This window comes from uncultured Maribacter sp. (genome assembly GCF_947500405.1).
Lineage (GTDB): Bacteria > Bacteroidota > Bacteroidia > Flavobacteriales > Flavobacteriaceae > Maribacter_B.
In genome coordinates, this window is the sequence record NZ_CANMRY010000001.1 from 403699 (window position 1) to 461369 (window position 57671).

Sequence of the window (57671 nt, forward strand, 5' to 3'; positions counted from 1 at the left end):
AAGGAAGAAACTGTACATATATAAACTTTATCTTCTTCTAAACTATCATGTGCTTTGAACATGATCCCAAAGGGTTCTTTTATGTGGCTATTGGATGACTTTTCTAACTATTCTCCAAAAAAGTCTGCTTCTAATACTGGCATTGTCTTTAGTTCTTTAAAATTATTGTAATACAACCATTAGTTCAATTGAAATTTAACTTGAATAATTTACGAATCCGTTTTAAAACAATTACAAAAATAATTATACAAGCGGTGAAACAAACAACCCTTTCTTGCTATTAAATAACCATTTTGTGCACAACTATAATTATCATGTATAGAAAAAACATAACGCGTCATTCCTGTATAAATAGATTATACCTATCCTAAAAAGAAATTATCTGTAAATTAATCTTAGAGCAAAAAAATAATAAAATTATTAAGATTTAGACACTTTCTAGTTTAATTGAATACGCTTTTATATTTACTATTGCCCTTACTTTTTTTAGAATAACGTCAGTAATAACCACTAAAACTGCTGTAACAACACCTGTATATTATTGATTATCTACAAGTGTTCACTACAATCTTCTTGAATTTTTAAGAACCAACCAAAAAGTGCTGAAAATACTGCAAAAACATCTCTTACATAAATCATTAAATTTATACCTGCCCTAAGTTCTTTTTATTTGCTTTTTTGTTAGTAATTCCAACATCAAGCCTACAACCAAAAGTCTTATTAAAAGTGTATTTACAAAAGGTACAAACCTCCTAAAATTGAAGAATATAGCTTGTAATTTCCATTCAATTATTTACTTTAAAGTTGTATATTTTTAATAAAAAAATCTTCCTTTTTGGTATCGCTACTATCCTATAGTACTATGTATTTTTGATGTTAAATAGAATTCCCTATTCCCACCAAAACAACAGATAATATAATCACTATAATTCCTGATGTTATTGTCCATTTGGTTTTTTTAGCAACACCATGCCACTCCTTACGATATACACCCCAAAGATTGGCCGTTAAAATAATGGTAGACATGTGTAAAATCCAAGAACTGGCACCATTGCCTAATTTGCTTTCTCCCATTCCGTAAAAGAAAAACTGTAAAAACCAGATAGTACCCGCTAAAGTAGAAAATAGTAAGTTTTTGGAAATTGGTGTTTCTTTATTGGTAAAGTCTTTATACGCCTTGTTCTTTAAACTCAAATAGGTTGTCCATACTAAATTAGAAACTAAACCTCCCCAAAGAATCACTACAAAAGTGACGTTATTGGCAAATAAATGATCGTATCCTGCTGCCACAGCAGCATCTGCAAGCGGTTTTCCTCCCTCAATACCAAAGCTAAAAAAAGAACTTAAAATTCCCGAAAGTACAGCAACAATTAATCCTTTTACTAAATTAAACTCGCTTACGCTCTTTTTCTTTTCTTCTTCCGAGAGTTCTTTTTCTTTCAGCATACCTGCCTTTCCACAAAGAGCTATCCCTAACAAACAGACTAACACCCCCAACAATACCACTTGACCGCCTGTTGAAGATATCATATCTGTAAATGATATTTTACCGTCTTGTGGATTAAAATTATAGTAAATAGAAGGTACAACAGCCCCAAAAGCAGCACAAAACCCTAATACTACAGAATTCCCTAAAGACATGCCTAAATAACGCACACCTAATCCATAAGATAGTCCTCCAACACCCCAAAGTAATCCCATTAAAAAAGTAAATCCTAGAATAGCACTAGAACTCGATGCTATAATATCTACAAAACCTGGAACAGTTAAATAAGCAGCTATTGGTGGCACAATTAGCCAAGACATTACGCCTCCTACCATCCAGTAGGTTTCCCATGCCCAACCTTTTACTTTATTATATGGCATATAAAAGCTTCCTGCGGCTACCCCTCCTAACGAGTGAAATATGACTCCTAATAGTGCTTGCATAATGTTTTAATTTACTTTTTACTACTCTATTTTATTTATGTATTCTGGATTTTCAGTTTTTGGAATAGGCGCATTGGTATCTTTCCACCATTGTTTTAACAATGTTAACAATTCAGTTGCTTTTTCAGGATTTACTTCTGCTAGATTATTTCTTTCTCCAATATCTTCGGATAAATTATATAGCTCTACGCCTTTATCTTCAAAGTAATAATGTAATTTCCAATATCCTTTTCTTACCACAGATCCTGGACGCGTTCTAAATAAAGGGTCGCGATTTTCGTTATCGTTTACGTTATATGCTTCTAAATAAACAGGGAAATGCCAAAACAGAGGTCGCTCAAAAACCTGTACATCTTCTTCTAAAACGGGTGCTAAATTATTTCCATCTAACTGAAGCGCACTGGCATCTACTCCTGCATATTTTAATACCGTTGGAAAAATATCTAAGTTAGTTATGGGAATTTCGCTCTTTGTGTTTGCCTTAATCTTATCTTTCAATACAAAGAAAAAAGGTTCTCTAATACCTCCCTCGTAATAGCTTCCTTTTCCTGCTCTAAGTGGTTTTTGTTTTGTTATGCCATACAAACCGCCATTGTCTGAAGTAAACACAATAAGCGTGTTATCAAAAAGGTTTCTTTCTTTCAATTTATTGATAAGTAAGCCTATATTTCTGTCTAAATTATCTACCATAGAAGCATATTGTGGGTTACCTTGCCCCTTCCATGGTGACTTTTTCTCATATTTAGGCACAATACTATCTATTGCCATTATAGGCACGTGCACTGCATAAGGCGAATAGTTCAAATAAAATGGTTTTTGAACGGTATCTACAAACTTTAAAGCATTTTCCATGACCAAATCAGTCAAATATTGACTATTGCCTTTTTCTATCTTCACATTTTTATAAGGTGGATAATAGCTTTTAGGTAACCCATTGTGCCCTCCAGCAATATTTACATCAAATCCATATTCTAAGGGGTTATCACTTAAATGCCATTTTCCAGCATGACAAGTAACATATCCATTTTCATTTAAAACCTCAGGTAAAATATGATGTTTTGGCGATAAAGTATGTGTGTTTTTTGTAGGGATAATTTTTCTGTCTTCAGATTTACCTCTAGTTGACGGACTCACGGTATAAACCCCATGACGTGGCGCCCATTGCCCAGTCATTAAATTAGCCCTACTAGGCGCACAATTCGAGGCAGATGCATACCCATTTGTAAACACCATTCCTAAACTAGATAGGTAATCTATATTTGGTGTTTCGTAATATTCGCTTCCCATAAAACCAACATCTTTCCAGCCCATGTCATCAACATTTATAATGATGATATTGGGTATGGTTGTATCTTGCTTGGTTTTACAAGCTACACATATTAGTAACACTAAACATAAGGGTATTATTCGCATCATATTTTAATTTTGTTAGCTAATTTAAAACTTAAATTAACTTCAATAAACTTTGTTTTAATTTTCTATAACTTCTTGACTTTTGAAACACTAATTTTAACAGGACCTATTAAACCAGATGGCAAAAGTTCTGAGTTTTTATTATAATGTTTAAACGCAGCTAAAGTTACACGTTCTGTTGGTCGATTGGTATTGTTTAAAAGCCACTCTGGCCAGTCTTTTATATTTGGTCCTTTTCTTTCGTAATCTAGCTCCATCAGCTCATCGCCAATTAATCTATTTGGCCAGAGGTTAGTAATTTTTACTTCAAGTGTGTTGGTACCCTTTAAGATTGCATCATCAAGATTGATGCTGTATGGGGTTTTCCATAAAATTCCAAGGTTTTCTCCATTAATAATCACTTCAGCAATTACCTTAACATTACTTAAATCTAATTCTAAAGAATAACACGATTTTATAAGTTTTGTAGGGATTTGAAACTCTTTTTTATAGCTAGCTGTCCCCGAAAAATAACGAATATCTTCTTCTAAAGCATCCGACCAAGAAATCAATTGATTAAATGTAGTTTCTAAAGTATCTTTGTTTATTAGCGGGAAGCTTACTTGCCAATCATTAGATAAATCAATAGGCTCAGGTATTGATTTTACTTTTAAAGTTTTGGTTTTTCCGTTTGACGATTCGTATTTTATTTCTCCAGCAAAGGGTGTAACCAAATTCACTTTATCATCTTCAAATACTAATTTTGGTCCTGGTGTTGTTTGAGTCAATTTTAATATCCCTTCATTGGAAACAGCAACCATTTTCTCTTCATTATTAGTTGTGTAAATAACACGTAGGGCTTTCTTTGTCTTAATTTCTTTTCCTTCAAGAAAACTGTCATTTACTGGAATTTCATATACACCTGAAGCAACCATTGATTTTACTTTTTCAGTTACATCAAAAACTGGTTTATTTGGTGGGATGCCATCAACACCTCTAGCAAATTTTCCAAAGACAGCTTTTAAGACCGTTAATTTCCCGCTGTTTGTAGCCTCTATTTCTAACCATTCTCTTTCCATGGCATTTTTTTCGAAGACCTCTTCTCCTATTGTATATTGAATGCGTAATTCTTTTTTGTAACCAGGTGCCGGATCACCTATAGAAAGTTCTCTCGTAGCGTGTATATTCAATCCATTATTTTGAATCCTGTTTGCAACTACCTCCGTGACATCAACCAAGCCATCAGGTAAAAATGTTCCATATTCTGCTTTGATAATTTTCAAGTTTGAAAGGGGCGTTACTACTGGATTTTTCAACTTCATTTCAGCATTTACAATGTGTTGATCTGAATATATCGGATTTCTAAAAACCACAAAAACAGAACCTTCTGGTTCAAACGCTACCGATACTGTTGTAGTACCATCATCATTTTTATGCCATATTGTAGCCTTAGTTATTTCTCCGGTTTCGGCATTCCAAAGCTCAGGTTGTTTTCCTGACACTCTAAAACGACAGGCTAACTCTCGACTTTCTTTCTTAGAATTTACTACAAAATAAATGTCCGTATCTTCTGTTTTTCTGTGAATAAAATCAATAGATTCACGGTGTCCTTCTTCAATAGAAAAATCTGGAGGCAATGTGCCGTTTTTTAAAACATCTAAAATCGAGTTATCTTTAATAATACCAGAATTCCATAAATTATCAGCTAACTCAACAACCTTTTCATCGCAAGTAGGATACTTTTCAAGACTTGGCGATTTTTTTGGTTTTGGACCACTAATTTGTGCTCCTAAATTGGCTAGTTCTTTAATCTTAGTAAGTGTTTCTGGTGTCATCCATTCGATTGAAGGCAATACCAAAGCCTTGTATTTTTCTCCAACTGTGGTGTAAATAAGACCGTCTTTTACCGTTAACGAATGTATTTTGTTCGACCCAATCACATCATAATCATAGCCTAGTGCTTTTAGTTCTGGCATTAAAAGCGCATCATTTGGAGATGCTTCTCCTGTAAAAACCAAGACATCGGCTACCGAGGTGCCTTGCTGTAGTAAAAACTGACCTCTACTAATATAATTTACAAAAGGTTTGCTCTGATTCCACCACGTATTTAAACGGTTAAAATCTGTTCCAAAAACTTGTAAAGTCAATCCAGGTCCAACATTCCAAGGTTGGTGTACATAACAGTGAAAAACAAAACGATTGATCCCTTGCGCCCAGGCCAAGTCGCCCATGGCTTTTAGTGTACCTGGATGTTGGTTCCAGCCTCCCATACCAGTAAAAGATTCTGCTTCAGCAATTGGGCTTCCATTTAATTTGGCAATCGAAGCAACAAATTTTGGCGAGTCAAAAAAGGCCAAACTACCACTCCAAAACTCTGACATTACCACATCAGCAGTTGCACCAACTTGCATGCTATCAAATGGTCCCCAATAGGGTTCTGTAGAAAATTGCATGCCGTTTTTATGGCAAAGTTCACCGAAATAACCGTAATAATTCTTAGCAATTAAATCTCCAATAGTGCGTCTAAAATCCCAAAGAAAACGTTCCGTTTCTTCGCCGTTTTCTATATAGTAACCGGCTAATGCAGGTAAATATGCTTTACAGTTGTAAGAACGAAGGTTTTTAAATTCTTCAGCGAAATTTGCTGTCCAGTTTGTAGTACCTACCTCGTAGCTATCAATATGGCATCTTGTAACAGCAGTACCTATTAAAGTATCTAATTTTTTAATAATGGGTTGGATGCCACCTTGCCAAAAAACATCAACCGCTTTTTTATTCATTTTATCGCATTCTAAACCACGTCCGCCATCACTCGGAAAACGATTTTTTTCACCAGTTGGTGTATGTCCAATTCGTAAAATAGTCCATTCGCCTTTAGGTGCTTGCCATTTTAAAACCCCATCTTTCGAAAGCTTTGTTGTCAAATCGATAATTTCTGCTTTTTTAACTATTGCCAAATCAGAAACATTCTTATTATCAGGTGTTAGGTGGTTTCTAACTTTATGCGAAAGTATTTTTGTATCTAATTTGTCAATACGCTGGTCGTTTTTAGGTTTAGGAAAAGCAAGAATGGCGATGTCTCTATAATAATTTAAGTGTGTTTTAGGTTGAGGTAGTTTAGCATTAAATGTGTTATTTCCGGTATGTGAGGTTTCAGAAAAAACCAGTTCTTGCATGGCATATTCTGGGGTGATTGATGGCCCTCCCGTTGACGACCAACCGGCACCATTATGAAAACTTAATTCGAGTTTTAACCGTTTGGCCTCCGAAGCTGCAAAATGAAATAAATCTAGCCATGCCGTACTTAAATAATCAGCAAAACCTTTGGGATTTCCTAAATTCACATTAAAAATCAGAGCGCCCTGAATGCCTACGTTTTTCATAGCTTCTAAGTCGGCTGTTATACCTTCTTTTGTAACGTTTCCGTTTATCCAAAACCACATAGTACGTGGTTTCGCAGATGCTGGCGGATTCTGAAAATTTTGTTCTAAGGGTGTATTTTGGGCAGTTAAATTTGATACAAATAGACTCAGTATTAATGCTAAAAACAAGGTTTTACAGGATGCTTTCATTTTTTTGATAGTACGATTTTTAATTGTCATTTATTATGGATAGCCATACGCTACCTGATATACCTGAGTGCATGATGCCGTTATTTGGCATTTTTTCAAGGGTGTTTGCTAGCACCCATGTGTCTCTTTCGTGTTGAGGTTTCTTGTTTTGCCACAACATTTGGTTCATCCAATTATTTGTAACATCAATTTCTAGGACATTTGTCCCAGGTTTAGCAGTGTTAACCATCGCTATTCGGTAAGGATTTGTCCAAAGTGTTCCAAGTTTTTTCCCGTTGAGTTTAACAGTTGCTATGGTTCCTATATTTTCAAAATTTAATGCAATGCTTTGTTTTGCTTCTTCTTCAGTTAATTCAAAAGAAGTTTTATATGTGGCGGTTCCAGAGAAATATTTAATCTTTTCATCAGAGGAAGTTGTCCAGTCAAATAAAGGTTGTTTTTTTAGTGTAAAATCGGTTTCTAACCATTTGTTTTTAAATTGAATATCCCATAATGAACTTAATTGTTTCAATGGTTTTTCAGCTTCGAAATTTTGTCCTACAGATAGGTTTTTATTTATTCCATGCCCCTGCTCTCTAAATACAATAAAGTAGCTTTCATTCACATCAAAACTTAAAGGAACAATGGTACGCTCTCCTTCATTACTATACATAGACAGTTTACGAGATGTAGCATCAAGTGCGGACCAAAGTTCTGGACTTTTTCCAGCAATTCTAAACGAAGCATCAAAGGTTACTTTGGTATCCCCTTGATTAGTTATAAAATAAATATCTGCCCCCTTTAACTTGCGATGTATCCATTTTACATTTAACGAATCAGGAAAAATAAAATCCTCAAATATTCCATGTTTGTTTAAAATCTCATTGATATTTCCGTTCGCATACACATGTCCTTTTCCTAATTTATGATGGAAAAAATCTTTAGTGTTTGGAAGTGATTCACCCCATAATTCCTTAACCAGTTGCTGTACTTCAATATCACAATTTGGATAATTTTGAAGGCTTGGAGATTTTTCGGGCGGCATTCCTATTAAAGTTGCACCTTGCTCAACCAACTCTTTAAGTTTTTTTAAAACCTTAGGGCGCATCGTATTCCAAGGAGGCAATACCAATGCGCTATAGCTTGCTCCGCTTTTTAAAACAAGTCGCCCGTTTTCTACTTTTGTCTGTTCTGTAATGATTTCTGCATTGATAAAATCATATTCATAACCCGTAGAGAGATTTTTATCTACCCATCCTCTCATTTTAGGAGACTCTTCACCAATATAAAAACAAACGTCAGCAATATGTTTTCCTTGTTGCAATAGAAAATAGTTTCTACGTTGGTAAGTAACCCATTCTTTACTTTGCGCAAACCAAGTGTTGTTTCTATTAAATTCTGTTCCGAACCATGCATTCATCCCCGGAAATTTATCTTCATAAGGCTGATGAATATACACATGTAAAATTCCTTGATTTACACCTTGTGTATAGCTCCAATCTCCTGATTTTTTTAACTTAATAGGGCTTACAGAAAAAGGAACTTCGCGTGAAGTGTAAGACTCTGCATAGACTCTGTTTTTACCATAAATATGACTGGCAGATGCTGCAAGTTTAGATTCGGGTCCTTGACGATGGATCCAGAATTCTCCTCCAATTTCATTAGCACGACCACCATATTTTAAAAATTCCGAAGGAAAGCCAAAATGCCCATAGTTTTCAAGCCACATAGATACACCATTTTCTTCACAGATTTCTCTCAGTCCACCCACATACTCATTGGCAACCTTATCTGCTATTAATCGACGTATATCCCACAAAAAACGATCCGATTCTTCTGCAGAATTTACTATGTTTCCTGTAAGTGTTGCTAGCCAAGGTATAGGGTCATAGCCATAGGCTTGTTCAAATGACTCCTTCATATCATCTGTCCAGTTTTGAGGTCCTGTTTCGTAGCTGTCCGCAATAACACGTTTTAGAGATTTACGCTCTTCCGGAGTCATGGATTTTATCATTTTCCCCATATAAGCATCAAAGTGAGAACGCAAAGCTTTTTTACTCAATTTATCCACTTCAAGTCCGCGAGCATCAGGGGTTGCAGGACGGTTAGTTTGCCCTGTAGGTGTCATTCCTATACGCAGTATTTTCCATTGTCCTGCAGGTACATTATCCCATTTTAGCACATTGCCATCAAAATGTTCGGTTAAGTTTATAATTTCATCCGTATGCAATACGTCTTGTTGCTCACTGTATTCTGGTGTTTTCCATTGAAATACTTCCCATCCAGGAACACCTCTATTCGCCATTTTATTGAGCCATTTTTCATTCCCATGTTCAATTTTATAGGCATCGGAAATATGAATACCTGTCAATTCAAAATTAGCAGGTACCGTGTCTATTACGATTCTAAATTTTTTAGCCTTAATATTGTCCAATGCCATAATCATATCCGCATCAGGTATAGGGCCACGCCCAGGCAAACTAAAAGCACGATCAAAAAGGGTTTTCTTTATCGATTCGTATTTTCCGTTTTGGTAGACTTGCACTTCAACATTCGATGTAAAGTGCATTTTTGTTGGGCTAACGGTAAGACTTCTTGCTGTTATAGGCGTATCAAATGAAACCTCAAAGATTAAAGGTTCTTGCCCATTGTTATTAAAAGTAGTTACTGTAGATTTATTTTGATCTAGCAAGTTTTTTAATGCCGAAGCTTTACAGTTTAGAGCCTTGATTTTAGGAGTAGCTGTAAACTTTTGATGAATAGGGTACCCTAAAACCGATACATCCTGAAAAAATTCTTTTGGCTTTTCTAGTGCTATCTCAATATTTTTATCACCAGTTACAACGGTTTCAGAATGCGTCAAATAGCGCATTGCCTGTTCTTCTTTCACCCATGGTCCACCAGACTGACTCCAACCTGGTGAGTTGAAAAAACTAATATTAATCCCTAATCTCGTACCCTCACTTATCGCATGACGCATACAATCCCACCATTTTTCGCTTAGCGAAGGGGTTTTTCCCATTGGTGTATCATAACTTAATCCATGTGGATTGGTTGAAGGAGGCATGTAAAATATATCCCCAATAAAAACCTCTCCGATACCAACGGCATTCATGGCTTCTAAATCTTTAGTAATACCTTCTTTAGAAATATGTCCACTTAAAAAATACCAATAAATACCAGGTTTTGTTGAATCAGGAGGATTTATAAACCCTTCTTTTAAATTGGCATATTCTTGAGGTGTTATTGATGCTATATCTCCTTTTTTACATGAAGAAATAGTCAATACAAATAGTATAAGAATTAAAAAATATCGTTTCATAATCAAATAAAATTAGTCATTTTTTGTAATTAAGATTTGTACAGGCCCAATTAATCCAGAAGGAAGAAGCTTTGTTCCTTTAGTGAACTTTCGGATATTGGTTTTAGCAAATTGCTCTTTTTCTGGTAAAAAGGCATCACCAATAAGACGATTTGGCCAAAGGTTAACAACATCTATTTCTAAAGTATTGCCTTTTGCCTTTACATGCGATGTCATGTTTACTCGGTATGGTTTTGACCAAGCAACTCCTAAATCTACACCGTTCAATGTAACACGAGCCAACTCATGTACTTGTCCTAAATCAATGTAAAGCTCTTGATTTTCATTTAAAGAGATCATATCGAAAGTTTTATGATAGGTAGCAGTACCCGAGTAATATTTAATACCTGAGTTTTCATGCGCAGACCAATCTACTAAATTTGGAAAAATGATTGATTCTGGTCCTCCCCAATTTGTATCAAAACTCAAATTCCAAGACCCTTCAATAATTTTAACTACTTGAAATTCAGTCCAATTTAAAGTTGAATTTTGTATTGATATTGGTTCTTTAAAAACAACAAAATAAGAACTACAAGATCCAAATTCCATAGGGATAATGGTTTGTCCGTTTTCTACTTTAAAATTGCTTAAAAGACGCGTTTCGCCAGTAACAGGATTCCACAATTCTGGTTGTTTACCACTCACTCTAAAACTACAGGCTACTTTTTCAGTAGGTTGCCATTTACTTGCAACATAATAGATATCGGTATCTTCCGTTTTACGGTGGATGAAATCGATAACCCCAGCATCACTTAAACCTTTACATTCAAAATCTGGAGGGATATTTTGATTTTGCAAGACTTCTCGAATCGATTTATTCCAAACAAATTTGCCTTTACCAATTTTATGTTCTCCCTTTTCAAGGTGAGCCCAAATACGCTTTGTCAAATTTTGGTACTCAGCAAGATTATCTTTATTACCCAACATCGAAGATTCTATTTTACCCACAACTGTTGCTCCTTGTTCTACAAGTTTTACTATTTTTTTTAGTGCTTTTAGCGATACAGGTGTTTTTTCGTCAATAACCAAAATCTTATAGTTCATACCGTCAGGCAACACCAGTTTGTCATTCTTGAATTCTAGTCTATTTAGCAGAACCTCTTCGTTGCACTTATCGTAATCGTAACCTTGACCTAAACTTTGTGGTGGATTCTTCATTCCGTCTTCCCATTCAAATGCATCAGCACCTGAGCGTAATCCATGACCGTTATAAAACAGCACATCGGCAACAAACAAACCTTGTTGCAACATGTAAGAACAACGTGAAAGGTAGTCAATAAAAGGCATCGACTGGTTCCACCAGGTATTGGTGCGGTCAAAATGAGTACCTGCACTATGGGTTAAACCAGGTACATCGGTAACAGACGGACGATGTGAAAATGTGTGAAAACAAATCCAATTGAGTCCATCACAAAATGCCTGATCCGCAACTGCTTTCATTTGAAAAGGAGATACCTCCCAATTAGGACCAACGGAAGTAAAGGATTCTGCAAATACTTTTTTAATTCCATAGGTATGTGCTGCGGTTGCCGCTTCACGCACTAAGAAGCGCCCACTTGGTTTTTCTCTGTGAGATGATGGCATCCAAAATTCTCCCATCGCTACATCGCATTTACTTACGCATTTTTTTAAATCGGCTTGGTATTGGTGCGGTCCTGCAGCTTCCGCATAAGATTCTAATTTGTGTTCGTGAGCAACCTCTTGCTGTCTTCCATAATGATTTTCAGAAATTAAATCGCTAATGGTTAATCTAAAATCATTTAAAAAATATTCAGTTTTCTCATTAGATTCAATATTAACTCCAATTAAGGAGGGCAGGTATTTTACAATATCATAACCTCGACGTTGTTTAAATTCTTCTGGGAAATGTTTCGTCCAATTTGGGTCACCAGCTTCCCAACTATCGCATTCTACGTATTTAAAAGCATGCCTTTCTTCCGGACTCATCTCCTTTAGTAAGGTTCCCACAGTTTTTTGCCAATGCAAATCAAAAGCTTCTCTACTTAGATGGTCGATATAAAATACACCCCCTAAATTACGTCCAGTTGGGCGGTAACCGAACCGAATGACGCGCCAATCACCTTTGGGAGCATCCCATTTTAAATGGCCATTTTCATCAAGCTTGTCGGTTATGTTTATTATTTCGTTTATCGAGGGTGTTTTCGTATCAGGTAAAGCCAAAACTGCAATCTCATTGTAAAAAGCATTTTGCGCGTCTTTTACCGTTTGATTTTCTCGTTGTCTTATTGTTTGAACAGGAAGTTTAGGTTTTGGAAATTCTTGGTTGATCCTTTTCCCTCCTTCAACTGATAGTTCACTCCAAACCAGCTCTTGTTGACCATAATTAGGTGTTACCCAAGGCGCAGCACATCCTGCAGGTCCAATAAACACCCCAAAGTCTAGTCCTAGTCTTCCAGCTTCAAAAGATGCAAAACGTACCATGTCTCGCCATGGTTTTGACCAGAGTTCCATTTTATCATTGGGTTGACTCAAGCTTCCGCCTTTGTATTCGTTTGTAATTTCGTATCTGATTTCCGTAGTATCAATAACAGTCTTCTTTTTCCATTTATGCGGACCAAAAGGACCAACACCACCGTCTAACACCATACAACCGGATAAGCCTTTGGCTTTCATTTCTTCAAGATCTCTAGTAATGGCTTCTTTATTAGTTGGCGTTTGTAACCACCACCACCATGCTTGAGGTCGTACTTGGTGTGGTGGGCTTAGAAAACCTTTTTCAAGTAAGCTATTTTGGGCTTTTAAATCTGAAATTACTAAACTCAATAACGCAATTGTAAAGAAAGTTCTAATAAGTATTTTCATTCGTACTTTTATAATTATTTCATATACTAAACAGATGGAATAATAGTCCTAAGTATTAGATTTTAAATTCACTTATTTATAAATTCTTCTGGTGATTGAACCACGCCATTACCGCCTTCAAAACTCCAATAGTCTATACAATTCTTTTTTTTATCTAAAACATAATCCCATTTTTTAAGATAGAAATCTCGAGGTTTAAAATCATCACCGATAGTCTTAAGTTGCTGATTTAATTTGGCATACAGTGTTTTTTGGAGACTTGCAAACTTTGGATTCCCAATTAAGTTGTTCATCTGGTAAGGATCTTTTATATTATCAAAAAGCTTAGTTGCTCCTTCTAAGGTACGTTCATAAGTATATTGCTTGGTACGAATAGCGCGATATTCATCTGCTCTGGCATTATCAGCAAAAGGACATACACTCATCACTAAAGCCGTACGATCTGCATTAGGGTCTGGATTTTTTATCAATCTAGATAAATCTTCACCTTCAATTGTTTTGGGAATAGGTAGATTAGCCAAACCTAGTAATGAAGGTAAAATATCAGGAGTATTAATAGGGGCGTTCACCACAGTTCCTTTATGCTTTTCTATAGAAGGATACTTTATAAGGAAAGGCACTTTGATAGACTCGTCCCAACTCAATTGTTTTTTATAAGGTCTAGCACCATGAGCACCCATCATTTCTCCATGATCTGCAGAAAACACAATAATAGTATTGTCAGATAAATTTAAGTCCTTAATCTTTGCCAATATAATTCCTATAACCTCGTCTGTTGCAGTACAATGTGCATAGTAACCTTGCAACTCTTTACGAGTCTTTTCTTCTTTATCTTTAGGCACATTGGGGTTGATGATTAAATCGGCTGTTGGATACAAAGCTTTATACTTCTGAGGTGCACTATAATGAGGAAAATGAGGGGTTGATATAGAAATAAACATTAAAAATGGATTATCATCTTTTGCATGTTCAGTCATATATTTATTCGCGTCTTTGATAATAGCAAAAGGTGAATATTCATTCCAATATTTAAGTATTGCATCATCATTATCATAATAAGGCATTTTATTATAATCATGAGAACATTCTAATGCTTTCCAATAGTCAAAACCTTGACGTCTTTCTTTTGGTGTATAATTTTCCCTTCCATGACCGTCCAAATGCCATTTACCCCAATAAGCAGTATTATAACCCTCAGATTTAAATATTTCTGCCATACAAAGTTCATTACTTGGCAAGTAAAGATCGTTTAGAATCATACCTGTACTGGTGGGGTATCGTCCTGTCATAAGGGCTGCTCTATGCGGTGTACAAACAGGCATAACAGATACAGCATTTGTAAAATTTACTGATTCCTTAGAAAATTCATCAAGATTTGGTGTCTTAACATTAACATCTCCTGCATAACCTAAAGCCGAACTCCTCCATTGATCTGTCAAAATATAAACTATGTTAGGTTTCTTTTTTGATTGGGTTGTATTTGTATTATTTAGATTTTCCTTTTTCTTTATATTGTTGCAGCTGGTTAATGTAGTTGACACAATTGAAATAACTAGTAACAAACTCTTGAAATTCATTCTTTTTTACTTTTAATATTTTTATTTTTTTATACTTAATATATGTTACGGAGCCTTCTATTACATTTGGAACCAAATATTTACACATCAATCATTATTATACCACAACTTTTTATTGAAACAAAAAAACATTAAAACTACTTCTTAGGCTATCGCTTTTGGTTTAGTTAAAACCACTCCTGTAAAAAGTATATCTCCAAAACATAAATATAAATTGCTTAAGGCTGTTGTAGAAACTAACAAATTCGAACCACCCTTAATTTCAATAAATTACCCAGCTTCTCAATTTTGTTAGCAATATGGCCTACACCAATAGCACAATGGTGCGATGGCCCTTGTTTAGACCACTCATTCATAAAAGCTCTTGCTCCTATTGAAAAACGGTAACGACTATTTGTATTTCCTATTTGTAATATTGGCCCTTCTACCGATTCTCCTTCGGCAACTAATAAAAACACATCATCTTTACCTTCTACTACAGACAATAAAGTTACAGGACCATGCTTAACAGTCATTTGAATTGACAAGCCTTTTCCTGGTTTTCCATGATACACAGGTAATGGCACTAATTGTACATTACCTTCAGCAATGGCAAAATGTGCAGGCCCATCGTGACCTAACATAACAATATCGTCATTAAAATCCATCGCATAAAACTCAGAAAATGAACCACCAATACCAAAAGCATCCATAATTTTCATGGCTTGGGCATTTTTCACTTCATATTCTCCTGCAACCGGTACATTTTTCCCTGTTAACAAGGTGTTTCCTGCTATGACAGAAGTTACAATATTTTCATATTCGTTTCCTGATTCGCCTTCATAATAATAGGCTAAAGAACCTAAATCGTGATTTTCAACCAATTTATCTAAAGCTATTGATGTTTTTGCTGCGCGTACCAATTCTTCTTCTTCACAAGCATCAATCACTTCAAAGGTACTTTGAAATTCAGCTATTTTTTCGCCAACCTCATCATCTGTAACTGCATCTCTGTACTTTTTCACCTCACACATTTCAACAATTTCTATATGCGTTCCAAAAGCTGAAGATTGTTTGGTTAAATCGGAATATACGTCTAACATACCCGCATAATAATGTCCTAAAACACCGAGTCTATTATTTTGCATTATCGAAGCGACTTTTGTAGCATCAATCCAATCCTGAATTTCGTCCCAAACTACTTGCTCTCCTAAATAACCTGTTACAAATTCGTAATCTATTCCTGCACGATTAAACACATTTGCAAATTCTGGTACCGAACAAGCCTGACAATGTGCTAACCACTCTCCAGTCATTTTACCACGATCCCCCAATGCATTAAAGCTTTCGTAATCTATAGCTGCAACAGGTTGTATATTTAAAATAACTATTGGACATTTTACTTTTTGTACTACAGGTAATACTGTAGATGATAAGGCATACGTAGATATATATAAAAACAAGATATCTACATCTTCTGTTTTTAGCACCTGAGCTTTTTCTCTTGCAACCACAGGGGAATCTACCAAACCAACATTGACAACCTCAGCACCAAAACTTTCCATTTTAGTTGCTATTTGTTGTTGATAACCTTCTAACCGCTCTAATAAGCCTTCAAATTGCGGCCAATAGGTATCTAAGCCAATACCAAATAATCCAACTTTTATCATTGTCCTTTTCTTTTATTTTTAGCGCCTATCAGAGAGATAATCCATTCTATAAATTGCATTTTTTGATGCATCTCACCATGCTTTTTTATTTGTAGCTCCTAGTGACGTATTCGTAAATAAATTAAGAATAGTTAAGACTGGTTAAGACTGAAACTCTTGTATTGCACCTATTTAAATGTAAAATACGCAATAAATGAGCCAAGATACAATTGACGTTTTGATATATTTATTAAACAAAATGATATCAATTATCACAATGCGTTGTTCTAAATTATCTTATTTAGATTTCAATATACAATTCACTTACTTTTTTTAATCTATCAGTATCTATTTCTAAACCAAAACCTGGCTTTGGCGTAAATGAATAGTAACCATTGGCCTCTTTTTTAGTGGCTGAACTTTGCAAACACTCTAAATAGATTTTAGAGTCTGCTTTTTTCTCAATGGCTTCCACCCAAGTGGCATCGACACCTATTGCTATTTGTTGCCATGCCGAACAAGCTGGCCCTACCAAACTATCGTCACCTATCATAACTTTTGCCCCTATTTCTTTTACTTTATGAGCCAATTGAGCTGTATGTGTTAAGCTTCCCATAGTAGAAGGATGCAAATTGTAAATGTGTCCCATTCCTGCTTCCATAGTTTTTAGGCCTTTCCAAGCTGGACGCATGGGCGCATCTGGAATTAAAGTTAAATCTCTAACCATCTTTTGTAGCTCTATCCACTGCTTTGTTTTTAAATGCGCTGGATCTTCAATAGCATTTAGTCCATTGGCTTTAAAACGGTCTAAAATAGATTTCAACTCATTTAATGATTCCCACTTTTTATAGCCTTTATTGACATCTGAAATTACAACAGCGTCATCGCCCAAAACATCTCTTATAATTCGCAGTAGTTTCATATCAACCACTTCATCTCCATACATTTTAAATTTCATGTGATGCCCAAGGTTCTGTTCGATGCTTTTTTCTGCCTCTGCCCTTACTTTTATCTCGTCTTTATCTAGTATGCAGTATAAGCCTGGAACTGTATTTCGTCCAGTCAATCCCAACAACTCTACTGCAGGTTTATTTTGAAGCCTTCCTGACAAATCCAAAAGTCCCATATCTAAAGATTCTAACATTTTAAGAGATTGCTTAGAACCTAAAACCTGTTCTGATGTCAATATTTTTTGAGCCTCTCCTAGGGTTAACCCTTTAAATTGTTGTAAATATTTTACCCAAGCCGTTGGCTTAAAATCTGGATCATTTTTAGAAGCTGGTGTTTCCGCCCATCCATAAAAATCTCCTGACGAAATCTTTATGAATAAATGTTGACGGTTATGCCATGTTCCCCAAGAAAAATATCGAGGTATATTGATATCGTATCGAAATATTTCGATTTTTGTAATCTTTTCGTTTAAATATGCTGTTCCATTTTTACCTGCACAGGCTGATAATAATGAATATGTAGCGCTAGCTAAACCAAGTGCTGACATGCTCTTTATAAAATGGCGTCTGTTTGTTTTCATTTTACCAAGGGTCATTCATAGAAGTTAACAATGTCGCTAACTCTTTTTCCATTTGAGCATCTAACCTAGCATCTTCTCCCCAAATGTTTTTCATCTGATAAGGGTCTTTAGCATCATTATATAGATAATGAAATTTATCCCCACTTTCGTGTTTAACTACTGCGTAAGTGTAATTTTTTGTTCTAAAACCACGAGTATCTCCTTTAGAAGCAAAGCTTTTACCTCCAAAATACAATTGTTTTTCTGGACGGTTTACAGGTTTATCAAAAAACAAATCTGCATAATTTTTACCTTCAACTTCGTCTGGTATTTCATCTTTCATACCCATTAAGCCCAACAGTGTTGGCATATAATCAGGCACACTTAATAAAATATCATCGGTTTTAGGTTTTACAATTTTTGGATAGTGCACTATTAAAGGGATTTTAAAAGCTTCTTTAAACCAAATGTTTTTATGCATTAAACCTTGGCTTCCTAGCATTTCTCCATGATCAGCAGAAAATACGATGATGGTATTATCGTACATCCCTTCTTCTTTTAACTTTGCAATAACGCGCCCAATTTGGTCATCAACGCCATTTACGGAAGCAAAATAATCTGTAGCTTGATCTAAACGTTTTTCTACACCATGGTCTCCTCTTTTTAATTTATAATTATCATTAAATTGAACATTTGGTCGGTTTAGAACATCTTTATAACTCATCCCTTCATAACGTTTTTGATAACGTTCTGGAACCTGCTTAAATGGTGTATGTGGTGGATTTATAGACCAAAACAAAGCAAAAGGTTCATCAGATTTTCTTTGGTCTTCATTATTATTTAGATAGTCAATAATAACATCTGCTTCATGTTCTGCAGACCATTTTTTTATATGAACTTTTTCATCTTCTTTTGCATTGGTTGTCCAATAATAAGGCACGTTATGCCTATTGTGCGTTCCGTAAGCATACCAAAAAGAAAAACCATGTCTTCTATCTGGTGGACACCAAGTATCCCAAACACGCTTAACATCTGGTGGTGTGGGTTCTGGACCATCTAAATGCCATTTTCCAACGTAACCTGCGCTATATCCATTATCAACTAAAACATCAGAAAAACAGATTTCATCTTTCTTTAAATAATTTCCTAATGCCGTTCTTTGAGAATTACAATTTTCTACAACTCCTGTTGATAGTGAGTAACGGCCTGTCATTAACATAGCTCTGTATGGACTACATAATGGATTGTTGGCTACGGCTTCATTAAAAAACACACCTTCTTTTGCTAGCTGATCTAGATTAGGCGTATGTACAGGATCTTCTTTTAAAAATCCTAATGAGGCTTGTCTGTACTGATCTGCAAAAATGAACAATAAATTAGGCTTGTTTTTTACAATTTCTTTTTCTTCTTTGGATGTGTTTTTACACGAATATATACTAGATAGAATTAATCCAAGAATTATTAGATTTTTAGAAATCGTCTTTTTTGTATATTGATTTAATATGTTCATTTTTAATGTAAAGTTTAACTAACTAATAGTTTATAGTTTCAATACTTACTAGACTTAACAATCTCGAAGGCTTTAATTTTGATTTTGGTTTAATATCATCGACAACTAACCAAGTATATTTTTCTTCTTCTGATCTTTGCTTGTCTTTTATCAACTGATTTCGCCATAAATTAACCACTTCTATTTACATTTAATTTTCTCCTTTCTTTTGCAATACATATTCGCTTAATAATTAGTTTTAAATGAATATGTTCCTGGGTTTACCTGAAAAACAAAAGCTTTATTTGTTTTGCTAATTAATTTTATATCTGAATTACTATCAAATTCTACTCCGTTTACCTTAATGCTTTCTTGTGTATTTCCTGGTACAAAAACTTGAGCAGTTGTATTTGGAGGTACTATTATATCTAAATTAAATTGCTTGTCGACTATTTTCCAACTTGAACTTACTTTTCCATAAGGCGAATTATAAGTAGCAGCTGCAGATGTTAAAGGGCCGCCTGGAATAGGAGCAATTTCTATTTCTTTGTAGCCCACTTTAATAGGTTTAATACCCGCAATGCGTTCGTACATCCAACGACCAATAGCTCCGTAGGCATAATGGTTGAAAGAATTCATACCGCCTTTGTTAAAACCATCTTTATGGGTGTAACTATTCCAACGCTCCCACATGGTAGTTGCCCCTTGATTTATAGAATAGAACCACGATGGGTAGGTTTCTTTAAACAAAATTTCATACATCAAGTCGGTCTCGCCTATTTTATCAAGTACTAAAGGCAATAAAGGTGTACCTAAAAAACCGGTACGCAAATGGTTATCGGTTAGTTTTATTTGTTCCAATAAATGAGGTACTGCTTTTTGCGCTAATTCATCATCCAACAAATCGAACGCTAAGGCTAATAAATAAGCGGTTTGAGTTTCAGGACCTTCAATAATGCGTCCTTGAGTATCGAAAAAACTATTTTGAAATACATCGCGAATAGCATGGAATAAAAGCTCATATTCTTTGGCTTCAGACTCAAATCCTAGCACTCTTGCTGCTTGAGCAGTTAGGTTAACAGAGTGCGCATAATGAGCTGTGATAATTAGCTTATTTGAGGTTACACCAAATCGCTCATCTCTTTTGTGTGTTGAATAGGGTTGTAACCAATCGCCGTGGGTAAACATTTTGACAATATGGTCTTTGGCATTTGACTGATAAAATCCTACCCATTTTTTCATACTTGCATAGTTTTCTTCCAAAACACCTACATCACCAGTACGCTGGTATGTTTCCCAAGGGACAATAGTGATTACATCGCTCCAACCAGCACCAGCTTTAAGCTTACCTCCTAAAGAAGGTACCATTACAGGAACCGCACCATCTTCATCTTGATCGTTTCGTACACTTTGCAACCAACTCATCCAAAAGGAATGCACATCACCTAAAAAAAACGAGGTGGGTGCAATGACCTGAGCATCTCCTGTCCAGCCTGCTCTTTCATCACGTTGCGGACAATCGGTTGGTATATCGAGCGTATTACCTCTTAACCCCCAAATAATATTGCTTTGCAGTTGATTGAGTTTTTCGTGTGACGAGTTAAACTCAACATTCAAATTATAATCAGAATGTTGCACAACACCTATTACCCACGATTTATCTGGTGTAGCATTTGCATTAAAACCACTCAACTCTACATATCTAAAACCGTGAAACGTAAATGTTGGTTGATACTCAATTTGTCCATCTTCTTTAGCAATATAATAATCGGTTGAAACTGCACCTCGGTAATTTTTAGTATACATGCGTCCATCTTGCTGAAGCATTTCGGCAAAACGTATTTTTAAAGTTCCGTCTTTATCCATTGGCACTTTAATACGCGGTACACCCACCATATTTTGTCCCATATCAAAAATTACCACACCTTTATCAATCTCTGTAATAGCAATTGGTGCTAACTCTTCTACAGATTTAACTGTATTGTGTCGCTTAGGTGTCAAACTAATTTCTGCATCTATATCTTCAACAACCACCTTTTGCCAATTTGCATCATCAAATGATGTTAACGACCAAGATTTTTGTTCTTTCCGTGCATCATATTGCTCTCCATCATAAATTCCAGCATAAACAATTGGTCCCTCTTGGGTAGCTTTCCAACTTTCATCAGTAATAAAGGTTTTAACATCGCCATTGGTATATTTTACTTCAAGTTGACACATTACTTTGGGCGAAACTTTTGGATAGCCTCTAAGCATTAATCGACCTGCATACCAGCCCTCAGCTAAGGAAATTCCAATGGCATTAGAACCATCTTGCAAATGATCTGTTACATCATAAGTTAACGTTTCAATGCGTTTATTGTAAGGGGTCCAACCTGGAGCCATTACATCGTCGCCAACCTTTCTGCCATTGATTTCAGCTTCAAAAAGTCCCTTTGCCGTAATGTACAATCTAGCAGATTCAATTTTAGAGTCAAGAGTAAACTCATTTCGCAAGTACTGTACTTTATAAGAGGTTTTATTCGTTTTTGGCGACTTTGCTTTATCAACTTTTGGCAAGCTAATCCATTTGGCCTGCCAATCGGAGTTATGGAGTAGTCCTAACTCAAAGTTGGCTACCTCACTCCAAGCTGAAGCCTTTTTATTTTGATCCCAAAACTTTAACTGCCAATACACTTTTTGTCGCGAAGAGAGTTTTTCTCCTTTGTATTTGACAAATAGAGTTTGCTCACTTTCCACTTTTCCGCTTTCCCATAAATCAGCATTATTTGGTAATAGTTCAGGTTTAGAAGCCACTACAATCGAATAAGCTGTTTGCTTTTTGATGTTTTTATCTTGTGGTAGTTTCCATGAAAAAGAAGGTGTAGCATCGTAAAAACCTATTGGATTTTTAAATTGTTCACTTACTACCAACTCGTGCGGTGGAATATTATTTTGAACTGAAGAACACGAAACCAAAAATAGTATCGTCAGTATGACTGTTGCCAATCTATTGCTCGAAATTATGTACATGTTATTTTATATTTGTGTGTATTATTTATTATTGTTTAGTCGTTTCAATACTTACTGGACCTAACAATCCTGAAGGCTGTAATTTTGATTTCGGTTTGATATCATCTATAACTAACCAAGTATATTTTTCATTTTCCGACCGTTGTTTGTCTTTTATCAATTGGTTTCGCCATAAATTAACTACTTCTATTTCCAATTGATTTTCTCCTTTTTTTAGTGCTTCTGAAATATTTAAACGATAAGGCGCTATCCAAAGACCTCCCATCTCTTTTCCATTTAGTTTTACCTTAGCCATCACAGAAAGCTTTCCTAAATTCAAATAAAACGCTTTATTTTTAGGGAGTTTATCTATTGTAAAAGTGGTTGTATACGTTGCTGTACCAGAATAATATTTAATTTGCTCGTTTTCTGATGTAGACCAATCCTCTAAAGTATTAAAAACGATTGGTTCTTTAGGACCGATTTCCTTATTTGAGAAATCTACTGAAAACGGATTTTTCAATTCGCTTATTGTTTCAAATGCAGGAAAATTTTCTGTATTTATTGGTTTTTCCAATAACTTATTGTCTCTAGCAAACACAATAAACCAACTCTGAGCCGCTTTTAATTGTAAAGGTATTTTTACTCCCGTTTTCGTGATTTCAAACTCTGGTAATGCTCTGATTTCTCCACTAACAGCATCCCAAAGTTGTGGTTTCAAATCTTTACGCACTCTAAAAACTGGAGATAATTCTATGGTTTCATCACTTTGATTTGTGATAAAATAAATATCCATTTCTGGCGTAGTTCTATGTGTCCATAACACAGGTGTATCTTCAGAAACTTTAACATCTTCTGCTAATTTTAGCTTTTCAAAGACTTCAGATAATTCGTAACCGTCTAACACTTTACCTTTACCGAATGCTTTATCCATTTTACCTTGGTTGTAGGTTCCACTCCATATTTTGTTGGCTATGGTTTTAACGATTTCGTCGCTTTCTGGATAATTTTGTAAACTCGGAGATTTTTCAGGTTTTTGTCCTAAAATGACTCCTCCTTGTTGCACCAACTCTTCTATCTTTTTTAGTAATTCCGGTCGCATGGTTTTAAAAGGTGGTAAAACCATAACTTTATAAGACATACCATCTGGTAACACAAAACGTCCATCTTTTACAGACAATCTGTTTAGAATTACTTCGGCATTGATATAGTCATACGAATAGCCTTTTGGAATTTCAGGAACACGACCGCCCGTCATTATTGGCGTGTCTTCTCCAATAAAATAGCACACATCTGCTACATATTTACCTTGTTGTAACAAATGTTGGCAACGTCTTAAATAATCAAAATAAGTATCAGCTTGACTAAACCATGTGTTATGGCGATTGAATTCTGTACCAAACCAAGCATTCATTCCTGGCTTACGATTATCGTCTGGTTGGTGAATGTATAAGTGCAAGACAAAATGATTGACACCTTCTGTTAACGACCAATCGCCTCGTTTTTTTAACATGGCTGGGTGTCTAAGGTATGTTTTTCGAGAAGAGGTAAATGCTTCTGCAGACGTTATCGGTTTTCCGTATGTATGAGACGTTGATGAAGAGGCTTTACATTCTATATTACCCAATGTACCTTCGTTCCAAAACTCTCCAGATATCAAATCCGATTGTCCACCATACATCATAAACTCCCCAGGAAAACCCCAATGTCCATAGTTTTCTAACCAAGTTTTCAAATTATGTTTGTTACTTGCTTTTTTTAAGGCTCCGACATATTCATACGCTACATCATCAGCAATAGAGCGACGTAAATCCCAAAGAAAACGTTCTGATTCTTCTACACTTCCCACAATTCGCCCCGACAAAACTGGTAAATATTTTACAGGATTGTAGGCATATTTTTCTTGAAATTTTACTTCATAATTGTCTGTCCAGTTTTGAGAACCCATTTCGTAACTATCTGCAATAACATATTTGAAAGCAGACTTACTTTCTTCTGGAATACGTTTTAACAATTCTCCCACGAAATTATCAAAATGATATTGGACAAGCTTGCTATTCATTTTATCAATTTCATACCCTACACCTTGAGGGGCTGCTGGAGCATTTTTTGTGCCTGTTGGTGTCATTCCCATTCGTAAAACAGTCCAATTTCCTTTGGGTGCATTCCAGTTCAAATTCCCATTTTCATCAATTTTATTACTTATATCAATAACCTGATTTGGATCTAAACTCAATTCTTTAGATTGAAGTTCTTCTTGCCTGTTAAAAACATAAGTGTCCCATTTTGGTTTTGGCGTTGGGTGCATTTTACCCAATTGTTTTTCGATATATTTATCTAATACTGGTGCTTCAGAAATTGTAATTTCAGCAAAACCGAATGTTTTTTTACGAGAACTAAACTGACTACATTTTAATTTAAATTGCTGTGCTTTAACATCTGGTAACGTTGTTGCATAAGCCCCTTTTAAAATTGGCCCTACATTGGGAGTCATTTTAGAACGATCGAAAATAATTTTTTTGATTACTTGCTCTTTTCCATCAACAACCGCAAATACTTCTATTTGACATTTAAATTCTTGACTTGGTACTATTGAAATGGAACGCGCTTTAATTGATTCATCTAAATTGAAAGTTATCTCTAAAGCTTGCTTTCCTTGAACTTTAAAACGAGTGTCTGATTCTGTGTTTCCATCAATTAGTGCTTTTACATCTACATCATTCCAATTGGCAGTTACTTTGGTTGGAATGAATTTTGTACTTTTTTGTTCTGTCTCAGATGCTTTAAAAGCTAAAGTATGTGTGTCTTGAAATTTTTCGTTTGGCTGTTTTAATTTAACGTTCACTAACTTACCTCCTTCAACTTTCGTTTCACTAAAGGTTAAATACCGCATTGCTTTTTCAGAATCTACCCAAGGTCCACCACTCTGACTCCAACCTGGACAATTAAAAAAGCCTATATCTACACCAATTCGTTTTCCTTCTACAACCGCATGCACCATGTGCGACCACCACTCTTCACTTAACATAGGCACTTTTCCATCTTTACGAGCTGGGTTTATATTACCAATTAAGGCACCTCCAATTCCCGCTTTTTTCATCGCTTCTAAATCTTTGGTAATACCTGATTTAGAAATATCATCATTAATCCAATACCAATAGCACCAGAGGTTGTTTTCTTTTTTAAGTTCTACAAAACCAGATTGAATGCTTTCATAGTTTTGAGAATTAATCTTTCCTACTGCAAATAAGGATAAACAAAAAAGCACTATTAATTTCTTCATAATTGTTTTTAAAATTAGTTATAAGAAGCTGTTATTTGCCAATTACCTGGTTCAACTTGAAATTTTAAAAACTCATCATCTTCACTTTCAAAATCAAATGCATTTATTCGTTTTTTAAACTTGTTATTTTTCCAAATACTTTTACCGTTTACTTCAATCTTAGTTATATTTTTTCCAGCTTTAGGAATGTAAATTGTTGCTGTTGTTTTTTCTGGAGAAATTAAGTTTAATTGATACTTATTTTCTGTTTTATGAACCTCTACAGTAATATCTCCTTTAACTGAAGGCACAATTTGTTTTACAGAGCTCATGTGAACTAAATTTGGTTTTACCTCATATTTAGCCCAAGCTACGTCTATTGCTTTTACACCTGCAATGTATCTTGAAAGCACATAGTTTGGTGCATTCCATGCATGGTTATAGGTGCCACGCAATTTGGGTTGATATTTTTCATAAAGTGTTGTTAACCATTTGCGATCAACTTGTTCTTGATAACGGTCTTTCATTCGTAGCAAGCCTTTATCATATTGCCCTGTAATCATGATTGCTTCTTCAGCTAGCCACTCCATATGCGGACTTGATTTTTTTACAGGAACTAACACACTATCTACTAAAATAGTGTAATGTTCTTTTTTAGCTAATCCACTAATAATTGCTAAGGCACTCACGCGCTCTTCTATCAATTTATTTTTAGATCCATAACGATTGCCTTGCCAATATTCTTTTTCAAAATTTTCTTTAATACTATTTATTCGACTGTCGTACCAAATAATATCTTTAGTTTTACCCAAAGCTATTGCCATTTTTTTAGTGGCCTTTAGCGCCATAAAATACAACACCACATTTGTTGCAACAGAATCTGTATCTATACCCCAATCTACCCAATTCGCATACCCTTTTCTGTGTTTTGGTAATCCGTTAGATTGCATGCTCCACAATTTTAAATAATTTAAAACAGCTGGATATGCATTTTCAAGCGTAGCTTTGTCTCCTGTGTTATAGTAGTATTGCCAAATCCCTTGGTCTATATATTGCAAACTTTGCCCAGTTAACTCACTGCTTTTTCCTCGGTAAGCACCAAATCCAGGTGCTAACCCTTGAATTGTATCTCCAGCTCTGTAAGCAATGGTATTATCAATTCCTTTTTTTAATAGCAAACGCCCTGGCTCATCCAATGTATAAAAAACAGCTCCTGTTTGATCTGCAACATCGCCTACCCATAAACCACGTTCTCTATCTGGGCAATCCATATAACCATCTCTAGCACAAACATACAATGTGTTTCTAGCCATCCACCATAAACGTGTAAAATAAGGATCACTCGTTTCAAAAGTCCCTGTCATTTCTCCTACACCTGTCCAGCGGTATTTTAGTTCTAAAACTTCCACACCTGGCGGAATTGTATACTCTACATTATGACCATTTATCCAAGAATAACTTTCAAATTCTTGCACACCATCTTTAGTAATGTAAGTCCCTTTAAGCATATTAAACGGATTATCCATATCTGCGATAATGGTTTTACCTGCTTTACTATTTACTTTTAAATTAGGAGTAATTTGCTGATTAAAAGGAAGCTTTGCATGAATTACAACTAAAGAATCTGTAGTATTTTTATAAGGTAGTTCAATTTTATTGGATTCTAAGGTTAACGATTCATAATTAGCTAAACCTCTGTCATTCCATTGCGGAATAGCTCTTTTTACTAAAGTTCCCCAAGGTTTATTATTAGCTGCGCCTTTTTCAACAGGCTTACCCCAATTAGCATCATCAAATGAATTTGAATACCAAGCAGCTTTAGACCAATCACCCATACTTTTTCGAGCATCGAACTTTACATTATAGGCATTTACTCTATTTGCACTTTTACCTCCTCCTCCACTTTTAGCATCATAGGCAGGGTGCACTTTTAGCTTCCAATCGGCATTAGAAACCAACTCTTCCTCTCCTAAATTAGCATGAAATAATAGACCTCCTTTTCCACTATCATCGTGTACTTTTCGGGTTCTACCCCAATACCAAACCAAAATAGCAATGGTATTTTCACCTTCTTTTAAATACTTTGTTAAATCTACCTCATCATAATAATTGGTATCCGGTGCAGCACCTCTAGCTAATCCGCCTTCAAACAAAACCATTTCTCCGTTAACCCAAAGCCAATATTTTGTATCTACTGCAATTTTTGCTACTACATCTTTTGGTATTTTATTAAGGTTAAATGACTTTCTAAACGCTACCCAAGTATTTGCTGCCCCATCTTCTTGTTGCCAAATCCATTGTGCTCCTTCCCAGTTAGGTGTACTAGCAAACACCGAAGCAGAAGAAACAATAACCATTAATAATAGAAATATACCTTTATAGTATTTAAATTTTATCCTCATTCTTACTTTATATTTTTGACTATGGTACTATTTCAACCTATTTTGTAACCACATCCCAAACTTTAGAACGTATAGATTTACCATCTTTATTTTCTACCGTAAGAACTACGGTCCAGTGACCTGCAGTATTATATTTATGTGTTGGATTTTGCTTATCAGAAGTTGTTCCATCTCCAAAATCCCATGTCCAAGTTTTAATTTTGCCTAATGATTCATCTTTGAATGCGAAAACACGGCTGTCTCTATCCACCTCAACAAACGACCAATTTGCTTGTAACTGAGGTTTTAAATCTTCTGTGAGCGGCATTAACCTGAATGCGTTCAAAAAATCGCCATCATGAATCATGTTAAGCGTATGCGCTAGGTTAATAAAATCCTTCCTTTCTTTATTATCATTATCATAATCTAGAACGCACCACGACATAGCAATAAGCTCATTTTCTTTTAGTTCTGAAACAGCCGAACGATTCACGCCTTCAATAGCAGCATAATCGAATGGTGTTATCCAAAACTCCATTTTGAGCAAACCGGGTTTTCCTTGTTCTAAGTTGTGCTTATAGGCAGCATTGGCGTGCGGAAAATCTTTAATCCAAGGCGTATTTCCCCAAACCATGGCCCAGTCTTTATTTTTAGCAGGTATAAAAACATGGTAGTTTTGTGCATGTGCCCCATGTCCTCTAAAATGCAACTCTTCAATAGGTATCCGATTTATATTTGCATTCCACTTTTTGATAAAATTACCACCAGAAACATCTGCATCTACCACCAATTCAAAAATATCTTGTTTAATATTCAGTTGCTCAAATTCCCAGAAATCATCAAAAATTTCTACATAGAAGTATAACCGATTTAAATCTTTTACCCATGCTACTTTTACGGTAATATCCAAGTCGGTTGCATCCAGATTAAACCCAATACCATTCATACTTTCTTTCATTTGGTCTAGACCAATTGCATAGGTATCTGGAACCAAATCCCAATCGGAAAAATTGCCATCTATACGTGGCATTTTATGTTGCGGAAATTGAAAAATGGGGTAAATAGTGTCTCTACTTTGGAAGCCATAAGATTCGAAAACCCCACAGCAGCAGATTATAGCCAATACAAAACAAAACAATGAACGCATATTTATTAATTTTTGTTAATTACAACTTATTACCTAGCTAAAAACCATCTATTTACCTTCTATTTCCTACAAGTGAATCTTTTTAAATACTAAACTAATTTTTATATGAAATTTTTAGTTCTTTTATTGACGGTGTCCGTATAGCATCTACAATAAACAATCTACATTTTCTAGATTGAACAGAATCAAATTGATGAATTTTGTTCTCGCCGCAAGAAGTTCCTTTTACAATATCTTTCCAAGCACCGTAATCCCAATATTGTAATTTATAAGAAGTAATATTGTTCTCAAATTCATCTACAATGATTTGATTAAACGTTTGTGGTTTTATCCATTCTACTTCTAAATATTGATTTTTAGTTTCAGTAGCCAACCAACGGGTTTCCTCATCTTCATCATTTACTCTGAACGCTTCAAAAACAGGTAATTTTTCTGTTTTAATAAACATAGAAGAAGCATTCATTCTACCTAAAGTTGCTAAGTTTTGCGACTCCACTATCGGATCAGGTAAAGATACTTCGGGTAATTCTTCTACATGGAAATCATAAATTCCTGAGACGACATTATAAATAATATAGTTTCCTACGGTCTTATTTTTCTCAGTCCCTACAAAGGTGATACTTTCAGATTCATCAGCTAAAACACCACTTTCTTGTACACTCTTTTTACTCGTAGCCGGCAAATACACTTTTGCAGTAGTATTTACAGGTACTTCAATATGAAATGCTGCCCCTTTATCTTCTTTTTTCCAGTTCACAATAACATTTCCATACATGGACTGGTATTCTGTGTTTGCAAAAGTTAAATTGCCTACGGGAGCAGGTTTAATCATCATGTTTTGCATTCCTAATTGTTCTGAGTTTGGACGAATACCTCCAAAACCTTTAATAAAATACCCACCAATACCTGTATAACACGTATGTATTTGACTATTACCAATGGCAGACCAACGTTCTGGCCAAACGGTTTTTCCTTGCTCTAAAAAATAGCCATAGCTTGGGTGATGTTTATCTTGTAATAGCTCATAAATTAAATCCATACGCTCTCCGTATTCTGTAAAATATCGAGTATAAAGGGCTTGTCCTGAACTTCCTGTATCGTAATAAGGGAATTTATAGAGTACATTATCTTCCAGAACAGCTTCTACTTTTTCTTTTTCTGATGCTGGTGTTACTCCTGCCAATAAAGCAAATGCTTGATCTACCTGTTGCCCTTTTACATACTTTCCGGTCTCCGCATTGTATGATAGTTTGTGAGTCGCTTCTCTCTGTACTTTTAACCTATCTGCATATTTTTTTGCATCTTCATTCTTACCTAAAACTTTTGCAATTTTTTCTGCATTATCTAACATAAAGGCATACACACAATTATTAAAATGAATAGCTTCTGCCGAATTAAAACTACTCCAAAAATTACCTCTTGGTGTACACCAATCACCTAAACCAGGAAATTCTCTTGCGCCTTGTTTTCCAGCTTTTAAAGCACCTCCTATTTTGTAATTTGAGTTATTAAACAACCATTGCATCCATTTTTGCATAGACTCATAATTGTCTTCTAATACTTTTTTATCGCCTAACATTCTATAGGTTTCCCATACAGTTAATGGACTATTGGCTTTCCACATTAAAAACGGACGATCTTGTTCATTTATAACACCCCTTATTTGACCATCAGTTACCTGAGCGTCTCGGGTGTATTGTAGATATTGATCCATATAGGCGCCACTCTCAAAATTTGGTAACGCATCTCCATACATTGCGGCTACCGTAACTTCTCCCCAACCACGGCGTTCACGATGCGGACAGTCCACCAAAATACCGTCCATGGTATTAGCCAAATACGTATTTAAATTGATTTGGTAAATTTGATTAAGCTGCTCATTTGAGGATGCAAATTTGCTAATTTGTTTACGATTGTTAGTAATAACGTAACCTTTAACGTCTTCTAATTTAGGCGCATAATTTAAACCATAAACGGTAATCCACCTGCCACCAGCAACATTAAATCGATTTTGGAACTTTCCTTTTCCAGACTTCCCAAAAATATATTTACTCTTTTGGTTCCAGTTCATTACCTCCTCCGTTTGATCACTAATTTCAAACGTAATAGAATCGCCTTCTACACCATTATACAAATCCATTTCAAAGAAACCGGTGTAGTTTTCACCCATATCAATGCGGTAAGAGCCACTATCGTTTTTCTTAATGGCAATAGCTTTTAATTCTCTAAACTTTACTTGCGGTTCAACTATTTGTGCGCTCAACTGCGCAGTAATTGGAGTGTAAAGTGCACGAGACCCTTTACCCTTATCACCAAAGATACGTATGTTATTGCCTTTGGGTATTTTTGCATTCAGGGCATTATAATCATAAACACTGGCGTTTATCCAATTATTGTCATCATATTCTGCGCTATTCCAATCGGGTTCTGCCTTTCTGGCGTCAATTGTTTCTCCTCCAAAATGTAACACATCCCAATCACCATAATATTCACTATAGCTTTTTTTAGTTTTCCAAGTCGTATCAGATTTTAGGGTTATTTGCTCTCCTCCAGCTATAATTTCTGCTTGAGCCTTAAACACAAAAGGAATCTTTCTATATTCTTTAATTCGTCTCCATCTAGACCAACCCGCAGCATGCCAAATAGCAATGACATTATCCCCTTTTTTTAGTTTATCTGAAATGTCATAAGTTAAATAAGGAATTCTTTTTTTCATATATGAAGACACAGGATTCATCACATTTTCAGTAACCTTTTCTCCATTTACATACAATTCGTGATACCCAAATGAGCCTACAAATACAAAAGCTGATGTAGCTTCTTCCTTTAATTCAAAATTCTTTCGATACCAGTTGTGGTCGGTTTTTTTCTGGTCTTCTTTCAAAATCCAATCGCCTTTCCAATCGGATTGTTTTAATAGTCCCATGGAAAAACTTGAAACTTCACTCCAATCTGAAATGTTACTATCTTTATCCCAAACTTTAACTTTCCAGTAGTATTGTTTAGCAGATTCTAGTGTATTGCCTTGATAGGTATTGTTAACAGATTGATTGGTTTCAATTTTTCCTGAATTCCATACATCACCTTTATTGTTACTTAAAACATCTAAACTACTTGCTACTAAAATTTGATACGCTGTTTGTTTTTGTCCTCTCCCTTGATGATTCCCTTCTAACTTCCAACTTAATCGTGGACTTGTATTATCTATACCTAAAGGATTTATTCGGTATTCGCAACGCAAATCTAAAAGGGTTACAGAAGATTCACGGCAACTCAGTACGCATAGCGATAATATCAAACATAACGGGATTAATAATCTGTTTTTCATTTTTTCAGTACCAAACTTGAGTTACAATTAAGTTTTTTAAACCTCTTTTAAATTATACTAATTACTAGTGAGTAATTTCTAAATCATCAAATAAATTTTCATCATAAGAACTAGCTAACATAACATATCCTGTGGTTTTCTGATGAGACATACTTAACACAGATACCTCATCTATAAAGGCTTCTATTTCATTATCTTGAAAAGTAAGTTTAAGGGTGTGCCACTTATTACCATCAAAATCAGGAATAACACCTTTTTTTAGAACCTCTTTATCAAACATCAACTTCCAATCACCATTTTTCGCTACTTGAAAACGATAACCTTTTAGGTAGCTTCCTTTTACATGCCCTCCTAGTTCCACATTCCCACCTTCAATAAACACATTGACACTACAGGTATAATTTTTCCATTTTACATCGCCTACTAATGTATTTGGTTTTACATTTGAAAGTCTGTAAACCCTCATCCAGTCGTAACCCTGCTCTGGGATAATTTGTTTCAAACATTGTGATCCATCTTCCTTTAGAGCTATTTCAAAACTTCCAGTTTGATCTGAATGGTACTTAGGCAAGTCTCCCACTTTTCTATCTTCATAATCTTCCTTATAAGGAAATGGAAATGGGCTCTCTTCAGGGATTTTATAAGCTCCTTTTTGCTGTCCAGATGTAGTTGTTAAAGAGTATATACATTGAGGGTCTAGTGAAATTCGAATCACTCCGTCTTTTGGGGTTATACTTTCTTGTTGTACAAACTGTTCTTTTTCGTTAGATTTCCAAACGTTAATTGTACCTGTAGAAAGTCCTTCTCCAATTTTAACTTCAATTTCTTCTTGCTTTTCAGTGCAAATAATCATACTCCATTCAGGGCCATCCTTTTCTTTTAAAGTAACACAACTTCCTTTATACGTTGTGCCTTCAAAAAGACCACACGCACTGTTTAAGTACTGCCAATTAAGAGGCTCCGTAAACTGTGTAGTATGCGCAGTTGCCCAAATAGTTGGCCATACTTCATAATAACCACTCCATGGACTATTTGCTTTCATAGCCCCAGCTTTATCCCAAGTTACCGATTCATAAATGGAACCTATAGGTGCCCATATTAAAGTTTTAGTTATCCTATCACGGATATAAAATTTGTTGTAAACACGAGCCAAATTTAACGCTCCTGCGCCTCCCCATTCCTTTCCTGTCCAACTCCAATCTTCACTAGCCCATAAAGGTTTACCGCTATTCTTAGCTTTTTCGGTTGTAGGGCGGCCGCGACCATCTACCATATTTTCATTAAACTCACGCCCCGTAACATAATGGTAACCTACGGCCTCCATAATGCTATCTAAAGATTTATTTTTTTCAAACTCATCAAAAATCTTCCAGTCTCCACTATTATCATCGGGACCTTGAATTTTTACATTTTCATACCCTCTAGCATCCAATAATGGACGCACGTGGTTTATTAGCCAATCGGGACTTGTATAATTTTCATTCTCTGCAGCGGCCACCCAATCAATATCCATTCCCCATTGTTTTTTAGCTACATCAAGGAAAGAAACAAAATACTCTGCAGATTCCTCTGTGAAAATATCCGGTTTTAAGTATCCAGGAAAACTCCATGGTAGGTATTCCAAAATAACCTCAGAATTTCTATTACGTGCCTCTTTCATTAACCAAAATTCATAGCCTCTAGACACTGGATTCTTTAATTCTTCTCGTGTAATAGCGTGTGATGGTTCCGAACCACAGGTTGAGTTCTCACCACCACCCATTTCTACTTTTAAATGCTGAAAACCAGCACCAAATTTGGGTTTAAACAAGAAATCTAATATCTGACTTCTAATTGGGTCTTCATAATCGTATAATAAATCAGTTGAAGCACCTGCGCTTACTCCTCCAATACCTTCAAATGTACGCCCATTATCATGTCCATTTAATGCAATTTGTACAACTCCATTAGTATTAGGAAATACATAAGGTTTAAATGCAGTTTCTGGGTTTTCTATATCTCCCATTTCAAACCATGAAGGTTCACTATGTGATACGCCTCGGTTATTTCCCCAAACCGTTACTTTCCAATACACACGCTGACCTGACTTTAAAGGTTCTCCTAAATATTCAAAAGGTCCTGTTTCGGAAATACTTGTTGGCCCTGTATCCCAAAGGTCTGGATATTTAAGTTTTTCTATAGATGTAGCCATCATAATACGATAACCACCTTGTTCCGAACTTTTTTCATCACCAATGAATGTCCAACTAAAATGCGGTCTTGAATTAGTTATACCTACTGGGTTTACTTGAGAGTTACATTTTAAATTCTTTACTTCAATAGCATAAATGAATGAACTAAAAAATAATGAATAAATTAAAATAATACTAGTGTATCTCTTTTGCCATGTTTTCATATTTCTATTCTTTTATTTTAACTCTTAATATATTAATAAATTTATATTTATAAACTCTACTTATGGTAAATCTTGAATTCTGAAATTGCTGGATTGCTCTTAGACTGATGCACTAAGACTCTGCATTTTGATGCTGTTACCGTTTCAAAATCATGGCTATTATTATTACCACAACTTTTACCATCTGCTACATCATACCATTTGTCTTCATAAAAATACTGAATTTTATAGCTTGAAATTTTTGCGTTGTATTCATCAATTACAACTTGATTAAACGTTTGTGGTTTAAACCATTCAATTTCTAACCATTCATTTGAGTTAGAATTAGCTTTCCAGTGGGTTTCATTATTTTCATCATTCGCCCTAAAAGCTTCAAAAACGGGTAGTTTTTCGGATTGAATGGTCATTGAAGAGGCATTCATTCGTCCTATTAAAGCTAAATTATCTGGTTTATTAATTGGTTCAGGATAATTTACTTTAGGCAATTCATTTACTTTAAAAGTATAAGTACCAGAACCCACTTCGTAGATGACATAGTTACCTACAGCACCACTTTTTTCTGTGCCGATATATTTGATACTTTCTACATTTTCAGCAATAGTTTCACTTTCAAAAACAGCATTACTTTCGTTTGCAGGAATGTATATTTTTGCGGATGTATTTACAGGAACTTCAATATGAAATGTTGCACTTTCATTTTCTTTTTTCCAATTTACTGTTATGTTACCATACATAGATTGGTAGCTTGTATTGGCATAGGTTAAATCGCCAACGGGAGAAGGTTTTATAATAAAATGTTGCATACCTAACCTTTCAGAATCTGGACGAATACCAGCAAATCCCTTAATAAAATAGCCTCCAATACCCGTATAACAAGTATGAATTTGACTGTTTCCAATGGCAGACCAACGCTCTGGCCATACGGTTTTACCTTGTTCTATAAAATACCCATAACTAGGGTGACGCTTATCTTTTAAGAGTTCGTAGATTAAATCCATACGCTCTCCATATTCCGTAAAATAACGTGTATATAAAGCCTGTCCTGAACTTCCTGTATCGTAATACGGAAATTTATATAGTACTTGGTCTACTAAGTTATTGTACGCTTTTTGTTTTTCAGCTTCTGGCGTAACACCTGTTAACAAAGCAAAGGCTTGATTAACTTGATGCCCTTTGCCATACTTTCCTGTATTGGCATCGTAACTGTTATTATGTGTGGCTTTTCGTTGGACGTCTAAGCGTTTTTTAAAAACCTCAGCATCATCCGTTTTGTTTAAAGTCTTTGCAATATTGAGGGCGTTTTCTAACATAAACGCATATACACAGTTGTTAAAATGTGCCGATTCTGGCGAATTACTTGATGTCCAGAAATTACCTCTAGGTGTACACCAATCTCCCAATCCAGGGAATTCTAAAGAACCTCGTGTACCAATTTTTAGAGCGCCTCCCGTTTCGTAATCCGAATGCTCGTATAACCAATGCATCCACTTTTGTAATGTTGGATAATGGTTTTCTAACAATTTTTTATCGCCTAACATTCTGTAGGTTTCCCAAATGGTAATTGGGCTGTTTGCCATCCACATTAAAAACTCAAAATCATCACCATTGATTACCGCTCTCATTTTACCATCTTCGGCCTGTGCGTCTTGCATAAATTGCGCGTACTGTGTCATATACGCCCCACTTTCAAAATTTGGCAGTGCATCGCCATACATAGCCGCTACGGTAACCTCTCCCCAACCACGACGTTCACGATGTGGACAATCGACTAAGATACCATCAATAGTATTGGCAATGTATGTATTTAAATTAACTTGATAGATTTTGTTCAGCAGTTCACTAGAACTTTCAAACTTGCTAATTTGCTTTCTATCGTTAGTAATTACATAGCCCTTAATGTCTTTTAATTCTGGTTTGTAATTGATACCCTCAATCGTTATCCAACGCCCTCCTGCTAGATTAAAACGGTTTGTAAAATGTCCTGTTCCTGTGCTATCAAAAACATACTTACTACGTTGGTCCCAAGATGATTTTACTACCTCACGATCCGCTATTTTAAAAGTAATAGTATCGCCTTCTTTTCCATTAAATAAATTCATTTCAAAAAAACCGGTGTAATTTTCACCCATATCCACCACATAGTTTCCTGTTTTATCTTTTTGAACACCAATTGGTTTTATTTCTTTATACTTCACTTGTGGCTCCACCATTTGAGCACTTAACTCTGCTGTGATTTTACTTGTTGGTGGATTTTCATCTGTACTGGGAACAACAATAGCTCCTTTAGGACCAAGATTTACATTGGAGATACCAACTTCCGTTGCCTCATTATTATTAAAAACAACGGCATTATCCCAGTCACTGTCATCATAAGCAGTAGTATTCCAATCGTCTTCTCGTAAACGCTCGTCTATAATTTCTCCGCCAAAATCTTTAATATCCCAGCGCCCAACATAAGCGCTATAGCTCTTTTTACACTTCCAAGTAGCATCTGTATTTATTAATAAATTACTATTACTTAACTTAACATCTGCTTGTGCTTTAAACACAAACGGGGCATCGTAATAATCTTTGATCCTTCCCCAGCGTGACCATCCTGCTGCGTGCCAAACACCAATAACATTATCTCCTTTTTTAAGATGTTCTTTAATATCATAAGTTAAGTACGGTAATCGCTTTTTTACAAAAGAATACACAGGATTCATTACCGCATTGCTCACTTTTTGTCCATTTACATAAACTTCATGATACCCAAAGGATGCTACATAAATAAAAGCGGACTGTGGATTTTCTTCTAATGAAATATTTTTTCTATACCAATTGTGGTCTTTTTTATTCTGACCTTTTTTGTAAATCCATTCGCCTTTCCAATCTTCTTTTTTTAATAAACCCATTGAAAAGTGTCCAATTTCGCTCCAATTTGAAACATTTCCTGAAACATCCCAAGCTTTTACTTTCCAAAAATATTGTTGCGCTGATGCCAAATTTTTACCTTCGTACTTTACATTTACAGATTGATTGGATTCAATTTTTCCAGAATCCCAAACATCTCCAACATTACTTTCTAAATTCTTTATAGAACTTGCTACCAAAATTTGGTAAGCCGTTTGTTTTTGACCTCTGGTTTGACTGTTATCAAAAAGATTCCAACTTAACCTTGGGGCAGTATTATCTATACCCAAGGGGTTTGTGCGGTATTCTGATTTTAAATCTGTTAACTCTATAGTTGACGATGAATCGCAACCTGAAAAACTAATAAGTAAGACTATTGCAAAAAAAGAAAAAATATACTTTATATATGCGGTTCTGCTTAGTTGCATTTTCATTTTTAAATAGATGTGTTTGTTTTTATGTCAAAAAAATTGAAGTACTTTTTTAAACTCCTTAAATATATTTCTAAAATGTAAATTTATCATCCTGTAATATCATGTACCAAATAAAGTAAAAGTTTTGTCATAAAAGTTAGTGTGATAAATTTCGACATTATTAATGCTTATATCAATTAACAATTTGATATATTAGTAGCACAAAATGATATGAAAAATACCTATAGAAAATATCTTATTACCTCAAAAAAAGATAAATTATGGGGATTTTATGTGAATAATTTAGGACGAAATGTTATAAAAAAATATGAAAATTATCCTTCTATGGATCATCCAGATCAATATATTTTTACTTGGGATAAAGGACGTATTTTAAATGAATTTCATCTAGTATTTATCACTAAAGGCGAAGGTGTTTTTGAAAGCAACGCTACTGGAAAAATAAAAGTTTCTGATGGTGATGTGTTTTTATTATTCCCTGATGTTTGGCATCGTTATAAACCCAAAAAAAGTACAGGTTGGACAGAGCGGTGGGTTGGGTTTTCTGGAGCTATTGCAAATCAGTTTTTATCCAATGGTTTTTTCAACCCAGATGAACCTATTATTTCAAAATGTAACAAACCTCAAATACTAAATCATTTTAACACACTGTTTAAATTGTTTGACGAAACCACTTATGGATATCAACATTTAGCTTCTGGCATTTGTATACAGTTAATGGCAGAACTACATAATATAAAAAGTGGGGGTAGCAATTTAGACGATTTAAATTCTATGATATCTCATGCAAAAGGCATTATGTATAAAAACATAAATAGTTCTATTAATCTTATTGAAATAGCTTCAAATTTAGGCATTAGTTATTCTAAATTTCGAATAGACTTCAAGAAACAAACAGGGGTTTCTCCATTACAATATCATTTGCTCTTAAAAATTGAAAAGTCTAAAGAATTATTACTAAACTCTAATAAGTCTCAAAAAGAAATTGCTTTCGAACTCGGTTTTGAATCTGATGTGTATTACAATAGATTGTTTAAAAGAAAAACTGGATTAGCACCTGGTCAATTTAGAAATATAAGCAAGGACATCTTGTGATAAAAAACAGAGAATCATTTAAAATAACACCCTGTTTATTATTAATTAGCTTATTGTTATTGTAAATTCAATAGTTTTATTATCCTCCTCAAAAAACACTTCTAGGGGTAATGCCTCGACTCCAGGCACCATATTAAAAGTTCTTTTTCCTGAAATTTCTTTAGTTCTAATGGGCGCATTTGCTTTAATCGTTACTAATCCTTCCGGTTTTTGAATGGTAATTTCGTTTTCACTAATATTTGTTACAACTTCGCTTGAAGGCGAAACAATTGGTAATACAAAAGCAGTTTGCTCTATAATATCTTGCTCTGTACTTACTTTAATTTCTGTTTTATCAGCAGCACACTTGTAAGCAATATTAAATGCAGAAGCCGTTTCTGCAACTTCCTCTCTATCTACATTTTTTAATTTTACATCAGCTAGTAGTTCTATGGTTCCATTTTCGTCTTTAGAAGTCACTGTTGCTGGTAAATCGTATAAATTGGTATACCAAACATCATCTTTAAACACCTCAACTCTTGGTGTTAAACAGATATCTTTATTTGGTTGTACTTGTTGATTATTCTTTTCTACTAAAGCATATTCTGCCATACTTGCTGCACATAAAAGCCCAACTTTATTATGATATAATACACCTAAAGCTCCTCCTGAAGCCTGACGATAATCGTACTTATAATGATATTCTGCATCGTAAGCACTTACGGTCCCTCTCCAATCGCCTCTTGCAAATAGGAAGACATCCAAATCTTTAAAATGTTTTACACCATCTGCAGTTGTTCTTGGCAGATTAGCATTTGTATTGATTTCTGGTAAATGACCCCAATGATCTAACAATGCTGCTAAAGGCTTTGCATGTGTAAATGTATGGTGCACACAAGGTGGAATGCCTGCTTCAATAAAACCAGGGCCTCCATGTATTAGCCCATTGGCAGTGCAACGCTGCAATAATTCTGTATTTTTTACCGCTGCTGTTCCAAACGCAGGATTGATATGAGACATCATTCCAAATGCCGGTTGGCTACCATCACAGGTTCTACTGCCCCAATAGCTCCATTTGTACATTCTATTACCCCAGCTATTATCCCAGCCACCATCTGGTAACATAAACTCTAAATGGCTATTTAAGGATTTTGTTAAGATCTGTAAAAGCTCTTCATCTTTTTCCTTAAGGGCGTACATGACTAAGCTGTTTAGCGTTTCTTCTACATTATATCCTAAATCTACACCGTGTAAACCTTTTTCACTTAACTTACTGGAGCTCTTTTTACACTCCCCAAATAATAAGCCTTCATTTGCAGTAAAATATGATTTTACTTGAGACGCTAATGTTTTACTCTTAGCTTTAAAATCGTCTCTATTTAAAACATTACCTATTAAATTTAAACCGTAAACTGCTGTCCCTGGATAATTTATATTGGTAAAATCTATTGTAAACTCTTTATAAATATAATTTCCAGCTTTTTCTAAACGTTTTGTCCAAGCCAGTTTTGTTGTTTTATCTAAAACATGACCATGATAATGTAAAGCTTCTGCCAAAGCTATCGCTCCAAAAACGGTAATTCCTTTCCAAGATTTTGGGTTTGTAATTACTGTCCATGAACCATCCTTTTGAGAAACATTATTTTCTGCCCAAGTCATTACCAATTTAGCACCTTCTATATACTTTTCATCGCCAGTTTTATCTGCCATATATAAAAAAGGATATACCGCGTCCATACAGCGCCCGTGAATATGAGAACAAGATGGACAGCCTAAAGCGCCATGTTCATCTAAATTAGATGGATTGTTAATTTGTACTTTTAACATCCCATCACTCCAATCTTTTAATAAACCTGTAATTAAGTTTTTAAACTCTAAAGAATGTTCTGAGTGGCTTTCGCATGCATTTAGCAATCCTGCCATTGGTAATGATAATCCAACACCTGCTAGCGTTGATAATTGAATAAAATTGCGTCTTTGCATTATTTAAAAGTTTTTAAAATTACTGGCCCTATTAAACCTGAAGATTCCAAATCAATTTCGTCATTTTTAGGCGGATTTGTAGTCCAAGTTTTTTTATTCTTTTTAGAACGAAAATTATCAAAAATTAGCTGATTACGCCATGTATTAGTAATCTTTATTTTAAGTTGATTTTTTCCTTTTTTTATGATATCACTAATATCAAACTTAAAAGGTGGTGACCATTTTACACCTATTTTTTTCCCATTACACCAAAGTTCAGCAATATTGGATACCTTCCCTAAATCTACAAACGCATGGGTACTTATTTCTTGAACATTAATCGTTTTTGAATATGTAGTGATACCAGAATAATGCTTTATTGCATCATTATCCATTTTTGTTAACGAAACTAGTTCTAAAACTTCAATAGAATTGGGTGTATCCCAGCCTTCTTCAAAACTTAAAGTCCAATCCGTTTGCAACGATGTTTCTTTTACATTAGCTTCAAACACTGACTCACCTTCATCCTTATGCAATGTATACTCCCCTGTACTATCAGCAATAATAGCATCATTTTTCAAAATTAAATTACTTGTATTTTCAGCTTCATGCACCTTATACCACCCCGTTTCTGCACTTAAAACAGTTTCTCCATTTGTAGTTACTTTATAAGCATAAGGCTCTTTTGTCTTAGTAGAAAAAACAACTACAGCGCTACCACTTTCTGATAAAGACAATACAACATTGGTTCTATCTTCTGTTGACTTCCAGATTTTAGCATCTTGTTGATTTCCTGTAAACGCATCCCATAATTGCGGATTCCCTTTAGCCTTAAAGCTAAGAGATACATCAACTGATTTATTCATTTTTGAGGCAACAAAATAAATATCGGCATCATTCGTTTTTCTGTGAATCCAATTAATATCTAATCCTTCAGGCACAATTACATCTGGAGCAATACGTTCTGCCTTAAGCACCTCATCCAATGTTTTTCCCCAATATACTTTTCCTTTACCAACTTGTTTCACACCATTTTCAGAATCTCCCCAAAGTTCATCAGCTATAGCGTGCAGTTTTTTTAAATCATTTTCATCATCCATCAAACTGGGGGAATCTAAAGGTTTATCCCCAAGTATTACAGCGCCATCTTGCACTAAAATTTTTAACTTTTGCACAGTAGACAACAACATTTGCTTTGAATCTCTTAAGGTAATTACACGGTAATCTCCCGCATCTTTAACATGAATCTTACCATCCTTAACACTTAACTTGTTATGTAAAATTTCAGCATTTAAGTAATCAAAACGATACCCTTTTGGAAAATAATCTAAATCAAATGGTGGGCGTTCATAATAATCTCCATAATATCTAAGAACATCAGCAACATATTCGCCTTGTTGTAATATGTATTGGTTTCTACTTAAATAATCTGTCCAATCTTTCATATAAGGCCACCAAGTTTGTTGCCTTACTAGAGGAAAACCAATATTTCCTCCAAAACTTGATCCTGGATACACATCTGTTTGTGGTGTATGAGAAAAGGTATGAAACACTAAATGGTTAACCCCTTTGGCAAAATTATAATCGATTAAATCTTTAACAGAAAATGGATGCTCGTTCCATTTTACACCTAATTGAGTACATGCTTCTGCCGCTAAAAATGGTTTATTATATAAGTGAACTGCTGATGCTGCATTATAAATAGGCTTTGCGTATTCATTTTGAGCTGATGGTGCTTTGGGGTACCAAAACTCGGTCATGGGGATATCGCTAACACCGTAATATCGCATTGGGTCAATAGGTAGTACCTCACCTCCAGCACCTTCTGTATATACTTCAGCACCCATATCGTGTGCTACTATAGCAAAATGTTTAAAAAAATTATCAATAAACACCTCGTCCATGGTATGGCGCAAGTCTCTTAAAAACTTAGTAGTTACTTCAGGGCTATCAACAATATACCCCATAGTAGCTGGCAAATAGGTTTTCATGCTATAGCCCCTTCGGGTTTCGAATTCGGAAAACATATCTTCGGAATTTATAGTCCATGTTGGCACGTGACTTTCCCAACTATCTATTAACAAACCATGTAATTTACCATCTCCTATTGGACCGCCATCTTTAATTAGATTACCTATCATCCCATTTCGTAAATGATTTTCTATGGCAATTTTATCTAGTTTGCTTGATTCCCAACCTGTGGCTTCTGGTACCGCTGGTTTATTGGTTAGTCTCATATTAATATGACCAAAACGCACCACAGTCCAATTACCTTCTGGAGCTTCCCATGTTAGTTTTCCATCAGAAGTCATTTTATCGGTAAGATTGACAATGTTGTTAGATTTTATAATGGTATTTTCAGCATAGTTATATGTTATATTTTCTTCAAGACATCTTAATACTTTTGCTGCTTTAGCCTCATGATTATGAAGCTTTGGCTTTGAACTTAACCGGATAAATTCTGGAGCAATATCATGTTTACCCAAAAAAGTAAGTACAAATTCATTTGAAGTTGTTTCAGGAATAGCCAACGTAAGATGCTTTCTCCTATCATTCCAATTTGCATCAGGTAAATTTATGGTTGACACTTCAACTAATTTACTATTTATAAGCGCTTCAACTTTAATTGCTACGTCTATTATAGGGTATTGCGTATCCAAAATCATGTGTCGTGATTGTGGAAAAGTAATGGTACGCAATGTTATTGGAACATCAAACTTAGTTTTAACCCAAGTATTTTCATTTTTCACTTTGGAAATACCTTGACTTCTATATGCTTTTAAAGGTTTATCAAGTTCCGTAGTTTTGCGAGTAACTATAATTCTTGAATTAGGATTAAAAATGTCCTTCCAAGGAACCAGACTATTATTTGTTTCAATTTTTAATGGATTGAAGGGTTCTAAGTTGTCGCCTTCTGGTGTTGGAAAAGCCAATACTTGAATGTCTTGATAATTGTAATCTGAAGTATGATATAATGCATCTAATTCTAGTGTTTGGCTAAACGTTTTCCCACCAGAAACTCTGTAAACGGTTTCTACTACTTCGCGTTGCGCTTCCTCAGCCGGCACCCATGGACCTCCTGTCATAGACCAACCCGGACAATTTTGCATGGTAAATTTTAAACCTAAGCGTTTACATTCGTCTGCTGCATGACGTATCATGTCTTCCCATTCTGGAGATAAAATTTTAATAGGTTCTACATTAGGATAAATTCTTCCTGCTTTATTAAATAAATGAATACCCTGTAATCCAGCTTCTTTTATGGCTTCCAAATCCAAGGTTAAGCCTTCTTTACTTATGTTATTTCCATTAAGATGAAACCAAGTTTCTGGATGGTACGCAATAGTAGGTGATTCAAAATTTTTCAACAATTCTTCAAAGCCTATTTCGGATGTAATCTCTAGGCTTCCTTTACTTGTTGTCTGACAGCTTAAAAATATAAATACTAAAAAGAAGCTTAAAAATTTACGCATAAAATATTGAGAACTTTAGAAACTAAAGTAACTCATTTTTTTGATTGAATGTATCCTGTTATATCATGTAAGCACCTAAAACATCCATTATCAATACACTACAGGATACTACAGGACACTTAAACAGCTAAACAATAATAACTTTACTTTAAAAATTTTGCTATTTTTATGAAAAACTCAAAATTTATTTACAAATTAACTTCAACTACTTTATTAGTTTTTCTTGCTTTCTTTAATTCATGCTCAACAGATGAAAAACCTTCTGAAGAAGTCTTGTTTGAAAAAGAGAAAGAACAAGAGTCCATAGATATGTCTGATGAAGATACGGGCTCATACACGACATGTAATCCAGATGGCGAAAATACTACTAGAACATCAAACGACCTACCTAACCCTGTTAATTTAGGAACTATTGATGATAGAAGCTGCTATGCCAATTACAAAGAAAGTACTATTGATAATACTACATGGGGTATTTATAATATAACCGATGGTTCAAATAAATTCGATACAACTTTACAACCTCGAATAGAGCGTTCATTACCCGTAGCAAATAGTACTAATATAGGTACCTATGTAAAATTCACTGGAATCTTTAGAATTCTTGAAGTAGGTGACACTTCTGGAACCAATAGTGATGGTAGTTATATTGCGCAAGCTAAAGGGAAACATACTGGCGGTGGTGGTTCTGCTGACCCAGCTATTTGTTTGTATTTAGCTAAGCCTATTTATGGTTCGGGCAGTAATGCTAATGAACAAGTGGCATTTGATATTTATGCTGAACGTATCTTAGAACGTGGGGGATCAGGAAGCGGAAGAGAAGTTGTACTACTAAAGCGGGTAAACAAAAACGAGATAACTACTTTTGACCTAGAGGTTGGCTTTAAACAAGACCCAAACGATGCAACAAAAAAAATACACTACTGTAATGCCATAATTGGTGGTGAAGCTTTTAACTGGAACATTCCAGACCCAGATAGAGGAATTCAATCTAAAATTAGATATGGTGCATACCGTGTTAAAGGAGGTAGAGCTCAAATTAGATGGGCAAATACTACACATGAAAAAGTTGAAAAATAAATTTCTTTTAGAAGATATAAACTGAAATTTATCCAAAAAAATAATTGTCTCGTCCTAAATAAACGATATAAATTATTAATTAAAGCTTGACGATGCTGGCATCATTAAGCTTTTTTTATTTGATTTTTTCTCTTTTAAATGTATTTATTTGGTTTTAGCATAATCGGATAAATAATGATAACCTTCTATCTACTTGTTCTGCTAGATGCTCTGCACGAGCTTTTGTTATTTTATTAAAATTATAGATTTAATTTCTAAGATAGAGATTAAAGTTATTTAGAACCTGAAAATGTAATAAGTCTACTTGGAATAAAGCCAATACGATGTGCTCTAACCTCTAATTTAGCTCCTTTTGGAAGTATAAATGGTTCTTGATATATTTCCCATTTTTTTAAACCTTTCTCTCTACTATCAATAAGTTTATAACTTATTGAAGCTCCTTTGGTTTCACAACCAATGGTGATTTTTCCATTTTCTACGGCTATTAATGGTTCTAAAGTTGTTGGCTGTATACTACTACCTTCCCAAAGCTTAGAGACTAATTCACTTTCAGAAAGATTTGGATTATCATCAATAGCTTGAAGCCATTCGTCCATTTCATTGCTCAACTCATTTAGCTTTTCTTGATATTCAGGATTCTTAGCTAGATTATTTAACTCATGCGGGTCGGCATAACAATCAAACAATTCTTCGTTTGGCTTCTGCTCCCTAAACCATTGCATTTGAATGTCATCTAATTTACCTTCCTCTTTAAGCTTTAACAATTCTTGCATCGTTGGAATTTTCTCTCTGTATGCTACTGGCAAATAGTAGCCTTGATTTGGCTTATAATTTCGTATATATTTGTACTGGTTATCTCGTACAGCTCTAATGGCATCCGTAAAACCATCAAATCTGTCGGCTGCAGCGTGAATATAGTTACGTTCTTCAGTTTTGTATTCTCCTAAAAAAGCTTGTCCTTGTAAATAGTGCTTTGGTTCTTCTCCAGTTATAGATAATAATGTTGGTGCAAAATCTATAAAACTAATTAATTGTTCATCTCTTGTACCAGCCATCACTTTATTAGGAAACCTTATAATCATTGGCGTATTTAAACCAGAGTCATATATTAAACGCTTCTCTCTTGGTAGTGGACCACCATGGTCACCATAGAAAAAGATAATGGTGTTTTCTAATAGTCCATCTTCTTCCAGTTGTTTTAATACAGCACCTACTTGACTATCCATTTCGCCAATATTGTTATAGAGCTTCCACATATCTCTACGTGTCGCTTCGGTATTAGGTAAATAAGGTGGAATATTGAATTTAGTGTCTTTTGGAAGATGGATAGCAGTTTCTGCCTCGGTCATTCTATTTTTAGCATGAGACTTTCCAAAGTTTTTCCATTTATAATCCCTATCTCCTGCTTTGTAATACCTAGTTTCAATTTCTCTAAACCCATAAGGCTCAAATAAACCAGATTCGTGTGTTTCAGTAAAATTAAATACTGCAAAAAATGGTTGATTTTCGGTTCTATTTCGCCAATGGGCATACGGACTACTTTCATCCCACGCAGTTACAGGTGCTTTAAATTGATAATCCGTTTTATAATTATTAGTACAATAATACCCTTGTTTACGAAGCAATTCGCTAATCATTTTTACTTCAGGTGGTGGAATAGCTTCATATTTGGGTACACCAGTAACCTCACTGTAAGAATTAACACGCATGTGGTTTGCACCTATACTTGATGGATACATACCCGTTGCAATAGCCGCTCTACTTGGTGCACAAACACCCGAAGTTGAGTATAAGTTTGGATAAGTAACTCCTTCCTCTGCTAACTTACTTAAATTAGGCGTTGCAACTGTAGAATCTCCAAAGGGTGGAATATAAGCACCCATATCTTCAGTGACCAACCAGAGTATATTTGGGCGTTCTGGCAGTTTTATCTTTACTGTTTCTTTTTGGATTTTACTCTGATTCTCTTTTTTTGTTTGACAGCTGAAGAAGCACAAACATAGGATTGTTAGTAGTTTGAATGGTTTCATTTGTATAAATTTATAACAGCTTAATATACCTCTAGTTCGGAGATAAAAACGTACTAAGTGGACATTGATATTAATGAAGATTTTTAGTTAGCAAACTTGACCACAATAGGAATCTAGCGGCATCTTTTTTTGAAAACAACTAAACATCCTCTAATTTAAAACTAAAATTTAATAGATAGCCAAGTAGCTTACTCCTAGCTATCACGCAAAAAGGATATAACGGAAAGACCCACCCCCGATTTTTATCGGGGTGAGCACCCAAAACAATACATTATAGTTTTTAATCTAATTTTAAAATCTCACTTGCTGCCATTAAAAAGGCACCTGTACCGAAATTTTGCCAAGAATCCGCAGATGCTGGCTCTGGAAATGCACCAATATTTTGCACCCAACCTACGCGACCATCTTCATGCTGACATTTTGCAATAGCATTCCATGCTTTTTTAACTGCCGGTATATGTTTTTTATCAACCAAACCATTATTAATTCCCCAAGCTAAAGCAAAAGTATGAAAACCACTACCACTTACTTCTCCATGGTTGTATGAGTCTGGGCTTAATAAACTGGTACGCCACAAACCATCTTCTGGTTGGATAGCTAACATTTTTTCTGCCATTTCTTTATATAGTTTTTCGTAAAATGGACGATGCTCGTAATCGTTTGGCATATCATCTAAAATCAATGCTAAACCAGATATTACCCAACCATTACCTCTAGACCAAAATACTTTTTTTCCGTTTGGTTCTTTGGTATCCTTATCATTGCCTTGCCAAACAAAACGCATATCTCTGGCAAACAATTGCTCTTCTTCATCATATAATTGGTTGTATGTTTCCATATAGAACTTATGCATCTCATCTAAATACTTAGGTTGATTAGTTTGCTTTGCATATAAGTTCAACACTGGAGGAGCCATAAACAGCGCATCGCACCACCACCATAATATAGTACGTCCGTATTTCGTTTTATCTGTTCCTGCCTTCCAATTATCATCTTCGTATAAATGCGCATCTAAAAACTTCTTTGTAGGCTCTAAATCTACATAATTCTTACGTCCGCCATTTGCATCAACATATAAGTAACTGTATGAAATAGCTACATCATCAGCATGATGTAAACGCTTATAGGTTTGCCAATTATTCCAGTAGCCTTGATTTTTTAAGGCCGCCATATACATCATATCCTTAGTAGTTTTGTGAGCTCTTGAAACACCAACGTAATAAGCCCCAGCAGTCCAATCTGTTGGAGATAAAGCAAAAATTGGGTGCGCTTCTTGCCACTCTAAAGCTTTAATCATAGAAGCTTTTACCTGAGCTTTATCTATAGTTTGAACTTCGGCAGCTTTCTGAGCCGTTGAACAATTGAATAGCAATATAACTGCTAAAAGTGATAAAATTGTTTTATACATTGCGTTTTACTTTTTTAGTTTAAATTTTGTTTCTAAATACTCTTTTGATGAAGTTCCTAACATTACTGTATAATCACCAGCTTCTAAAACTTTCTCCATAGTGATTCCTGTAAATTCTAGCATTTTAGGAGTTATTTTAAATGAAATAGTTTTACTCTCTCCAGCATCTAGTTCTATTTTCTCAAAGTCTTTTAATTCTTTATCTGGACGAGTTACTGAACCTATTTCGTCTTTAATATACATTTGCACCACTTCTTTAGCCTTCATGCTACCATTATTAGTAACCTTCACGCTTACTTCAAGTTCCGTATCTGATGTTATTTTATCACTAGAAATTGAAATGTCTGAGTATTTAAAATCCCCATAACTCAACCCATGACCAAATGGATACAATGGACCTTGTCCTAAGAATAAGTATTCTTTTTTATAGTTGATTTCCTTCATACTATAATGGTACGGTAATTGACCAATAGATCTTGGTATGGTTACTGGAGATTTTCCTGATGGTGACACTTCGCCGAATACAATCTTTGCAGTAGATTCGTCTCCAAACTCACTTAAATCCCAAACATCTAAAATAGCATCAGCCTGTTCTGCGATAGTATTAATGGATAATGTGCGTCTATGTTTTAAAACCACAATTACAGGTTTTCCTAAAGCTTTAATTTTTTCTACTAATTCATCTTGAGGGCCAACAGGATCAATAGTGGCACGATCTCCTAGAGTACTACTACTAAAATAAGCTTCTTTTGCAGTAAACTCATCACCTCCTAAAAACAAAATAGATACGTCTGCAGACCTCGCTTTGCTTACTAAGCTTGCTATGGCTTTTGGATCCCTATCTAAAAGTTCAGGAGCTCCGTCTTTTTGGTTTGTTAGTTGAAATCCTTTTTCTGCAACGAATGTTACATTTGAACCTGCAACAGATTCAAACATTTCTTTCGTGTTTTCTTTTAATAAAGGTCCTAATAATGCAACTTTAATAGATTTATCTTTTGATAGCGGCAAAGCTTTCTCTTCATTTTTCAATAAAATGATAGACTCTAAATCAGATTCTTTTGCTAATTGTAAAGATGATTCAGCTCTATTTCCTTTTTTAACATCTTCAATATCAATATATGGATTATCAAATAATCCTAAAATAAATTTTGTTCTTAAAACACGTCTAACAGATCTATCGATTAGCTTTTCTAATTCTGGATTCTTCTTCACCATTTCTGGTAAGTATGAATACGAATCTTCAGCATATAAATCGATATCAATTCCTGCTACTAAGCCCATTTCTGCAGCAGCTTCAGGGGACTCAGCAACTTTCATAAAATAAAATAAACGGGCAATATCATTAGAATCAGAAACTACATAACCTTCAAATCCCCATTGATCTCTCAAGACACCTGTTAACAATTCAGGATTACCATGACTTGCAACACCGTTTAAATCACCATGTGAAGCCATTATTCCCAACGTTTTCCCATCTTTTATAGCAGCTTCAAACGGTGGATAAATTTCATCAATTAAAGTTCTTTCAGAAATTTCTATCGCTGCAAAATTAGAACCACCTAATACTTGGCCATAGCCTGCAAAATGTTTTGCAACAGCACCAATATGTGTTCCGTTTCCTAAGCCTTCATAGTTTCCCTGCACACCCTTTACAGCACTAGTAACCATTTTAGTGGTTAAATACGTATCCTCTCCAAAAGCCTCACTCATACGTCCAAAACGTGGATCTCGAACTACGTCTGCTTCTGGCGAATGGCACATGTGCATCCCTCTTAATCGCGCTTCTCTACCTACAACATCCCACTGTCGTTGTACCAATTCTGGATTAAAAGATGCTGCTGATGTCATTGGTCGTCCAAATTTTGTACAACCTTTTGCATCTACACCATTATAAGATTCTGTTACGAATAATGCTGGAATACCCCAACGATTATTCTCTATGATATACTTTTGAAGTTCGTTATTTAATTTAGCAGCAGCTACAGCATCAATATGCTCACCTGGGTTTTTAATACCTGCAATACCTAGTTTTAATTTTTCAATAACTTTATCCGAAAGTTTCAAATTGTCATTTTCATCTGATTCAGCACCAATATTGGCGTGAAAAATTCGCATTTGAGCTACTTTTTCTTCAAGAGAGAGTTTAGACAATAAAGCTTCAACACGCTCATTTATTGACAAAGATGCATCCTTATAGTCTTTTGAATCTGAATTATTATCGCACGAATAAAAAAGTATAATAGATAAAACTATAAACAAGCATAGATTTTTTTTCATATTTTTCTTTTATTAACAAGAGATTTTTAAACTTTTGTCTTTAATTTTTATTAAAACGAATTTATTTTTAACTGGATAGTATGTTTCCCAGCAGTTAATCTAATGTTATCAAAAGAAGATGGAACTTTTTCTCCATTATGAATTAAATCTTTACCATCTAAACCGTTTAATGAAAATTCGGCTACCATATTTCCAGGTATTTCAATTTCGTAGGTTTGTAGTCTAGCACCATTGTAGGTATATATACCCTTAATTGTACCTCTTACCGTTGGCACCTCAATAGTGCTTGATTTTAACTTGCTTAGTTGAGGTTTAATAGTTGCTACGCCAAATCCAGGTGTTTTAGGTTTAATTCCCCATAACCCTCTTGGAATTACATTAGCAGGTGCTGCTCCCCAAGCGTGATTCCAATCTAAATTTACCTTATATTCATAATCCCAAGCTTCTAAGCTAATTGTTGAGCCTACACGAATCATATTGTACCAGCTTCTCTTTTCTTTGCTTGCCAATAATCCAAGTGCATAATCTGCTTCTCCTGCATTGTATAATCCATCCATTAAAAATTGTGCCCCATAAACACTACATGCCATTCCCCTAGATTTAACATAATCTACAACAGAATTAATATGTTCTTCTGGAACAAGTCCAAATGCTAAAGGCATCATATTGGCATGTAAAGAGGCATGCTCTGTACCAATGCCATCTACGTAAACGCCACGGTCTTTGTCGAACATTTGTTCATTTACTGCTTTTTTAGCTTTTGCTGCTCTATATTCAAAATCTAAAGCTTCTTGCGTTTTTCCTAACAACGTAGCAAACTCAGCCATAATTTTCATATTCTCATAAAAGAATGCATTAATAACTGTACTATAAGGTTTAAACACAAAACCATCGCGCTCTCCTTTTGTTTTACTTCCTGCAAAATTCTTTGATGGCCAATCTACAATATCCGTTAAAGGCTTTTTATAACCTTTTTCAAACCCGAGCTTATACATAAACTCTTCTGTAACTTTTGTAGATGTTATCAACCCATCTTCATTGGAAAGTTCATAAAGCGTTTTATGTTTTAATGGCTCGTAATAGCGTTCTATAAGTTCCGTATTACCAGTGTACATGTAATCGGCATAAATTAACAGTGCTACATGTTGCTGCCATTCTGTAGGCCATGTTGGATTTTTCATGAAATACTCTATGGTACGTCTAGCCATAGCAAACTCTCTATCGGTTGTATAGTGACTTAACTGATTTAAATACGCATCAGCTTCATAAGGAATTCGTTCTCTATCTCCATCTACATACAATCCGTTAAACGTTGTTGCTTTAATAGAATATTTAGAGAAATCCCAAACTTGATTCAATATATCATTATTACTACTAAAACTACTTGCATTATCATCCCAATAGCTTGTGTGTCGTAATTGTTGAAAATCTTCCGCTTTTAAAGTTGTTTTAGCTCCCTCAACTTCTGCATATCTAAAAGGTTGTAGTACAGGAAATCCTTCTGGTAAAGGAATAGCTTTGCTTGGACCTTTCATACGCTTGTCTGGAACTGGGTTAATTTCTATTTGGTATTTTGTTTTTCCTGGTTTAACATCAACCTTAATTTCTTGATAACGAATATTACTTTTTGCTGGTGGCGTTCTATTTACATTACCACTATCATCCAGCATTTCGCCAATTCTAACCGTTAATGTATGCGGTTCTTTTGCTTGATATTTAAAATCGATAGTAGCAAAGGCAGCCTTACCAAAATCCATAAAATAAAAATCGTCTCTATTTTCAAATCTAACGGGATTTACTTTGTCTACTTGATATTTATTTTCTGTTGAAATAATATAATCATCTGGTTTTCCTGTTGTAAATTTTTGGGCTTCAGAATAATCAACTAGTCTATTTTCTTGTTCCCAAATTCTAACTTTCCAATAGTATGTTTTTCCTATTTCTAAAGGATTTCCTCCATATTCAACATCTGTAGATTTTGTAGAAGCAACGCGTCCACTATCCCAAACATCTCCATTATTTTGATCTATATTCTTTTTATTTGATGCCACTAAAATTTGGTAAGCGCCTTGAAACTTAGAACCCAGTGGTACAGTCCAACCAAACTCAGGTTTTAAATCAAAAATTTCAACACCTGTAGAAGGTTCTCTAATTAACTCTACCGTTAAGTCAGTTGGTGCTGCTCTGAATTCATTACTATTTTTCTTTATAAGTTCATCAAGTTTAGCTCTTAGCTTATTAGCTGTTTCTCTATATTTTTTCTTACCAATTAGATTTTTAGTTTCTAATGGGTCTTTTTCCAAATCGTATAACTCCTCAATAGATTGATCATTAACATACCTGAAATATTTCCATTTTTTTGTACGTACACCTTCACTCGGAGGAATTTCACTAAAATTCCAAATGTGCTCTATTAAAACAGTATCTCTTGCTATGGTATTGGCTTCATTTTTAACAATAGGCATTAAACTTTTACCTTGCCATGTATCTGGTGCTTCTACCCCAGCTAAATCAGCAATAGTTTGAGGAACATCTATATTAAGTACCATATCATCAATATCTTGATGTTGGTTTTCTCTTGGATCAAAAATAATTAATGGTACACGGATAGAGTTATCATACATTAACCATTTTCCTGCAAACTGGCGTTCTCCTAAAAAATACCCATTATCACCCATTACAATGATTACGGTGTTTTTATCTTGTCCCTTTTCTTTTAGTTTTTCACGAATTTTCTTGATTTCTAAATCTATCCCAGAAATCATTCTATAATAGCCTTTTAAGCTATGCTGGTATTTTTCTGGAGTATCATAACGCCATGTCCAACGTAATCTATTAAAGCCATCTCTTACAATTTTTGGTTGTGCTAAGAAATACTTATCATCACCTAGTGCTGGTTCTGGAATTGTAGTGCTTTCTAACATTTGGTCCATTTCAGACTGCCAGAAGTATTGTTTTGGAGCACCGTCATGCGCGTGTGGTGCACTAAAACTTAATGATAAACAGAATGGTTTTTCATTGGAAGAGTTTTTATCAATAAAATCTATGGCTTGTTGCCCTGTATATCGTGTAAGGTGCACGGTATCCTTATCTATAGTTTTATAGTAATATCCTCTTCTGTCTTTATAACGATTATTTCTATCATAAGATTCATACTCATCAAATTGCTTATCCAAATCATTATAACGCACACCATATTTTCCAAAGAAACCTGTGTAATACCCATTATCCTTAAGTAGTCTTGGATATGAATTAGCCATATATTCTTCACGAACATTACCAGTTTGAAAATTGTAATTGTGCGCGCGCTCATGTAGCCCTGTTAAAATACTAGCTCTACTTGCTGCACAAATAGGTGTTGTAACAATAGCGGTATTGAAATAGGTTCCAGATTTAGCTAAATTATCCATTTCAGGAGTTTCAACAAATTCGTTGCCAGCATAACCAATGGCATCGAAACGCTGATCGTCTGTTAGAATGAAAATGATGTTTGGTTTTTTATTTTCAAGACTTTCAATATCTTGAGAATAAATTTTAATAGAGAATAAATTTAAACAAATTAAAAAACAAAGCATTACCCGAACCATAAGCATTTAGAATAAAAAATTACAACATTATTTAAAAAAGAAAATCATTACCTTAATCCTTAAATATAAGATAATGAAATATAACAAATATATATTTCAAAGTAGCTTATCCTATCCTGTATTATCCTGAAAAAAATTACTTGAAAAATTCAAAAATAAAAAAACCCTTCAATAACAAGAAACTATATTGAAGGGAATAAAAAAACTAACTCAAAAACTAACTAACAATTTTTACTAATAAGGTTGATTTCTAACTGGATCATTAATAATATGACCAACACCATTGGAAAAGACATAGTTATGGTTTCGTACATTCTCATTCCAACCACCAGAAAAAGCTGAGCTTGGTAATGGTGCTCCCCTATCATTTACCTTAATATCCCAATCATCATCTCTTCTATAGGATATTAAACCATCATCCCCTGGGATAAGTGTTTGATAAACGTAAAAGGTTCCAGATACAGCTAAAGTAGGCACTTGCAAAACATAATCTGTTGTGATATGATATTTAAGTAACGTTCTTAACTTTTCTAATTTCTCTGGAGTATCAACAAACTCCATAACTTCATCTGGAGATAGGTTTGCCTCTGCATCTTCTCTAGCTGTACCACTAAGTCCTGTAGCTATTTGAATTACATCACCACCACCAGTAAAAGCGTTATTATTTAACAATAAATAAGTCCTTAATGTATCTGCGGTTTGATTAAAGACATCAATCATACCCGCTTTTCTTATGGCTGCCTCCATATACTGAAAATGTTCCCCATCTAAAGTTCCATCTTCATTAACTCCATTTAAAGACTGAATAAATCCCCACGCAGTTGTATTTTCATACGGATCAGAAAATACAGCCCCACTTTCAAAATTATAGGTATCCTGAACCTCTAAATCACATGATCCTAAAGCTATGCATAGCAGTAAGACAATTTTTATTTTAACAAATGTTTTCATATCTACTATTTTTTTATTTAATATCCTGCATTTTGTGATAATAAATCATTTTCTAAAAGGTGATCATTATGAATTGGCCACAATAATCGTTCTTGAGTCAATGGCTCTGCAATACCTCTTCCTTGAATAATAGGAGTTAAAGTTTCTATAGCCTTATCATTCCTTACCAAATCCCAGTATCTTTTTGCTTCACCGTATAATTCAAAGCGACGCTCATCCAATATAAAATCTAGACGTTCAGCTGGATTTGATCCAAATTCCACAGCATCTACTTGAGGCAATTGTCTTGCTGTTCTTATTTCATTTACAAGCTCCAAAGCTCTTACTCCATCAGCATTAAGTTCGTTTTCAATCTCAGCCAATAATAAAATCATATCCGCATAACGATAAACAACTACATCTGTTTCATCATCACTAGCAGGATATACTGTATCACCCCATTTCCCAGTTTTAGCTTCTCCTGTAAGTATTGAACTTAATCCAGAGAATCCATCTTGTCTAGAAAAAAAGTATCTCCAATCTCCGTAGTTATACCTTTCTTCTGGAATTACTCCACCCATGCCATCATCTACAAGAACTGTTCTTGTTGTAGCAGGATTAACACCCGGGTATTTAGTTACCCATTCAGTTGAATCTGTTGGAAACTTTTCAACCCACTTAGCTTCAACGTCTGGAGACATTAGAAAGGATGGTATTCCACCACGGAATAACTGTGAAATTCCAGATCTGTTTGGATTTCCAGAACCTGCTTCTTCCCCTACCGCATCATATCTTATAGAAAAAATTAATTCTGGACCTATTTGCACTTTTCCAAAAGGCTCCTCAACTGTATTACTATTGTAAAATAAAGCTCTCCAAGCCCCTGGTGATCTAACTAAACGATGCGTACCTAAATTGATCAAAGATTCTATCGCTTCCTTTGCCTTTGGATAATCATTAACATACATATAAACTTCAGCTTGAAGTGCATATATACTAGATTTAGAAAATCTATAGTTATCCGAAGGAATGGAACTAAGCTCTATAGCTCTAATCATATCCGGAATAACTACATCATTAATTATTGTACTTGCATCAGTTGCTGGTCTACTAACATCATCCAGACTTTTAACAGGTTCCGTAAATAAAGGAACATTTCCCCAAACTCTTACAGCGTCAAAGTATGATTTTGCCCTTATAGCTAAAGCCTCTGCAAGGTAGTTTTCATTAAACCCTGCAATTTTAGGGGCATTTAAAATTACCTCATTAGCACGGCTTACGGTACGATACAAATCCGTCCATCTTGTTGCTCCATTTCCATCCGATATAACATTATTCGCTATTTCATCGTTATTTGCACTGGCTCCTGTTGGTAAATGATTATCGGATCTAAACTCTCCCCAATGAAAATACTGATCTTTATAAAAAGACTGCATACCATCATATACTGATATCAATGAAGCTAATAAATCATCATTAGTCTCATAAAATGATGCTGGTCCAATTTCGCTTATTGGTTCTTCATCTACCAAATCATCACACGACCATGCTCCAAACGAAAGTATTAAAGCACATGTGGCAATCTTAAAGTTTTTAAAATTTTTATATTTTATATATTTCAACATAGCTCTTTTTTTTTAAAATTGAAATTTAATTCCTAAAATAATCTCCCTATCATTAGGATACCTTAGTTGGTCCATATTAGGTGTCAATGCACTTCCCCTATTACCTAATTCTGGGTTATAACCCTTATAATTAGT

At 34.8% G+C, this 57671-nt stretch carries 28 protein-coding genes (2 of these 28 only partly in view); 2 read left to right on the forward strand and 26 right to left on the reverse strand.

Annotated elements, in window-relative coordinates; genetic code table 11:
* The 17 genes from Q0945_RS01810 to Q0945_RS01890 all read right to left on the reverse strand — a co-directional run.
* Window positions 1-62, reverse strand: partial view of a hypothetical protein gene (locus Q0945_RS01810; RefSeq protein WP_299430177.1) — the 5' end (the start) only. The gene continues 118 nt to the left of window position 1, outside the view; the window shows 62 of its 180 coding nt (coding positions 1-62); it begins with the start codon at window positions 60-62; its stop codon lies beyond the left edge, outside the window.
* An 814-nt stretch (window positions 63-876) separates the two neighbouring features.
* Window positions 877-1929 carry an L-rhamnose/proton symporter RhaT gene (gene rhaT, locus Q0945_RS01815; RefSeq protein WP_299430179.1) on the reverse strand — a complete coding sequence of 351 codons (1053 nt, stop codon included), beginning with the start codon at window positions 1927-1929 and terminating at the stop codon, window positions 877-879.
* A 21-nt stretch (window positions 1930-1950) separates the two neighbouring features.
* Window positions 1951-3345 (reverse strand): sulfatase, encoded by a 1395-nt coding sequence (locus Q0945_RS01820; protein WP_299430181.1) that lies wholly within the window; start codon window positions 3343-3345, stop codon window positions 1951-1953.
* A gap of 62 nt (window positions 3346-3407) precedes the next feature.
* Window positions 3408-6893: a glycosyl hydrolase gene (locus Q0945_RS01825; protein WP_299430183.1), complete on the reverse strand. Its 3486-nt coding sequence runs from the start codon at window positions 6891-6893 to the stop codon at window positions 3408-3410.
* 19 nt (window positions 6894-6912) lie between these two features.
* Complete coding sequence (locus Q0945_RS01830; RefSeq protein ID WP_299430185.1) at window positions 6913-10194, reverse strand: glycosyl hydrolase; 3282 nt, start codon at window positions 10192-10194, stop codon at window positions 6913-6915.
* A gap of 12 nt (window positions 10195-10206) precedes the next feature.
* On the reverse strand, window positions 10207-13056 hold the full coding sequence (locus Q0945_RS01835) for a glycosyl hydrolase (RefSeq protein WP_299430187.1): 2850 nt from the start codon (window positions 13054-13056) through the stop codon (window positions 10207-10209).
* A 68-nt stretch (window positions 13057-13124) separates the two neighbouring features.
* On the reverse strand, window positions 13125-14633 hold the full coding sequence (locus Q0945_RS01840; RefSeq protein ID WP_299430189.1) for a sulfatase: 1509 nt from the start codon (window positions 14631-14633) through the stop codon (window positions 13125-13127).
* A gap of 236 nt (window positions 14634-14869) precedes the next feature.
* Window positions 14870-16282, reverse strand: coding sequence for an L-fucose/L-arabinose isomerase family protein (locus Q0945_RS01845; protein WP_299430191.1), 1413 nt, complete (start codon window positions 16280-16282; stop codon window positions 14870-14872).
* 280 nt (window positions 16283-16562) lie between these two features.
* Window positions 16563-17807: a mandelate racemase/muconate lactonizing enzyme family protein gene (locus Q0945_RS01850; RefSeq protein WP_299430193.1), complete on the reverse strand. Its 1245-nt coding sequence runs from the start codon at window positions 17805-17807 to the stop codon at window positions 16563-16565.
* Window positions 17794-19281 carry a sulfatase gene (locus Q0945_RS01855; RefSeq protein WP_299430195.1) on the reverse strand — a complete coding sequence of 496 codons (1488 nt, stop codon included), beginning with the start codon at window positions 19279-19281 and terminating at the stop codon, window positions 17794-17796. The genes Q0945_RS01850 and Q0945_RS01855 overlap by 14 nt, the downstream gene beginning before the upstream one ends.
* A 225-nt stretch (window positions 19282-19506) precedes the next feature.
* Entirely contained in the window at window positions 19507-22272 is a 2766-nt protein-coding gene (locus Q0945_RS01860; RefSeq protein WP_299430197.1) for a glycoside hydrolase family 78 protein, read from the reverse strand.
* A 28-nt stretch (window positions 22273-22300) separates the two neighbouring features.
* Window positions 22301-25534, reverse strand: coding sequence for a glycosyl hydrolase (locus Q0945_RS01865; RefSeq protein ID WP_299430199.1), 3234 nt, complete (start codon window positions 25532-25534; stop codon window positions 22301-22303).
* A gap of 14 nt (window positions 25535-25548) precedes the next feature.
* Window positions 25549-27915, reverse strand: coding sequence for an alpha-L-rhamnosidase C-terminal domain-containing protein (locus Q0945_RS01870; protein WP_299430201.1), 2367 nt, complete (start codon window positions 27913-27915; stop codon window positions 25549-25551).
* Window positions 27916-27952: 37 nt separating this feature from the next.
* Window positions 27953-28924, reverse strand: a complete 972-nt coding sequence (locus tag Q0945_RS01875; RefSeq protein WP_299430203.1) for a PKD domain-containing protein — start codon at window positions 28922-28924, stop codon at window positions 27953-27955.
* 211 nt (window positions 28925-29135) lie between these two features.
* Entirely contained in the window at window positions 29136-32369 is a 3234-nt protein-coding gene (locus Q0945_RS01880) for a family 78 glycoside hydrolase catalytic domain (RefSeq protein ID WP_299430205.1), read from the reverse strand.
* Between the two features lie 64 nt (window positions 32370-32433).
* Window positions 32434-34764 (reverse strand): hypothetical protein, encoded by a 2331-nt coding sequence (locus Q0945_RS01885; RefSeq protein WP_299430207.1) that lies wholly within the window; start codon window positions 34762-34764, stop codon window positions 32434-32436.
* A 56-nt stretch (window positions 34765-34820) separates the two neighbouring features.
* Complete coding sequence (locus tag Q0945_RS01890; protein ID WP_299430209.1) at window positions 34821-38090, reverse strand: family 78 glycoside hydrolase catalytic domain; 3270 nt, start codon at window positions 38088-38090, stop codon at window positions 34821-34823.
* A 210-nt stretch (window positions 38091-38300) separates the two neighbouring features.
* Between Q0945_RS01890 and Q0945_RS01895 the strand changes: the two genes are divergently transcribed.
* Entirely contained in the window at window positions 38301-39185 is an 885-nt protein-coding gene (locus Q0945_RS01895) for an AraC family transcriptional regulator (RefSeq protein ID WP_298551414.1), read from the forward strand.
* Between the two features lie 45 nt (window positions 39186-39230).
* Here the strand turns inward: Q0945_RS01895 and Q0945_RS01900 are convergent, their stop codons facing one another.
* Together Q0945_RS01900 and Q0945_RS01905 are read right to left on the reverse strand one after the other, a co-directional pair.
* Window positions 39231-41147: a hypothetical protein gene (locus Q0945_RS01900; protein ID WP_299430211.1), complete on the reverse strand. Its 1917-nt coding sequence runs from the start codon at window positions 41145-41147 to the stop codon at window positions 39231-39233.
* Window positions 41147-44599: a glycosyl hydrolase gene (locus tag Q0945_RS01905; RefSeq protein WP_299430213.1), complete on the reverse strand. Its 3453-nt coding sequence runs from the start codon at window positions 44597-44599 to the stop codon at window positions 41147-41149. Before Q0945_RS01905 ends, Q0945_RS01900 begins: the two co-directional genes overlap by 1 nt.
* A gap of 168 nt (window positions 44600-44767) precedes the next feature.
* Between Q0945_RS01905 and Q0945_RS01910 the strand changes: the two genes are divergently transcribed.
* Window positions 44768-45679 carry a hypothetical protein gene (locus Q0945_RS01910; RefSeq protein WP_299430215.1) on the forward strand — a complete coding sequence of 304 codons (912 nt, stop codon included), beginning with the start codon at window positions 44768-44770 and terminating at the stop codon, window positions 45677-45679.
* Between the two features lie 272 nt (window positions 45680-45951).
* On the opposite strand, the gene Q0945_RS01915 is transcribed toward Q0945_RS01910, so the two are convergent.
* From Q0945_RS01915 to Q0945_RS01945, 7 genes are all read right to left on the reverse strand, one after another.
* Window positions 45952-47709: a sulfatase gene (locus Q0945_RS01915; RefSeq protein ID WP_299430217.1), complete on the reverse strand. Its 1758-nt coding sequence runs from the start codon at window positions 47707-47709 to the stop codon at window positions 45952-45954.
* Window positions 47710-47989: 280 nt separating this feature from the next.
* The gene (locus Q0945_RS01920; RefSeq protein WP_299430219.1) at window positions 47990-49117 is read right to left on the reverse strand and encodes a glycoside hydrolase family 88 protein; all 1128 of its coding nucleotides are present in this window, start codon (window positions 49115-49117) and stop codon (window positions 47990-47992) included.
* Between the two features lie 6 nt (window positions 49118-49123).
* Window positions 49124-51394, reverse strand: a complete 2271-nt coding sequence (locus Q0945_RS01925; RefSeq protein ID WP_299430221.1) for a glycoside hydrolase family 3 N-terminal domain-containing protein — start codon at window positions 51392-51394, stop codon at window positions 49124-49126.
* Between the two features lie 50 nt (window positions 51395-51444).
* Window positions 51445-54969: a family 78 glycoside hydrolase catalytic domain gene (locus tag Q0945_RS01930; protein WP_299430223.1), complete on the reverse strand. Its 3525-nt coding sequence runs from the start codon at window positions 54967-54969 to the stop codon at window positions 51445-51447.
* A 246-nt stretch (window positions 54970-55215) separates the two neighbouring features.
* Entirely contained in the window at window positions 55216-55932 is a 717-nt protein-coding gene (locus Q0945_RS01935; protein WP_299430225.1) for a hypothetical protein, read from the reverse strand.
* A 17-nt stretch (window positions 55933-55949) separates the two neighbouring features.
* Window positions 55950-57536: a RagB/SusD family nutrient uptake outer membrane protein gene (locus tag Q0945_RS01940; RefSeq protein WP_299430227.1), complete on the reverse strand. Its 1587-nt coding sequence runs from the start codon at window positions 57534-57536 to the stop codon at window positions 55950-55952.
* A 12-nt stretch (window positions 57537-57548) separates the two neighbouring features.
* Window positions 57549-57671, reverse strand: partial view of a TonB-dependent receptor gene (locus tag Q0945_RS01945; protein ID WP_299430229.1) — the 3' portion only. It continues 2988 nt past the right edge of the window; only the last 123 of its 3111 coding nucleotides appear in the window; its start codon lies beyond the right edge, outside the window; its stop codon occupies window positions 57549-57551.

What these genes read in the sequence shown, in the direction of transcription:
- Q0945_RS01855 (WP_299430195.1), bottom strand. Translation starts at nt 19,281, where the DNA reads ATGAACATATTAAATCAATATACAAAAAAGACGATTTCTAAAAATCTA.
- Q0945_RS01860 (WP_299430197.1), bottom strand. Translation starts at nt 22,272, where the DNA reads ATGTACATAATTTCGAGCAATAGATTGGCAACAGTCATACTGACGATA.
- Q0945_RS01830 (WP_299430185.1), bottom strand. Translation starts at nt 10,194, where the DNA reads ATGAAACGATATTTTTTAATTCTTATACTATTTGTATTGACTATTTCT.
- Q0945_RS01825 (WP_299430183.1), bottom strand. Translation starts at nt 6,893, where the DNA reads ATGAAAGCATCCTGTAAAACCTTGTTTTTAGCATTAATACTGAGTCTA.
- Q0945_RS01915 (WP_299430217.1), bottom strand. Translation starts at nt 47,709, where the DNA reads ATGAAACCATTCAAACTACTAACAATCCTATGTTTGTGCTTCTTCAGC.
- rhaT (WP_299430179.1), bottom strand. Translation starts at nt 1,929, where the DNA reads ATGCAAGCACTATTAGGAGTCATATTTCACTCGTTAGGAGGGGTAGCC.
- Q0945_RS01850 (WP_299430193.1), bottom strand. Translation starts at nt 17,807, where the DNA reads ATGACCCTTGGTAAAATGAAAACAAACAGACGCCATTTTATAAAGAGC.
- Q0945_RS01920 (WP_299430219.1), bottom strand. Translation starts at nt 49,117, where the DNA reads ATGTATAAAACAATTTTATCACTTTTAGCAGTTATATTGCTATTCAAT.
- Q0945_RS01820 (WP_299430181.1), bottom strand. Translation starts at nt 3,345, where the DNA reads ATGATGCGAATAATACCCTTATGTTTAGTGTTACTAATATGTGTAGCT.
- Q0945_RS01940 (WP_299430227.1), bottom strand. Translation starts at nt 57,536, where the DNA reads ATGTTGAAATATATAAAATATAAAAATTTTAAAAACTTTAAGATTGCC.
- Q0945_RS01870 (WP_299430201.1), bottom strand. Translation starts at nt 27,915, where the DNA reads ATGAGGATAAAATTTAAATACTATAAAGGTATATTTCTATTATTAATG.
- Q0945_RS01885 (WP_299430207.1), bottom strand. Translation starts at nt 34,764, where the DNA reads ATGAAAACATGGCAAAAGAGATACACTAGTATTATTTTAATTTATTCA.
- Q0945_RS01935 (WP_299430225.1), bottom strand. Translation starts at nt 55,932, where the DNA reads ATGAAAACATTTGTTAAAATAAAAATTGTCTTACTGCTATGCATAGCT.
- Q0945_RS01930 (WP_299430223.1), bottom strand. Translation starts at nt 54,969, where the DNA reads ATGCTTTGTTTTTTAATTTGTTTAAATTTATTCTCTATTAAAATTTAT.
- Q0945_RS01895 (WP_298551414.1), top strand. Translation starts at nt 38,301, where the DNA reads ATGAAAAATACCTATAGAAAATATCTTATTACCTCAAAAAAAGATAAA.
- Q0945_RS01910 (WP_299430215.1), top strand. Translation starts at nt 44,768, where the DNA reads ATGAAAAACTCAAAATTTATTTACAAATTAACTTCAACTACTTTATTA.
- Q0945_RS01865 (WP_299430199.1), bottom strand. Translation starts at nt 25,534, where the DNA reads ATGAAGAAATTAATAGTGCTTTTTTGTTTATCCTTATTTGCAGTAGGA.
- Q0945_RS01835 (WP_299430187.1), bottom strand. Translation starts at nt 13,056, where the DNA reads ATGAAAATACTTATTAGAACTTTCTTTACAATTGCGTTATTGAGTTTA.
- Q0945_RS01900 (WP_299430211.1), bottom strand. Translation starts at nt 41,147, where the DNA reads ATGCAAAGACGCAATTTTATTCAATTATCAACGCTAGCAGGTGTTGGA.
- Q0945_RS01875 (WP_299430203.1), bottom strand. Translation starts at nt 28,924, where the DNA reads ATGCCACGTATAGATGGCAATTTTTCCGATTGGGATTTGGTTCCAGAT.
- Q0945_RS01890 (WP_299430209.1), bottom strand. Translation starts at nt 38,090, where the DNA reads ATGAAAATGCAACTAAGCAGAACCGCATATATAAAGTATATTTTTTCT.
- Q0945_RS01905 (WP_299430213.1), bottom strand. Translation starts at nt 44,599, where the DNA reads ATGCGTAAATTTTTAAGCTTCTTTTTAGTATTTATATTTTTAAGCTGT.
- Q0945_RS01925 (WP_299430221.1), bottom strand. Translation starts at nt 51,394, where the DNA reads ATGAAAAAAAATCTATGCTTGTTTATAGTTTTATCTATTATACTTTTT.
- Q0945_RS01880 (WP_299430205.1), bottom strand. Translation starts at nt 32,369, where the DNA reads ATGAAAAACAGATTATTAATCCCGTTATGTTTGATATTATCGCTATGC.
- Q0945_RS01840 (WP_299430189.1), bottom strand. Translation starts at nt 14,633, where the DNA reads ATGAATTTCAAGAGTTTGTTACTAGTTATTTCAATTGTGTCAACTACA.
- Q0945_RS01845 (WP_299430191.1), bottom strand. Translation starts at nt 16,282, where the DNA reads ATGATAAAAGTTGGATTATTTGGTATTGGCTTAGATACCTATTGGCCG.